This is a genomic window from Puniceibacterium sediminis (assembly GCF_900188035.1).
Lineage (GTDB): Bacteria > Pseudomonadota > Alphaproteobacteria > Rhodobacterales > Rhodobacteraceae > Puniceibacterium > Puniceibacterium sediminis.
Window position 1 is genome coordinate 1 of record NZ_FZNN01000014.1, and the last position, 56,188, is coordinate 56,188.

A 56,188-nucleotide genomic window follows, 5' to 3' on the forward strand; every position below is an offset into this window, starting at 1 on the left:
CACGCTGACGAAATCGGGGGACATTACCAGCCTGTCACCCTGATCGAAGCCGGGAAACTCTGCCTTCGGGCGGTCCAACGTTGGGGGTCGGATCAGAAGCCGGGAAACTCTGCCTTCGGGCGGTCCAACGTTAGGGGTCGGATCAACTCAAACCCGGAGTCTCGCTCACGCTGGATAAAAGTTGGGGGCAACGTCAACTCAACACGTTCGAAGGAAAGTGGACTTTTTCTGCAGGACCCAAAGTGTATTTTTTTTGATGTGTGAATCGGCATGCGAAGTTGACCCACTTGGGTGGGTTATGAGCGAGTAAAATTGACCCACCTGCCACGTTAGCATCCGCGCAGAATAGCGCGGAGGAAAGAGCAGGTGATATTGATGGAAAGTGTATCGAAGATCAGACTTTGGATTTTGCAGGAGGGTCGCAGCATCCGGTCTGTGGCGCGGGCAACCGGTTTGTCGCGCAACACGATCAAGAAGTATCTGAAGGACGACAACCCGCCAAGCTATCAGCGGCAAGCACCACCGGCTCGTCATAAGCTTTGTGATGGATTTGACACGCGGCTTCAGGAGCTCTTCGAGCAGGATCAAAAGCGTCCGCGCCGGGAGCGGCGAACGGCCGTGAGGCTTTATGAGCAGCTTGTGTCGGAAGGGTATACCGGGTCCTATTCGCCGGTTCAGCGTTTCGTCCGAGACCTCAAGCGCACCGATGCCGGATCGGGAGAGGCGTTCATCCCCCTGCATTTTGCTGCCGGTGATGCCCTCCAGTTTGACTGGAGCGAAGAGCGCGTTGTCCTGGGCGGTGTCGAGCAGAAGGTGAAGGTTGCCCACTTCCGCCTGTGCCACAGTCGCAAGCCCTTTGTCGTCGCCTATCCCGGCGAGAGCCAGGAGATGGTGCTGGATGCTTTTGTGCGGGCGCTGTCCTTCTACGGCGGGGTTCCGCGACGGGTGATTATCGACAATCCCAAAACGATGGTGACCTATGTCTCCCGCTCGAAGGACCGGGTGTTCCATCCGCGGTTCCTGGCATTGATGAACCACTATGTCATGGAACCGGTTGCCTGCACCCCCGCGTCGGGTTGGGAGAAGGGACAGGTCGAGAACCAGGTCCAGTTTTTACGAGGCCGCTTGTTTGTTCCCATGCCAGCCTTCGATGATCTGGATGGGCTGAACGACTGGTTGCGCCTGCCCTGCGAGGAGCTGGCAAATCGCGCCCATCCTGAATACTCCGCCCGCACGATTGCAGAGGTTTTTGAAGATGAGCGTGCCGAGCTGCGCCCCCTGGGGCGGGCTTTTGACGGCTACGTGGAGAAGACGGTGCGTGTCCGCTCCACCTGCCTGGTTCAATATGCCAGCAATCGCTACAGCGTGCCTTCCCGGTTTGCAGGCCAGCATGTCTCCCTGCGCGCCTATGCGGGCCGGATCGTGCTGGTGTCAGGCCAGGATGTCATTGCCGAGCACAAGCGCCGCTTCACCCGCAACGTCAGCTACTTTGAACCGTGGCATTACGTTCCTCTGCTGGACCGCAAACCCGGCGCCTTGCGCAACGGGGCACCCTTCGTGGACTGGCAACTGCCCGATGGGTCGCTGTCTTCGGCGATGCCAAGATGACAACCGCGCTCTTGGATCGCGTCACGCACCACTGCGCCATCATCGAGACCGGCAACAGGTCATACCGCTTCGCTCAGAGCAAAGGCCGCAGAGAAGAATAACCGCATCGCAAGCAAAGCCCCCAGACGGACTCGCTATATGAGGGCGGCCCGCCTGGGGGCTTTGCCCTCTGAACGACGGGTCAAAATCAAACGCTGAAACCGGGTCAGTTTTGAACGCTCATTGACATGATGGAACCGAAAGCAAGTTTTGTATCGCCACGGCTCCTACATGTCGATTTAGCGCCCCCCCATCTTCTATCTTTCGGTTACTTCACCATTCCTCTCGGTAGCTTGCATCGCCTCAGCTCAAATGCCCTGTTGCATCGGCCTCTACCTCTCCCCTAAATGACCTAGCGGAACAGATGCTGCTCAGGATGAATCAATGCTAAGAAAATGGTCGCTCAAGAACTTTAAGTCATATAGAGACTTGGATAAACTAGAGCTGTCTAGCATCAATGTTCTAGCTGGTGCTAATAGTAGCGGTAAAAGTACGATTATTCAGAGCATTTTACTTCTGAAACAAACACTTCAATACGGATCACCGGATCGGCCGGTAGCTTTAAACGGCCCACTTCTGCGCATGGGCGCATTCTCTGATATTAGAAACAACGCGTCGGTTGGTGAAGCTGTGGGTTTCAAATTTGAGTTTGATGTGTCTGAAGATTCCAACTTTGATGAGAGTCATAGTACTTGGTACAGAGCGTTGAACTCCGCCAGGTTCTCGAAGGAGAATTCAGAAATTCAAAAGATTTCCGCAGAATTCTCTCTACTTGATGATGTTGAGGGAGTTGAAGACCCACCAGTTTTCAAGTCATCTAATCCAATCATGCCAAAGTTTAAAATGTCTGTTACCAGTAACATAAATGAGGTAACAAGAGATGCTACAGTAGAACTAATTAGGCATGACGCGACTGGAATGGATAACATCGAACATCAAGGCTTCGAGTACTCAGTTAGGCTTGATAAAGAATCAGAAGCTTTTCTTTTTGAGGACTTACCCAAAGCAGCTATTGCCGGTGCCTTCACTAGCAGCTTTTTACCGAGCCTTATGGGAGTCAGATACGATGCTGGTGAAAAAGAGGCTAAAGACATCGTCAAAAACCTATTTAATCCGAGGCAAAGTTTATTAAGTCGATCATCAGCAGTAAGCCCTGAGGACCTTCCACCTAAGGTAATAGAGCTAATTCGTGAATGGCTAGATCTAGGAAGTCAAGAACAGGGACTGTTTCCAATTGGTTCTGAGCCAAATGGCGATGTGGTAGAGCAAATGCAGAAAGCCGTAAGGAATTCTGAGAGGAAAAGGGTACATAGAACATCGCTAAGAAATGTACTATCAAGCGATGATGCTCCTGACCCTTGGGAAACGGCAAGCTTGTTGGAGCTTAAGGATGATGTACTGCGCGCGCTTAGCAACGAAATGGGAGGTAAGCGTTCTCTTGTGGGTAGGGAGCCGAAAGACATTGAAAGGTCGAGTGAATTTCTGCGCCGCTTCTTTCAAGAAGGCGTTCGATATTTAGGTCCTTTGCGTGATAGCCCACGACCAGTTTATCAGCCCGAAGCGTTGGAAAGTGAAACTGATGTGGGGTACCGTGGTGAACACACCGCTGCAGTTTTGGACATAAACCGGCGTCGGCTAGTCTTCTATCACAGACCTCCAGTGGAGAATTTGGAGGACGACTATGCCAATGTGGCAACTCAGCACTATGCTCAATTGCATGAAGCTGTCGTGGAGTGGCTGGTATACTTGGGCGTCGCAGACGATGTGGTGACCACCGATGCTGGAGTATATGGCAATAGACTCCAAGTTTCCACTGACAATCAAGGCCACCTGCACGATCTTACGAACGTAGGGGTTGGTGTGAGCCAAGTCCTACCAATTGTTGTGATGGCTCTGTTAGCACCCAAAGGTAGTCTGCTAATATTTGAGCAACCTGAACTTCACTTACACCCAAAGGTCCAAGCAAGGCTGGCAGACCTATTTTTAGCACTAGCTCTGGATGGCAAACAGATGATCTTGGAAACACACAGTGAGTATTTAATTGATCGTTTTCGACTTAGAGTTGCTCTCTCAGATACTGACAGTGTCAGACCTTTAGTCAATATTCTGTTTTCCGAAAAAGCAAATGGCCAATCCGATTTGACTTCAATTGATCTCAACGAATTTGGGGGCGTATTAAAGTGGCCAAAAGACTTCTTTGAGCAGTCACAGAAAGACGTGAGTCGTATTCTGAGGGCTACGGCTAAACGTCGAAAGAATAAATTGAAAAATAGCTGATGCCTAATATTTTAGTTGATACGGCGTTGCTCGCAGTCCCTAATTATGCCGAGGTGGGTGCCGATGCAGATGAATTGATTGACAGAGTAACTCATTTTGCTCAGTTGGCCGATCCTGAAGTCCCCGTTTCAATGGTGCTGCTGAACGATGTTGAGGCTATCCTGTGGGACAATAATGCTGGACCCGACTTCGATGCAATTGAGGAATTTATCAATCTGGTAGGCCTTGCTGATGTATACAGTCCGCAAGATCTATTCAGGCAATATACTTATATTCTAGAAGCATCATCTCGCGCATCAGAGTTTTTTGATACTTTGGTCGCAGAGTGCTCAGAGGTTACTGTTACGCCAGAACTCCCGAGCAACCTCTTCCCTCTCAATATGAGGTTTGAAACCCACAGGGTTTTATCACAGCTTTGTATTAAAACTCTTCCTGATCGACTATGGTTATACGGCTCTTCACTTCGATGTGAAGGCATCCTTTCATTTTCTGTGTCCACATCTATCAACAGTGTCGGCGAAGTGGGTGATGACAAACCCAGTCCAACCTTGCCTTTGCAATTGAACGATGACATACCAGTCTTTCATAAAATTTGGGATATTGTATCTTTAGCTATGGCTGAACGTCTTTGGGTAGAGGCTCAGAATGCTGGAGATTTAGCCCTCTCAATTACAATTGGTTCACTGGCTTTGCTTCGGACCACCAATAAAGACGCTAAATTCTCGGAACTGAAGGTATTCGGAGTTGGAAGTGGATTTATCGATAGCTTAAAAGCAAACCAATGCTTTGGAGATGGAAAATTCTCAGGTAATGCCGCTCGAATGTGCATGGGTATCGTCGCGGGCTTGCCTTTTAACTCAATCCAAAAGATGCGCATATCTCAGAAAAGTTCTAAACAGAGAGTACGTGCGGCTGATAAAAGCTTAGCCTATCGCACACATATTACAAAAGGAGGAGTTGGACTTCGTTTAATGTTCTGGGAATCTCAACAGATAATTGAATTTGCTAACATTGGTCCGAAACTCGAAGAGGAAATTGAGACCGGCATAGCTTCTTCCAGAGTCTACGTGAGCCTTGGAGACCTTTTCTGAGCTTGCATGATGGATTAGCAACCAAAACAGAGTTTTCCAGCCTATTCTGGCTATGCTTGTCTTCAGACATTATGACGAACTGCGATCGTCTAAGTAGGGCCGTTCGCATAACTTTGCAAAGTTCGCTTACTGCGCAACCCGGACATGCGCGGCAGAAGCGAACGGTAGGTGCCCGCTCTCCTGTGCGATCGTTGGTCGAAAATGCTGCGACATGTGCGATTGGCAACTTCGATGACATGCTTCATTTGCTGTGCCGCGCCTGAATCATTTTGGAAGACTCCGGAAAACCAAAATCTCGCAAGTACGCGGATCCATAGCCAGGGCTGTCCTGTGACAGCCCGGTACCCTCAGCCTTTCTTGTCCCGCCTCAGCTCAAGCCAATCCGCGATCATCCGGCGGATCATCTCGGGCCTGGTCGGCACGTCGTCTTCGAGCCGCCTGACATCGTCGATGGCCTGAAGCATGGCTGCATCCACCCTGAGCATAACCGGGCTCGTGTCTTTCTTTGGTTGGCCACGACTTTTCTTCATGCTGTCCTCTTGATTACTTAATATCAAGATATCATATATAACGTGTAGGCGCAAGAGTTGCTGCTCCGGCGCCTACACTGACCGAAGCGATCTAACAGGAGATCACCATGGCTATGCATGCGTCTATCACGCCGACCCCGCGTTCCGGAACCACAGACTACGGCTTTTCCAAGGATGCCGAGGTGCTGGACGAAATCTTCGATCAGCTTCACGCGGCACTTGATGCAGAAGCGCTCGTCTCCAATGGATATTTTCAGATCGCTCTGTCCGGCTTGGCGCACTCGGCTGCCGATGCATGGGCGACGTGCGAGACGTCGACCATGCGGTTTCTGATGCGACCATGTCTTGTTGCGGACCACGTTCTTGCCGCCGAGCATCTGCTGGACGTGCTCCAGGACCGCGGTCTCGACCATGAACGTCTTTGCATCGCCCCGGTCGCTCTGATGTCCGCTGCAGCCCGGTGCGTGGCTCGCCCGGACATCGAGAACATCGTCCTGACCCGGCAGTTGTCGCACCTCGCCGGCCTTCTGCGCGCGGTGATCGAGGATAGCGCGATGCCGCACGATCTGCAGGATGATGCGGAGCCCGGCTCGCCCTCTCCCACGCCCGATCTCTGAGCCTAGCGCCCTGAACTTGCCACAGCGATGCCCGGGTCACCCGGTCATCGCCCCATTCCCCGTCCTGTTCCAGGAGTATGTCCATTCGCCACTCAATCTCATCTAACATTTGTCGCTGACGGCGCCGCCGTCTCCCTTTTTCCCGGAACCCTTCATGCTTCCTGGCGCGAGGCTGCGTCCGGTGCTGGCTTCGACCTCGTGGCACGTGTCCGGGATCGCTACAGCTTCCTCCTGCGATGCCGCACCTGCCGGCAGATCTCGATCAAGCCCCGCAACGTGGTCGTGGACCACACTCCGGAATGCCATCACTGCATCCGCCGGCGGCGGGAGGCGGCCGCATCCCAAATCGGGGCGACGCTTCTGGGCTCCGACCCGGATCACCGACACTATGGCGTCTTCGTACTCGAGTGTGGTCACATCGTTCGCCGCCAGTACCTGCGGGTCGAGAAAGCTGCAGACGGCGGTCATCGTGCCGGATGCGAGGCCTGCCGAGAAGCCGCCTATGACGAGGCCGCATCGCGGCATGGCTGGTCTCTGAACGGTCCCGCAGCCTCTGGGCGGACAGGCTATCGCAGCTATCGTCATCACTGCGGGCACAAGCAGAACGTCTCCGTTGGCAACATGACATCCGGCGATGTGGACTGCGCCCGCTGCGGCGAATCCTGGACGTCCAAGCCGTCATCCATCTACCTGTTCCGGATTGACCTGCCTTCCGGATCTGTTCTGAAACTTGGGTACAGCAGCAATCCGCGGAAAAGACTGCGCCACCAGCTGGGGATTGCCCACGGCACCCCCACGCGGATTCTTCGAACTATTCCGATCCTGACGGGTCATCAGGCGGTTTGCGCGGAAAAATCCACGCATGCCTGGATGCGTCGATATCATCCTGATCTGATCGTCCCCAAGAGCGACTACGGCGCCGCGATCAACACGCGCACCGAAATCTACCGCCTGCTTTCGGCACCGATCCTGCACGGACTTCTCGATCGCATCGAAAGAGGTCTCCCCCCGATATCTCTCTGATCTCTTTGAGCCATTTCCCGGACAGCGCAGCGCTGTCCGGTCCCCTTTTCCTGTTTTCGGAGGCCACCATGTTGCGTCTTTCCCCGACACCTTCTCTCTCATCTTCGTCTCTCTATTTTGCCCGGGCAGTCCTCGAAGAGCTCGCTCGCGCTGATATCCTGCGGGTCCTTGGCCAGTCGCATCACAAGCGCGATATCGCTTTGCCGCCGGATCCGGAAAGCCTGCCTCTCGGCGACCGCCTTGCAGCCGACTATCGCGGAATGCCTCTCGCGAGCTCTCTCGGTGCAGAGGACATCGCGTTTCATATCACCCGCGGGGTCGATCCCTGGGCCGAAGACCTGCATGGCCGTCCTCATCGGCGCATGTCACGACCTCCTTTGCGCGACATGCAAGCCGCCCTACGCATCCTAGCACTCGTGACAACTTCGGAGGAATTGGCACGGATCGTAACCCCCGGGACTGTCACCACAGTTATCATTCCCTCTAGCCACGAGCGGGAACTCGTCTGGCGCGCGATGACGGATCTTTTGCCAGCACTTGCGACAGTCTTCCGTGCGCGCGGTATGGACTGGACGCGTCCTGAGACACCGGTCTACGGCAGCGATGGATCCGGATCCAAATCTGACGAGGCCCGGAACGCAGCCCGGTTTGCCGAGAACGTCGAAGCCGCAATCGCGAAGGGCGCACCGGTGCTGGCGCTCGCCTCGCACCGCCACGACATGCCCGATGTCGGTCAGGTGCTGTGCGATATGACAATGCCCCTACCGCCGCTCACCCGCCAGATGGTGGTCGAAATGCTGCGCGTGACGCACTCTGTCACTGGCCAGATCGCAGAAGATGCCATCCTCGGTCGGCTTCCGGTGGATTGTGTGCTTGCGTCGCTGCACCCGTCGCTTCTGGCACATGCCTTCGCCGCGACAAGCACGCTGCGTGTCGCGGACCGGCTTGCCGCCATCTCGGAACGTTCCGGAACGCGATCCGGCACGACGCTGGACGACATCGCCTTGCCTGCTGCGGTGCGGGACGACCTGTCCCGCATCCTCGATGACCTCGCCGCATGGAATTCCGGAACGCTGGACTGGTCCGAGGTCTCAGCCTCGATCATGCTGCATGGTGCCCGGGCAACGGCAAGACCATGCTCGCTTCCGGGATCGCCGGATCGGCCGGAATTCCGCTCGTTGCCACGAGCTATGCGGATTGCCAGCGCCACGGACATCAAGGCGACTATTTGCGTGCAATGAATGAAAAGGTCGAGGAAGCGGTCGCACGCGCCCCGTGCGTGTTTTTTCTCGACGAAATGGATTCCTTCATGATCCGGAACCGCTCATCACGGCACAGCGACTACAACATCGGCATCGTGAACGGGCTGCTGGAGCAACTTACCCGATTGAACGAGACGGCAGGCGTGATCGTGGTCGGCGCAGCCAATCACCTTGGCCTGATCGATCCGGCCATCCTGCGTCCCGGGCGGTTCGATCTGCGCCATGAAATCGGTCCACCGGATCGTTCCGGGATCGAGCGGATTCTGTCTGGATCCCTGAATGCCGACGCGGGCCTCGACATCGACACCGCTGCCCGGCGACTGGTCGGGTGCTCGGGCGCTGCAGTGGCAGCCGCGATCCGGGAAGCCAAGGCACAGGCGAGACGGCAAGATACACCCGTGAGCAACGTGCATTTGACAGCTGCCATCGATCGCGTTGCGGCGGACCGGTCTGATGACGAGGCCTGGCGCATCGCCGTCCACGAAGCGGGCCATGTCGTCGTAACGTGGACTTTGACCGGTCAGCTTCCCTCGCTCGTCCGTTTGACGCCGGATGGCGGCGAAGTTCACCATCGTCGCGCTCGTGTGGAAACATTGGACACCGCCCGAGATCATATCGCGGGGCTGCTCGCGGGCCGGGCAGCCGAGAAAGTCATCCTCGGAAGCGCTTCGAGCGGTGCGGCGGATGATCTTGTTCAGGCGACGGAGATGGCCTTCCATACACGCCATGTCTGGGGGCTGGAGGGTAGCAGCTTGATGGCGCTTCCGAAGAATGCGCTCTCACATTTTCTACCGGGGACACCGCTTGCAGATGCTGTCGACGCGATGCTTGCCTCCCAGGCAACACGGGCAGAAGAAGCGGTCTTGCGGCACCAGCACGCGATCATAACAATCGGAGGGTTGCTCCTGGAGCGCGCTGAGTTGACCCATGTCGAACTTGGCATGGCACTTCGGGCACAAGACTTGGACGTCGAGGAAGTTGGCACCGCAAAACCTGAAGAAACGAGATCATGTATTTCAGATGCGTAGGCGACCAACGGCGGGCGACCCCGGGGGTCAGGTGGTCTCGGCCAAGGCGAGATAATCACCGGATCAGTTAAGACCTTCGATGAGCGACGGTGACACACCACCAGCGAATTACATCGAGCTGTCCCTCGACCAACAGGCCGGAAGCAGATAGAGAAAATTGTACAATAATTGCACAGGAAGTTGCACTTAACTTAACTCGGACGACGTCCTCGGAATGAATAAACGTTATCTTTCAGGTAGTTGCAATAAGCTTGTCAATTTAGCTCCGTTCCCTACCGCCGGAGCCGATTTTTCACGAGCCCATCGCGTGAAAATGCTCGAAGGCGGCACTCTTTGGTAGAACCAGATTACTTTCTGACACAACTTTGGCCAAACCCGACGCAGCCTTTCGAATATCTGCCGCGGTCGCGGTCGCCGCGCGTTGAAACTCGAATACAGGTTGGGTGCTGATGTCATCCGTCACAATGATTTCCTGTGCCTCGGAGGCGTCGTTGAGTGTGACTTCTACCGCAAAGCTTCTCAAGCCACCAAGACTGCACTTGCGAATGACAGGAAAGCCATGGCGTGAACTGTGCCCAATCGTAAGCTGAAAATCCGCTCGATCTATTGCGACTTTGAGATCCTTGCTGTGATGGGCTGTATAGTGGACATTCAGGATCGATCCATGCCGGTGTCCGGCAATAGCTTGTCGCTGGCCGTCACTCACTTTGGCGGAATGCAACATGGAACTTAGTGTCTTGCGCATTGCGTAAAAATCTTCATCAAAATCGCCCAGACCAAGATGAACCAGTATCCTGCTGAAGTGCTTTCCGAATGCACTGGTGACATCACCAGTTGTGGATCGACGAGCCGCTTCCGGAAACAAGAGTATTCCGTGCGCCTCAGTCAGGTGTTGCCACCACTCCCGGAACCCCAGATCGAGCAGGATCTGTGGAACGGGCACGATCCGCTTGCTGTCTTCGGTCTTTCCCGTCTGAGCGCAACCCGAGTTGATGGAGAAGGAAAGCACGCTGTTTCTCAAAAGGACATCCCGGCGCTTGAGCAGCAGAATTTCTTCGATCCTTGATCCCATTGTAAGCACGATCAGCGGCACCCAGTAAGTTGCATCGCGCACAATGACGTTGCCGCGCTGCCAGCGGCGATGCTCGGACGCACTACCTGTGTAGACCGGGCTGGTCAGAAATTTCGCCAGACGCTCTTCTGACCAAGGCATCCGCGTTTTCGGTTTTGTCACACGCACATAAAGCTCATCTTCGGGAGCTTGAGCCTGGACATGGCGTTCAAGCTCCCGGTAGGAAAGCACAGGAATGACCGGGGCTCCAAGATCGGCTGCCGCCTTCATCATGCGGTTCAGCCCGTCGCGGTTCCGCTTGATCGTTGTCATCGTCAGGCGCGGAACCAAACACTCTTCGAGGCGCGCTCGCTTCTCGGCCAGCGATAGATCATCCCGCTTACGGATCTCATCCATAATGACAAGATCCCTCGCATCCGCCTCCGAAATCTCGAACTCTTTGGAAATTTTGCGACCCACGGAACGGTACCTGTTTTTACCGTGGGCCTTACCGGTACCCTTGGGTAAACGCGACATCCAAGCAAAGAACTCTTTTTGTCTTTCTTTCGTCAATGCGGTCGCCGGAATGTCACCAAAGTATTCGAGGGCGAGCTTCGCGATCGCAGCGATATTGCCCTTCATGGAATCCGCCGGGTGGTTTTTCAGCGTCTGATCCCAGACACGCGACAAGAGTACGGGCTCGCGGACAAAGACGTCAAAATCTTCGATTCCTTCCTCAGCGCAAAGCGTGCGGCTCGCACTCCGGACATCGTCCCCGTCCAGAACATCCATCTCGACGTCATTGAGGCGTTTTTTCAAGGAAGTCGCCTGACGGCCCAGTTCCGGAGACAGAGGCTCTGAGAGATGCAGCCCCACAACCGCACTGGCCTGCGCAAGGAGACCCTGCACGCTGGACCAGTCCTGACGACGGGACGCGCGGCGCAGCGTCTTGTTTTCGGCTTCCAGTGCTGCGATCCGAGGTTCGACTTGAGCGTCGTCGCCCCAGGCAGGAGTGGATTGCTCCGCCAGGATCCGCGCCAGCTCGGCGCGCAACATTTCAGTCAGCAGGGCTTTGGCCTGCTCTTGGCACAGGGTGCCTGCGTTCAATGCGTCCACGATGTTCTTTTCCTCTCGCTCGTAGACCGTGAGCAGCGCGGCAGTGCGCTTCACGGCGTCGAACGGGAGGTCGGTGCGGAGTGAAAGACAGAGAAACAGTTTGGATCCGTGGTTTGATCCGGTCGCAGGCAATCGCTTGCGGAAATAGAACATCCGGCCCCGACGCATGAGGTAGGGACCGGCTGAATAGGGAGTTTTTCGACGGGGGGCGTAGCCTGCCCGGCGCGGGGCGTGTGTCACACCCCGTGTCACAGTTTTCGCGGACTGTGACACATCCGGCACGCCATCAAGCACGAAGTGCCTGATTTCATTGGATGAGGTGGAAAAGTTGGCTGGGGTGGTAGGATTCGAACCTACGATACACGGTACCAAAAACCGATGCCTTACCGCTTGGCTACACCCCAACTGTCGGGCTACTTACGCTGACAATTCCGGGTGATCAAGCCCTGCATGTTCAAAAATTCATCCAATTCTTCAAACGCTGCCCTCTGCGTCGGATCCTTCCCTTTCGGGTTCGTTGCACGCTTGATCGAACGGGCGAGCCTCACGGCTTCCACTGTACCCCTAGGAACGAAGGTCTGGCCGCTCAAAAACAGGATCGTCACCGACATTCTCGGCCCTGTCTTAGAACCAAAGACCTGAGCGTAGGTGCCACTGCTGCAATCCGAAATAATAGAGGATATCGTCGCCACCCGTGAACATCCGTCGCGTCGATGAGGCTGGTGTCTAAGAATGAGAATCGAATCACCTTTTGCTGGGTAATGGCATCACTGGCCAACAGTGGGTCGGACCAGGGCCTCCACACCATAACTGCGCCCCCGCAGTACCTCTTTCCGCATGCGGCCAAAGCGATGCTCTCATGCCGTAGACAGGCCAATCCAGACTGTATGCAAGGAGACCGGGCCAAAACTGTTTAGCCACGACGAAGCCCTTTTAAACCCCGAAAGGCGCGTCGTTTTCCGCATTCTGCGTCATAGTAGGGTCATAGAACCTGTGCTGCGCCCGCCCACCACGTTTTGAGGCATATAGTGCCAAGTCCGCCTCTTGCATCACGTCGGCGGGATCAACATCGGCGCGGCCGCTGGAGAAGGTGATGCCGATGCTGCCGGAAATTCGGCATTTTTGCCCGTCATAGGCGATTGGACGCTCCAGCCGGGCAATGATCCGATCGGCGATATCCGAGAGCCGGTGCCGGTCAGATACACCGACAAAAATCACGACGAATTCGTCTCCTCCGACCCGCGCTGCGGTGTCATCCTTGCGTGTTTCACCAACAAGAATGCGGGCGACTTGTTGAAGGACATAGTCGCCCGCCGCATGCCCGAAGGAATCGTTCACCTCTTTGAAGAAGTCGAGATCCAGGTGCATCAGCGCAAAGTCCCGGCCCGTCCGGACCAGCCTTCCCAAGATGTGATCCGTCGCGCGCCGGTTCTTAAGCCCGGTAAGTGTGTCGGTGAAAGCCTGTTCCTCGGCAGCGACACGAGCCCCCTGGAGGCGCTTATTTAAGGTACGTGACGCTTCCATCGCGGCGGACTTCGCCTCGACCAGATAAAGCATCTCGATGGTGAGATCGGTGGGCGCGAAATCCGAACCGGTGAGATCATAGTCGCGCACCGCATCCACCACGGAAATCCCGAAGGACAAGTCAATCACCGCTCCACCTTGTCCGTCTGGTACAAGCACACCTTTGAGAGAGGTGCGTGGCGCGTCACGGAACCGCAGATGCAGCTTGGCCCCCTCATGGGCAAGCAGGTCAGCCATGGTGACGAGCAGACGGGGGCGGTACACCTCGAACAGGTCGAGAAAACGGCTGCCGACCATCGCGATTCCCGGGCGGAGCTTTTGCAAAGTTGGCCCGGCTTGTGCGATATGACCTGTCGGCAACAGGTGCACATGCATAGGACACAGGGTCATCAGAATTTTCAGCGGAATGGTCAAGACGCGGACCGCCGTCTGTCCAGTGGGGCGCCACCCAAGTCGAACTGGCGGCCTTCTGCATAACTCGTCTCGATCAGGGTGATGGCAATGCGCTCGCGGCCTTCGCTCCAACCCTCGTGATCCAGAATGACAAGGGCACCGTAATCGTCCGCCATAGCACGCAGAACGCCGACCAGCACCAGCCCGAAACCTGGGACAGGACCCGAGCATATCAACACGTATTGCGATGGCGCGCATTCGGTCAGTTCCAACCCTGGCAGATCCAGGTCTGAAACGGCCAGCCGTGCGCGATCTGGCAGATCATCCAGAGAGTGTAGGAATTCCGTGAAGGTGACGCCACCAAAGCGCAGCAGACGCCGTAGGGATTCCGTGTTCGGATGCGAGACCAGATAGGTGCCCGCATCTTCGAGGATTGCGTCCCGCGGCTTGCAGAGATGCGCGGCCGCAACGTCCAGAAGTTTATCAGTCAGGGCTGAGTCGTAATGTAGCATCGCCTCGAACTCGGGCGGGTCGATGTCCGCGAGACGTGCAATTTCAGCCCAGGTCGCAAGACCATAGGTGTCCTGAAGAAAGCATTGCAGTGTGTTGTTAATCAGCCCGTGCATCAGTTCTTGCCACTCTTGTTCTTGAGCTACACGCTGACATCCGGGGTTTAAGAAACGGGAAACATCCTCAATTGTGCGGAAATACAGCGTGCTCACCGACGATGAGTGCATTGATTTCAGGAGGTGCGATGCGCGCGGTTCCGGCATGAACCGATTCAAGGAATGAAAGCGGCAGATCATAGGCCGCGCCCTGCATCAGATCCATCGCATAACCCCAGAACTGCAGCTTCCCCTCTACCAGTCGCAGTCCACTCACCGTCACGACACCCGCTCCGGTGTTGAGCAGTAGAAGGGCTGTATGGCCGTTCTGTCCGGGCAGATAATCACCAAACACCAGCGCGCAGCCCGGCCCGCCGGTGACTGGTCTGTCACAAGACTGGTGCCACTGGGCCAGAGTGTCTTCGCCGATATCGGTCAGCTGCGATACGCTCAGCGCGTTAGCCCCAAGAACGGGCATCTGCAGCGCAACGGTGGCGCGCAGATCAGCCGCAGTCAGCGGGACCTCGGCCTCCAGCGCGGTAATCCGCTCGGCAAGTGTCTTGTCTTCGCGAATCTGGCCTAGGGCGTTGGTCCCCGCAACGCCCCATTGTCGGGCCATTTCTTGCAGCGGCAGATCTTTTGCCAACAAGATGCCCGCCCGGTATCGTGCCAGCTGATTGTTCGCGGAAATCCGTTCCGGCACCAGTGCAGGGCTCAGCCAGATCACGGTAATGCACAGGGTCATTAGCGCCAGCCTGACGTTCGCGGTACGGATCCGTCCGGCCCAATTGCGCCGGAATGCCACCGCGCCGCCGTAGGCCACCCCATAAAGCAGCACCACGCCCGCCACCGTCGCCGCCATCAGCCGTTGGGGCGTCCAACCATAGTCCTGCACCCGCAGCCACAGCGCATAGACTGCCAGCACAGCCAGAACCGGCACCAACAGCGACAGCAGCTGTACCATGAACCGCATGGAGGGCAGATGCACCTCGTCCATGCTGTCGCGGTCCACTGAGACAGAGATCAGCATGATGGCCGCGAGCGCCGCAGTCATCAGGGTCCCCGCTGCCGACAGGTTCCCCACAAGGTGCGACAGCCCCTGAAACGGCAGCGCCAGAAGGAACACAACCACCACGAGGAGCACCACCGGCATCAGCAAACGCAGCAGCTGCAACAAGAGGTATGGCGACAGATAGTCCCGCAGCTCATGCACGACCGCCAGCGCCAGCCCGAACACCGCCCCCGTCAGCACCCAGGACAGCGGCTCGGCCCGCTGAATCCAAGACATCAGATCCAGCCCGACAAGGTTCAGCAGCGCGTTCGACAGCGCCAGCAGACCCCAGAACAGCGCGGTGAACAGCAGGGCCGAAAGGTAGCGCACGAAGATTCGCCAGCTGAGGTCGAAAAGCGCGGGATAAGACGTCCAGCCATCGGGCGCACGCAGCCTTGCCGCCACAAACGGGGTCGCGATGACCAGTAAAAGCCAGAAAGAGACCAGCGGATAACCTGCATTGAGGAAGGTTTCGACTACGGCATAGCGGTACGACGCCCAGTAAAGCAGTCCGGCACCAATGCCCGACACCCCCACGGACCACGGCAGGCTCGGCCAGAAACGGGCCGGACCGACCAATGCCAGCAGCATGAAGAAGGTACCGAAAGTTGCCGCCCCAAACGCCATGAACAGGCGCAGATCGCCGATCATCTCAACATAGAGCACGTCCCAGAACAGCCAGGCAGCCACACCCGCAAGCGCACCCAGAAGAGTCACCTGAGGACGCAGTCGTACCGCGGAATTCATATCCATCTGCCGTTCTCCTTGCAAAACCATGGCCACGTTGCATGGCCGTGGCGGTCGGAGCAAGCCTTCCCGGCAGTGGAGCGCCTGACAGGAAGAGGATCTGGGGGCCAGCCCGCAGGATGCATCAAACAACATGGCAGGCGTAGCAGGCGCGGGATCAAGACGCGCAACGCCAACGCCCGAGGCCTGCCCCCGGGCCGGCGCGTCATCGCCAATGTCGCGATGCATTTATGGGCGACGGGACCGAGCCTGCTAGTGCTCTGCCCCGCATTTCATGTAACCGCGAACGAACCGCAGTCAGAAATCCCGGATGAGATCCGAAAATCGCTCTGGAATGCAAAGCCCCCGAAACAATCCTCAGAAGTCCGTCGGCGCGCCGCCTTCGGATTTACGTCGGGCGACGAAATCCGCCAGTTCATCGCGGATGCCCGCGTTCATGGCCGGGGGCTCAAAGTCGTTCACGATCAGCTTGAACAGATGATGCGCCCGTTCGGGCGTCCAGACTGCGCCAGCCGCCTCCCAGGCCTCGAAATTCTTCCAGTCCGACAGGAACGGCTGGTAGAATGAAGTGGTGTACCGGTCCTGCGTATGTTGGATGCCAAAGAAGTGCCCCGAGGGGCCGACCTCCTTGATCGCATCAAAGGCCAGTGCATCGTCGCTGGTATCGCAGATCTCTGGTTCCATGTATCGCTGAAGCTGCTGGATCACCTCGCAATCCATGATGAATTTTTCCGGGCTGGCAATCAGCCCGCCCTCAAGCCAGCCAGCCGCGTGATAGACCATGTTCGTGCCTGACTGCATTGCGGCCCAAAGACTGTGTTCAGTTTCCCACATCGCCTGCCCGTCCGGCACGTTGGCGGCGCAGACGCCTGAAGACCGCATCGGCAGGCCGTAGAATCGCGCCAGCTGACCGGTCATCTGCGTGGCCCGCATGTATTCCGGCGTTCCAAAGGCCGGCGCGCCTGACTTCATATCAACATTCGACGTGAAGGTGCCAATGGCGCAGGCCACGCCGGGGCGGATCCACTGGGCCAGCGCCACCGCGCATAACGCCTCGGCAATTGACTGGGCCACAGCGCCCGCCATAGTCACCGGCGCCATCGCCCCGGCCAGCGTGAAGGGTGTAACGATCAACCCCTGCCCCCGTCGCGCCAACCGCATCCAGCCGTCCATCATCGGCTGGTCATGCTTGAGCGGCGAGGTTGAGTTTATGTTCGTGTACATCCGCGGCGTGGCTTCGAATTCTTCGTGTGTGAGGCCGCCGGCGATACGCACCATCTCCATCACATCCTCGACCCGCTCTTTCCCCAGGCTATAGGCATGGGTCGCCTTGTCCGTGAGGGTCAGCTTGTCGAACAGCACATCAAGGTGCCGCACAGAGGCGTGGATATCGCAAGGCTCCACCGGATAACCGCCCGCGAAGTGGATGCAGTTGAAATACTGGGTCAGCTTCAACAGGTTCTGACACATTTCCCGGGTTCCAGGCACCTTGCGCCCGATCTCCATGTCCCAGTAGTTCGGCGGGGAAGAAACGTTGCCGAAAAGAATGTGTTTTCCGCCAATCGGAATGGTCCGGTCCGGATTGCGCGGGGTGATCGTGAACTGCGATGGCGCGCGCGACACCATTTCCATCACGAAATCGCGGCCCATGCGCACATTGGTGCCGTTCACGGTGCAACCAGCAGATTTGAGGATGGCAACCGCCTCCTCGTTCAGGAATTCGATCCCGATCTCTTCGAGAATGCGCATCGCCGTGTCGTGGATTCGCAACACGCCTTCGGGACGCAGGGGTTCCGTCGGCGCATCGTTGTTGACGGGAATCCGCCAGGGCATCTGATCGATGATCGCCGTGCCGCGCCGTCCGGCATTGCCTGCCCGTCCGCCGCTGCGCTTGCGCCGTATGTCCTTGGTGCCTGCAGCATCCATATCTCTGGCCTCCGGTCCGCCTGTGTTCAGCAGACACGCCAGACAGTGAGCCTGCCTGCCCGAAACCGACGAAACGCGTCGTTTTTCTAACGAGCCCTCAAAAGGCGGGGTCTTCCCGGAGAGGACCAGCAGACGTATGTTTCTGAAATCAGGGCCCCAAAGTGGGGCGAGGCGTACCAGCCGGGCGTCAGGACAGCGACTCGATCCACTTGGGCAAATGGCCGATATCCGGCAACACCACGTCTGCCAGCACCTCCAGCGCCTCTGTCCCGGCAGGTCCGGTCAGTACGCCGACGCAACGCATGCCCGCTGCGCGCCCGGCCACCAGATCATGGGTGCTGTCCCCGACCATCACACAGCGTTCTGGTGCCACACCAACAGCACGGGCAAAGGCCAGCAGGGGCCCGGGCGCGGGCTTTGCGCCATGCCCGCTGTCAAATCCGGCGACAAAATCGAACAGTTCGGCCACGCCCGCCTGCCCCAGATGGGACAATGCGCCGTATTCCGTATCATTGGTCATCACGCCCAGTTTCAGCCCCCCCGCCGCCATTGAGGCCAGCAAGGCAACCAGCGGTACCACCGGCACGAGCGGTGCGACCGAGGACGTCAACATCAGATGGCGCTCGATCTCTTCTACCGAGCGTTTTGGAAGCGCCACGGCAAGACAGGCTGCCGCCTCCCGATTGGTGCCTGCGATGATCGGGCTTTCGGGCAGAAACTCGGACGCAACAAGATCATAGTGCGCCGCGCCTGCCAGTGCCTGCAGCACTGCGGCATCGCCTTCGGCCAATTCGCGCAAAACCTCGCCCGCCCAGACATTCCAGGTCGCGCCAAAGTCGAACAGAGTACCATCCTTGTCGAACAACACCGCACCGATCGGGCCGCTTGTTACCCTCTTGGTCATGTCCAATGCACCTGCTCCCCTCCGGGCAACATCGCCCGGACCTGCATCAGCAGCTCATAGCCCAGAGACTGAGTATCGCAAAATGCCATGATCCAGGCATCGTCCATCAGCAAAAAATCCAGAACAGACCCCTGAAAAACAGGATCAGACAGCCCACGACGGAAATCATCCTCTGAAGCGCCGGTAGATCCCTGAAAAATCGGCAAGAGTTCTTCGTTCGCGGCCAGCCAGGCGACGGCCTGCAGTCCAATTACTTCGGCACGTTCTCGCCCGATTGCCATTTGTTGCGTCTCCGAAAGGGTTTGTTAACCAAAATAACTAAAGACTTACACTGTCTCGCGTTGCAAGTGCCGCGTCGCATGGCACCATGAAAGGGTAGTTTAACGAATGACCGGCCGCATTCTCATCGTTGATGGTCTACCGACGAACCGCATCATTCTGCGGGTCAAGCTTGCGGCTGCCTACTATGAAGTGATGCTGGCGGAAACCGGGGCGGCGGCGCTGGACATGATTGGCCAACATCAGCCGGATGCGGTTATTGTGTCAATGGATCTGCCAGATTTTAGCGGGCCCGAATTGTGCGCCCGAATCAAGGCCAATCAATCCTGGTCCGAAATTCCGGTCGTCCTTGTTCACGGCATCGACCAGACCGATGCGCGGATCTCCGCGTTGTCTGCCGGTGCCGACGACATCCTGACCCGCCCGATAGACGAGCTTGTCCTGCTTGCCCGGCTGCGCAGTCTGCTGCGGGCCCGCGATGCAGAGGCAGAACTACGACTGCGCGACGACACCCAGCGCGCCCTTGGCCTCGCGGAAGAGGCCGCAGGTTTTGCCGTGCCCGCCCGCGTGGCGATTGTACCGATTGGCGCGCCCCGAAAACTTGAGCCTCTGCTGGAGGACCTGCGCAAGACGCTGCCGGACCGGATTAGCATCGTCCCGCAAGACTCGGTGCTACGCGATCTAAATCCGCCTCCCGAAGTGGTGGTGATCCTCGAACACCCCGCAAGCGAAGGCGGAGGGCTGGGACTGCTGGCCAATCTGCGCGCCAGCACCGAGACGCGGCATGCCGCCATCCTGTATGTCACTTATCCAAAGCAGCGGCGCAGTGCAGCTTCGGCTCTCGATCTGGGGGCGAATGACCTCATGTGCACCGGGCCGGAACCGCGTGAAATGGTACTGCGGCTGCAGAAACAGATCCGGCGAAAACGCCATGTGGACCGCCTGCGCGATAATGTCCGCGACGGGCTTCGGGCCGCACTGACCGACCCGCTGACCGAACTGTTCAACCGGCGCTACGCCATGCCACATCTGGCCCGTATGGCGGAACGGGCTGCTCAGCAAAAGCGGCCCCTTGCCGTGATGGTTGCCGATCTCGACCATTTCAAGCGGGTGAACGACGTCCATGGCCACGCGGCCGGGGATGCCGTGCTGACCGGTGTCGCCCGAAGGCTTTCCAACAACTTGCGTGCGGCGGATCTGCTGGCTCGTCTTGGTGGCGAAGAGTTCCTGATCGCAATGCCCGACACCGACTGCGTCACGGCATTGCATCTCGCCTCGCGGCTGTGCCAATTGATTTCCTCGCACCCCTTTGAAATCAGCCCTTCCGGGCTGCAACTGCCTCAGACACTCAGCATCGGGATCGCCATCGCTACGCCAGAAAACAATATCCCATCGTCAGAACTGATCGCCATGGCGGATCGCGCGCTTTATTGCGCCAAGGCCGATGGCCGCAATCAGGCCTTGCTTGGGCCAGTTGCGGCCTAAGGCTGCGATGCACGGAACACCCATCGGGCCGCGCACTTTGTCAGAATTGAACCGGGTGAGCGGTCGTAGACCGCATCAGTCCCTGTCCAAGCTCCTCCAGCGTTTTTCCAGTTGGTCAATCTGCTCAGACAGCCGGTCGGCATAGGCGGCCCGTTCGTCCGGCGTCATATTCGCCACGAAATCGATCATTACGCGCTGCCCGCCCAGAAACCTCTCGCGCGCCCGCGCGCTCTGTTGTTTCAGCACGTCCATCAGCGCCGCCCGGTCAAAAGGTTCCGCGCGCAGAGCTTCCAGCGCGGCACGGTAACCCTCTGTTACCTGGCCCCGCGACTCTCGGTGATCGCGGAAATCGCGCCGCAATGCATCTCGCATCTTACGTTGGCCTTCGTCGCTCAGCGCGCGAATATAGGGCATACCCTCTGCCCCGCGCGCAGCACGTTCGTCTTTGTCATGCCTGCCGCCGATCAGGGCAAAGCCCGCGATCGCACCTACGAACGCCAGGTTCAATGCCAGCGAAGCGATCAACAACGGTCGCAGCCAGCGTCTTTTTCCAGTTTCGATATCAGCCATCGCCTCAGCCCCCCAGCATCGCATAGTCATATCCGCTAAGCGGATCGACGTTCTGAATTACCGACTGATCCTGTAGCATGGTCAGCATCAGATCCGGCGGGCTGACTCCGATCCAGACGCCCGCACAGGCCGCCGCAGTCAGCCCCGCAACCGTGGGCCAGCCACCCAATCCACGCAGCAGATCACCCCAGACCGAACCGCGCGTCCGCGCCTGCGGAACCGGCTGCAAACGCAGGGCATCTGCTTCAAGGCGCATCATGAAATCGCCAGTAGGACTTTCGCCCGCCTGACGTCCCGCGTCGAAAAAGGCGGCCAGATCGCCATCAGCGGATGTGTTCGTGTCATGTGTCATCATGCAATCCCAGTTCCTCTCGCTGCCCCAGCAGCAGTGCCTCAAGCGCTTTTTTGCCGCGCGCGGTCAAACTCTCTACCGCCCGGGTACCCAGATCCATGATCCCGGCAATCTCTGGATTTCCCAGACCCTCGATGTGGCGCAGAACCACCGCCTGCCGCTGCCGCTCGGGCAGTTGCATCAGTGCCGCCTGCAGCGCCCCTGCCCGCGCCCGCTGCTGCATTGTCTCCTCGACCGAGGGGCGCTCGTCCCTGATCTCGGGAACCGCATCGAGATCGGTTCCGCGCCGTTTGCGCAGACGGTCGGTGCAAAGGTTGGCCGTCACGCGATACAGCCAGGTGGTCACTTTCGCCTCGCCGGTGCGCCAGTCCGCCGCGATCCGCCACAGGCGCAACAGCGCCTCTTGCGTGACATCCTCTGCCTCGGCACGATCCGACAGCAGGCGCTGCGCATGCGAAAATACCCGAGGTCCCAGTCGCGCGGTCAAAGCACGCGCCGCACCCGCGTCGCCACGCGCATATAGCGCGAGCAGGGCATCGTCGTCATACTCGTTCATCGCGTCGAGGGGCACTTTCATAACTCCAACCGGTACAGATTCATCCGGGTTCGGGCAACGCCGGACGGAACGCTCCCGCCCGGCATCGCCACAATGTCAGCCCCTGTCGTGGTCGTGATGGCGGCGCTTGCCGTCTTTCCCACCCCTGTCGTGGTCCCCACGCTTGCCGTGGTCGCCGCGCATCTTCTTGTTGAACTGAGCAAATTCCTCTTCGCTCACCACACCGTCGTCATTGCGGTCGACACGTTCGAACATCTTTGCCGGGTCGCGACGACCCTGTATTTCCTCGCGGCTGAGCGTACCATCGTCATTCTTGTCCATACGCTCGATCATCTGCGCCGTGCGTTCCGCAACACGGGCCTGCGCCATTGCGTTCATCTCGTCCACGCTCAGCTGTCCGTCGCTGTTTGTGTCAGCGGCGGCGAAGCGCTCGCTACCGCGGGTAGTCATCTCTTCCATCGTCAGTTCACCGTCGCCATTGGTGTCCAACTCGCCAAAGATCATGCCGCGACCTTCGCCACGATCGCCTTTACCCGGACGCTTTTCATCCGCCTGCGCCGCAACGGCTGTCAGGCCCATGGCGGCAATCAGCGCACCGGTGATCCAGTTCGAAGTTTTCATTGCAGTCATTCCTTGTTCTGCCTCTTGCTGACCTGGGCGCTCTCGGCCCGGGTTCTGCAATCTCAAACGGGTGGGGTGCGTATTTCCGTCGATCTACGACAAAAAAACGTGGGCCGTGCGCCGGCATGACACTCTTGCTGGCGCTCTGACATCGGCAGGAAGGCGGCATCCGGCGCAAAATTCAGGCAAAAGGGTCAGCATGCAGCCTGCGCCAGACGCGACATCCGGACGCAAGGACAGTTTGTACCCTTTCAACCGTCCACACCCATGCCCCATCTAGGGTGAAAGCCGCGCGCGAGGATCAGATGACCAATACGACCCATCATGCCGAGGACCGCCCGACCTGGCCCGCCATCTGGAAGGGCTGGCGCCGCCGCTGCCCCAATTGTGGCAACGGGCCACTGCTGCGTGGCTATCTGCAGGTGCGCGATGCCTGCCCGGTCTGCCGCGAGGATTTCCACCATCACCGCGCCGATGACGGTCCCGCCTATCTGACCATTCTAATTGTTGGACACCTTATGGCTCCGCTGCTTCTGATCGTGTTCACCAGATTCCGGCCCGATCCACTGATCCTGTTCACGATCTTTGCCGTTGGCTGCATCTCACTTTCGCTCTATCTTTTGCCCCGACTGAAGGGGGTGATCGTGGCGATCCAGTGGTCGCGCTACATGCACGGCTTTGCGCGGGCCGCATGATCCGCACCCAAATTAGGCGCGATGATGACCAAACCTGAAGACATAGCGAAGCCGATCGACAAAACCGCCATTCGTAACGCCGCCACCGTGATCGTGCTGCGTGATCGCGACACGCGGCCCCGTGTCCTGATGGGCCAGCGTGGGGCAGCGGCGGCCTTCATGCCGAACAAATTTGTCTTTCCCGGCGGTGCGGTGGACCAGGCGGATGCACAGGTGCCATTGGGCACGCCCCTCAGCGATCTCTGTGCCGCGCGTCTGTCAGAGGAAGCAGCCCCCGGGCTGGCCCACGCCTTGTCGGTGGCAGCGATCCGCGAGTTGTGGGAGGAAACCGGCCAGATCCTTGGCAAACCCGGAACCTGGGCGGAAACGCCGCCCGAAGACTGGGCAACTTTTGCGGCGACGGGGCACGTGCCTCTGGCCGAGCCGCTGCAATTTGTGTTCCGCGCCATCACCCCGCCGGGTCGCCCGCGCCGCTTTGATGCGCGCTTTTTTGTGGCGGATGCGGAAACACTCGCCTCGGACCCGGATGATTTTTCCGCTGCCTCAGATGAACTTAGCCTTCTGCAGTGGGTCGACCTGGATGAGGTGCGGCACTTTGATCTGCCCTTCATCACCGAAGTGGTTCTGGCCGAAGTTGCTGCGCGGGCGCGTTCGGCGACGCCGCCTAAATCCGTGCCGTTCTTTCGCAACGATGATGAGGAAAGCCTTTTCCTGCGTCTGCGCGGGCACCCGATGTCCGACTGAGGACAACGCTGGCAGTCAGCCTTCGATCACGAGGATGAGCGCGAGAACCGAAAGGGTCAGGCAGGCGATACCCAGCAGCTCCCGGCGGCTGAGCCTTTCACGGAAGAACAGGACCGAGGCCATCAGCGAGAACATCAGTTCGACTTGCCCCAGCGCCTGCACATAGGCGGCATGCTGCAAGGTGTAAGCGGTGAACCAACACAGGCTGCCCGCCATCGAGGTCAGCCCGAGCCAAACCGCCATTCCGCGTGCGGCCCAGACGGCCGTGATCTGCCCGGGTTCGCGCAACCTTAGCCACAGCGCCATGGCAATGCTCTGCGCCATCGTCACGCAGACAAGGGTGACACCGGCCCGCACCAAAGGATCCGTCTGGTCGATCTGAAGCGAGGCGGCGCGATAGCCCACTGCGGAAATGGCAAAAAAGAAGCCCGAAGCGAGCCCCATGACAACCGCACGGTTACCGAGCCGCCGCCAGAAAGCCACGCCGATCTGTCCGGCATCCGACAGCAGCAGCACCCCTGCCAGACCAATGGCAATGGCGATCCAGCCGCCAGTGCTGATGCTTTCCCCGAGGATCACTGCGGCCACAAGGGCGGTCTGGATGACCTCAGTCTTCTTGAAGGTGATGCCGACCGCAAAGTTGCGCTGCCGAAACAGCGCGACAACACACATCGTCGCCAGGATCTGCCCCAGCGCGCCCGCCATTGCATAGCCCCAGAACGCTCCACCCAGAGCGGGCGGCGCAATGCCCCGAAACCAAAGATAAAAACCGACGATGACCACAGCTCCCGGCGCCGCAAAGGCAAAGCGCGCAAAGGTCGATCCGGTCGTGCTAAGCCCGCCCATGTTCAGAACCTTGTGCAGCATAAAGCGCACGGTCTGAAAAAACGCAGCAAAGAGGGTGACGGTAATCCAGAGGTCCATGGGCCTCTAGTGCCCGCGAATCAGGGCCTTGGCCAGAGTGGATGCGGCACCGGGTCCTTGGCCTTCCAGAAATAGCGGCGGAAGACCTCAGCGTAAGAGGCGTAGCGATAGCCTTCGTTGCGTTTGAGATAACGTTCACGATTGCCAAAGTAGAGCGCGGGCAGGCGATACCATGGCACAGACGCATGCATATGATGCACCACATGCAGGTTGTTGTTGAGAAAAATCAGCGCCAGCGGTCCGCGATCCTCGATGATCACCGTGCGCCCCCGGGCGCGGTCATGCGCCTGATGTTCCAGAAAGGTCCGGATCTTGAGCACGCCATGAGCGCCATAAACCGAAAGCGCCCAAGCCCAAAGCGGCATATCGGCCACCCGCACCATCCACCAAACCACCGGTACGAGCCCGGCAAGATGCAGCCCCCATGCCAGCCCGACCCGCCGGTCGCCAGCACGCAGCAGCGCCGCATCCGACGCCCAGAACGTCACCGTACCCAGCGCCGGGCCAATCAGCAGTCGCCCGGCCAGCCGGTTGTTGATCTGCAACAACCAACGCAACCACGTCGGCAGGTGTACCCAGACGGCGGGGGCCAGATAATTGCTTTCGGGATCGTCGTAGGGGTCGGTCAGGATTGCATCGTTGTGATGCGCCAGATGCGTGTCCCGGAACCGCAAGTAGGGAATCAGCACCGACAGGGGCGGGAACACCAGAGCGGAGTCGATCCAGGGGTTGCGCACCGGATGCCCGTGCAGCGCCTCGTGACTGAGCGAAGAATGCATCGCTGTCGTGACAAGGGTCAGCGCCATTCCCAGCGGCAGCCACAATGCAGCTGCCCATGTGGTGCCCAGCGCCCAGCCCCCGTAACATGCGGCCAGCAATCCCAATGTGGGCCACTCAATCGTTCGCACACGCCGTATGGCGCGGCGCAGGGCTGCACTGCTCATTCCGTCTCCGATACCAGGGGATTATCCTGTAACCATCACTAGAGGCTGACCTACGGAGGCGTACATTCCGGAAATAATTAACAAAATCAAACAAATGTGATATTAATCACCAAATGCAGAATATTATCGACAAACGCATCCGCGCCGCCCTGTTCCGCGACCGCCTGAGCCAGGCAATGACCCGCGCGAAGACAACGCAAAGCGCCCTGTCCCGGGACACGGGCGTCGACCGCTCGACCATATCGCAATTGTTGACGGGCGAAGGCGCGCGCCTTCCCAATGCGCATGTCGTGGGCAGCTGTGCGACGGCTCTGGGTGTTTCTGCCGACTGGCTTTTGGGTCTGTCGGACCGTCCCGAAAGCGCCGCCGACCTGCTGGCCCATTCACTGTCGTTGACCGAAGCACCCCGGGCGCTGGTAGACGAACAGATTTTCGCCTGGCACCGCGAAGCCGCCGGCTACAAGATCCGCCACGTCCCGGCAGGCCTGCCCGACATGCTCAAGACCCGCGCCATGCTGGAATGGGAATATACGCCGCAACTGGGACGCACGGCAGAACAGGCGATCAACGCCTCGGCGGACCGGCTTGACTGGATGCGCCAGTCACGGTCGGACTATGAGATGGCTCTGCCGCTGTTCGAGATGCAAAGCTTTGCCGCCGCTACCGGCTACTACGCCGATCTCCCCGCGCAGATACGCCACGACCAGATCGACCACCTTCTGACACTATGCGACGCGCTTTATCCGCGCCTGCGGACCTACCTTTATGACGCCCGAAGGCTCTACTCTGCGCCGGTCACGATCTTTGGACCGCTGCTCGCAGTGCTCTACGTCGGCCGCAATTATCTCGCCTTCCGCGACACCGCACGGATCACAGCCTTTACCACTCATTTCGACCAGCTCGTCCGCGAGGCGACAGTCACTGCACGTGCCTTGCCGGATCACCTTGAAACCCTCAGGTCAGAAATCGCCTGACCCCTTCACCTAAATATTCTCGGGGTGCGCGAGGGGACGGACGGCCCCTCGCGCCCATAGTGCAGATCAGAAGGGCATCGGATGCGCCTTGTGGACCTCATCAAGTTTCTCCAGCAGCTCGAGCGAAAGCGTCACGTCCTTTGCCCCCAGGATCCGCTCCAGCTGCTCGACCGTGGTCGCGCCAAAGATCGACGAAGCGACAAAGGGACGGCGCGCCGACCAGGCCAGCGCCATGTGCACCGGATCGATCCCGAATTCCTCAGCCACCTTCAGATAGGCATCGACCGCCAGAAACGCGCGGTCGGTCTTGCGCCCACCCAGATCGCCGTTGAACGCCATACGCGACCCACCTGGCACCGCACCGCCCTGATACTTGCCCGTCAGCAGACCCGCAGCCAAAGGCGAAAACGGCAGCAGGCTGACGGCCTCGTTCACCATCAGTTCGGCCAGATCCGTATCCGCCAGACGGCACATCAGCGAATATTCGTTCTGGATCGATGCCACGCGGGGTGTCGCGGTTTCTTCGGCAACCTTCAGCCACATCGCCGTGCCCCAGGCACTTTCGTTCGACAGACCGAAATTGCGGATCGTGCCGCGGTTCATCTCGTCCTTCAGGGCACCCAGCGCGTCGTGCATGTGTTGGATCGTGCTCGCCTTGTCCTGACCGCTTGGGTCAAAGGTCCAGTTCTTGCGGAACATGTAGGACCCGCGATTGGGCCAGTGAAACTGATAAAGATCGATCACATCGGTCTTCAGCCGCTTCAGGGAAGCCTCGATGCACCCCGGAATCGTTTCTGACGTGATGGGTGCACCGCCACGTACAAAATCCTGCCCTTCTCCCGAATGCTTGGTCGCGAGGATCCAGTCGTTGCGCCGCCCGGTGGCCGCGAACCAGTTGCCGATGATTTCCTCGGTCAGGCCGACCGTCTTTGCCAGCACTGGGTTGACCGGATACATCTCTGCCGTGTCGATGAAGTTGATACCGGCGTCATGCGCCATCGCGATCTGGCGGTGGGCGACGGTTTCGTTCGTCTGGTTGCCGTAGGTCATCGTGCCAAGGCACAGCTCGGACACCATCAGGCCGGTTCGACCAAGCGGATTCATCTTCATATCAGGACACCTTTCATTCTGCGTTGCGGCGCAAACTAACCGCGCCAGTCAACTCTGCAAGCCCAGACCGATATCGGTCTGCGCCACGGCCACCGACTTCAGCACTGCGAAACAGGAACTGCCTTCGCGCAGATCAAGGGCATCCGCCGAACGCCGCGTTATCCGGGCCAGCAGCATATTAGTCCCGGCGCGCAGCTGCACGATGACCCCGGGCCCCTCGCCGCGCCGCAGGCTCAGGACCTCGACCGGCAGAATGTTCAGCGCCGAAATACCGCTGGGGCGTTCCACCGCCAACATCACATCCTGCGCAAGTATCCGCACCCTCAATTCTGATCCGATGTCGGCTTCGACCTCGGGCAGGCACAACACCCCGCCGGAAAATTGCAGCTCTGTCACCCCATCGGCGGCATGCCTCAAAACCCGCGCTTCAATCACCGCGCCCGCATCCCGCACGCCCATGACCCGCACCATGCCCGGATCTGACAGCAGCGCGCTTGCGGGGCCAGCTTTCAGCACGCGCCCTTCCTCCATCACGACCACATGGGTCGCAAGCCGGGCGACTTCGGAAACATTGTGGCTGACGTAAAGGATCGGCACACCCGCCTCTGTCCGCAGCCGTTCCAGATACGGCAGGATCTCGGCCTTGCGTGCCCCGTCCAATGCCGCCAGTGGTTCGTCCATCAGCAGCATCAGGGGGTCCGCCAGCAGCGCCCGACCGATGGCGACACGCTGTGCTTCGCCCCCTGACAACGCGCCGGGCTTTCGGTTCAGCAGGGTACCGATACCCAACAGGTCGACGACCCGCTCCAGCCCGTCCTGCGACCGGTTCCCCGAAACGCGGCGCGCATAAAGCAGGTTTTGCCGCACGGTCAGGTGCGGAAACAGCCGCCCCTCCTGAAAAACGTATCCCAGCCGCCGCTTGTGCACCGGCACCGAGACACACGCGGCACTGTCAAACAGCACCTGTTCGCCAACGACGATGCGACCCTGCGACGGTGCCAGCAACCCGGCGACCGCGTTTACCACCGATGTCTTGCCCGACCCCGATCGGCCGAACAGAACCGTCACGCCGTCGGGCGCGTCGAACTGCACATCAAGGCGGAAATCGCCAAGGGTGTGGCGGACATCGACGGACAGGCTCATCGTCCGGAAATCCTGCGCGCAACCCGCCGCGCGAACCATTCAGACAACAGCAGCGCCAGCATGGCCATCGTGACTGATACAATCACCAGCCGTACCGCCGACTCCTCGCCCCCCGGGACCTGCAGAAAGGCGTAAATGGCCGATGGCACCGTCCGCGTTTGTCCTGGTATGTTCGACACAAAGGTAATGGTCGCGCCGAATTCGCCCATCGCCTTGGCAAAGGCGAGCACTGCCCCCGCAATCACTCCGGGCGCGATCAGTGGCAGGGTGACCGTCACGAACACCTTCCAGCGCGACGCGCCCAAAGTCCCCGCCGCCTGCTCCAGCTTCGGGTCCACCGCTTCGATGGCAAGGCGCATGGCGCGCACCATCAGTGGAAAGGCCATGATCGCCGCCGCCAGCGCCGCCCCCGTCCAGCGGAATGCCAGCACGATGCCGAACCACTGATCCAGAACGCCCCCGACAGGCCCCCGCCGCCCGAAGGTCAGCAGCAACAGATATCCCGTAACGACCGGTGGCAGGATCAGCGGCAGATGCACAATTCCGTTCAGCACCTGCCGCCCCGGAAACCGCCCACGCGCCAGCAGCATCGCCACGCCAAGTCCAAACGGCAAAGAGGTCAGCGTTGCCCAGAAGGCAACCTTCAGCGACAGCGCGACAGCCTGCCATTCCTCGGGGCCAAGAAAATCCATGACCCCCGCTGTAACCTACTCTGACGGCAGGACAAAGCCATGTTGTTGCAGGATCGCGCCGCCCTCGGGACCAGCCAGCCAGTCCAGAAAGGCCTCAGCCGCCTCTGGCTCTGCCGCATCGCGCGTCACCGCCCCGGGATACAGGATCGGCGGATGGCTTTCCTCGGGGAAGGTGGCGGCCACATGAACGCGCCTTTCCGCCACTGCGTCGGTGGCGTAGACGATGCCATATGGCGCCTCGCCCAGCGCCACCAGCGCCAGCGCGGCGCGCACATTGTCGGCCTGCGCCACGCGGGGCGCGAGGGCGTCCCACTGGCCGAGCCATTCCAGTGCGGCCTTGCCGTAGATCCCGGCGGGCACCGCCTCGACCAGTGCCATGGCCAGCCGCGCGTCCGGCCCCAACCGGGCGGCGATGTCAAAGTCTGGCGTGATATCTACCGCCTTGCCCCACGCGGGGCCGGTACGGATCAGCACCAGCGCGTTACCCATCAATATCCGCCGCGTTTCCGGGTCGATCATTCCCTGCCCGTCAAGCCAGTCCATCCACTCGGGGTTGGCCGACAGGAATATATCGACCGGTGCCCCGGCCGCGATCTGGCGCGCCAATGCAGAACTACCCGCAGGCGCGAGGGTCACCTGATTGCCGGTTTCGGCCTCCCAGACCTGGGCCGCCTCTGTCAGCGCATCGCCGGTCGAAGCCGCAGCAAAGACCATAATCTCGGCGGCGCGCAGCGGTACGGCGCAACATATTAACACCAGCCAGAGTGTCAGGCTGCGTACCCCGCGCAATTTGTGCATTTTACATCCTATGACTGCATTTTTTCCTAAACTGCCAAAAATACCCACCGGCCACAAGGCTCTTGGCAACGGGTTAATGGCAATCAGATACCGCAAATGTTTCCTCTGACCGACATGCTGCGCGCCGCCGTGACCTTTGTGATAGCGCTCGGACTGCTCAGTCGGCGACTTTGTTTAGCCCAATCCACATCTCGCCCCACAGCCCGGAGCCGCCGCCGCCGCCTCCTCACAGGCTCAGACCGAAAACGACACCCAAGGTCGCAACCTGTCTCGACACAGCCAACGTCGCATGGCCTAAGAGACGCATGCGCCTGCCCCTGTCCTTTGTGGCCCTCTTCCTGTCGGTCATCCTTCTGCAACTGTCCTCGGGTGCTCTTGGCCCGCTGGACGCGCTGTCGGGCTTTGCGCTGAACTTCTCGACCTCTGAAATCGGGATGCTGGGATCGGCGCATTTCTTCGGATTCTTCATCGGCTGTTGGTTTGCACCCCGCCTCATGGGGTCGGTCGGCCACGCGCGCGCCTTCGCCGCCTTTACGGCCTTTGGTGCCATCGGCCTGCTGGCGCATATGCTGGTGCTTGATCCTTACGCATGGGCACTGATGCGCATCGCGTCAGGATTATGCGTCGCGGGCTGCTATACGGTGATCGAGGCGTGGATGCAGGCCGAGGTCACGAACGAAACACGAGGCCGCGCCATGGGGTCCTACCGGGTGGCGGACATGGGCGCATCCCTAGTCGCACAGCTGATGATCGGGGTTCTGGATCCAGCCCACTATGTCAGTTACAACATTCTGGCCTTGCTCTGCTGTGCCGCTCTGCTGCCACTGACGCTGACCACCTCAAAGCAGCCTGAAACACCTGCCGCCCCCCGCCTGCGCCCGCGCCTTGCCGTGGATCGATCGCCGCTGGCTGCGGCCGGGGTGATCGTGGCGGCGCTGTCCTCGGCCTCTTTCCGGATGGTCGGCCCGGTCTACGGTCAGGGCGTCGGCCTTGCGGTGGATCAGATCGCATGGTTCCTTGCCGCCTTTGTGCTGGGCGGGGCGCTGTCGCAATATCCCGTGGGCTGGCTCGCCGATAAATTCGACCGCCGTCTAGTGCTGATCTGGCTCTCGGTCGCCGCTATATTCAGCTGTGCCTTGACCGCCTCGCTCACCGGCTTGTCGACTGCGGGCATCATGCTCACCGCGACATTCTTTGGCCTCACCACCTTTCCCATATACTCGGTCGCCTCGGCCCATGCCCACGACTTTGCCGACAGCTCGGAACGGGTCGAACTCTCAGCTGCGCTTATGTTCTGGTACGCTGTCGGCGCAATTGCGGCGCCCTACGTGGCGTCATTGCTGATGAATGCCTTCGGCCCGCCTGCACTGTTCATCCTGATCGCCATCGGTCATGCCGTCCTTGTGGTTTTCGGCATGATCCGCATGCGGGCGCGCCCCGCTGCCCGGCCCCGCACGCCCTACGTCTATGCACCGCGCACCAGCTTCCTGATCGGCCGCCTCATGGCCCGCGCACGCGATCGCCACTGACAGGGGGGCAGTCAGCCCCCACATTCCCGCCACTGGCCACGCCCTGCAACATCCGGTAAAGCACACCAAACCCTGACATCAGCGGGACCAAAGACATGGCACGCCACCTCATCACTTCTGCAATCCCCTACATCAACGGGATCAAGCACCTCGGGAACCTCATCGGCTCCCAGCTTCCGGCCGACCTTTACGCCCGCTACCTGCGCGCGCGCGGCCACGAGGTACTGTTCCTCTGTGCCACGGACGAACACGGTACCCCCGCCGAGCTTGCCGCCGCGAAGGCGGGCAAGCCTGTGGCCGAATACTGCGCCGAAATGCACGCCGTGCAGGCCGAGATAGCCAAGGGCTTCCGGCTCAGCTTCGACCACTTCGGCCGTTCGTCCAGCCCGCAGAACCACACCCTGACCCAGCATTTCGCCGGCGTCCTGGCCGACCGCGGCCTGATCAAAGAAGTTTCGGAAACCCAGATGTATTCGCCCACCGACGGGCGCTACCTTCCCGACCGGTATATCGAAGGCACTTGCCCCAACTGCGGCTTTGAAAGCGCGCGGGGCGATCAGTGCGACAACTGTACCAAACAGCTTGACCCGGTTGACCTGATCAATCCGCACAGCACCATTTCGGGCGCCACGGACCTCGAAATGCGTGAAACCAAGCATCTCTACCTGCGCCAAAGCGCGATGAAAGATCAGATCGAGGCCTGGATCGACTCCAAAACCGACTGGCCCATCCTCACCACATCGATCGCCAAGAAATGGCTAACCGATGGCGACGGCCTGCAAGATCGCGGCATCACCCGCGACCTCGACTGGGGTGTTGCCGTCAAGCGCGGAACCGAGGACTGGCCGGGCATGGAGGGCAAGGTGTTCTACGTCTGGTTCGACGCGCCCATCGAATACATCGCCTGCGCGCAGGAATGGGAAGAGGCCGGAAAAGGCACCGATTGGGAACGCTGGTGGCGCACCGACAAGGGTGCCGACGACGTGCGCTATACCCAGTTCATGGGCAAGGACAACGTACCGTTCCACACGCTGTCCTTCCCGGTGACGATCCTCGGATCCGGCGAGCCGTGGAAACTGGTCGACTACATCAAGTCGTTCAACTACCTGAACTACGAAGGCGGCCAGTTCTCGACCTCTCGCGGACGCGGGGTTTTCATGGATCAGGCGCTGGAAATCCTGCCGCCGGACTACTGGCGCTGGTGGCTTCTCAGTCATGCGCCCGAAAGCTCGGATGCGGAATTCACTTGGGAAAACTTCCAGACTTCGGTGAACAAAGACCTCGCCGACGTGCTTGGCAACTTCGCATCACGCGTCACCAAATTCTGCCGTTCGAAATTCAGCGAAGCCGTCCCCTCGGGCGGCACCATGGGCCCGCGCGAAGATCAACTGATCGCCGACCTCACCACCCGGCTCTCTGACTATCAGTCGCAGATGGAACACCTTGAGGTCCGTAAGGCCGCAGCCGCGCTGCGCGCGCTCTGGGTGCTTGGCAACGAATACCTGCAAGAGGTCGCGCCCTGGACCACAATCAAGACGGATCCGGAACAGGCGGCGATGCAGACGCGCTTGGGACTGAACCTGATCCGGCTTTACGGTGTACTCTCCGCGCCGTTCATCCCCGATGCGTCAGCACAGCTGCTCGCGGATCTCAACGCCAGCGACGCGCAATGGCCCGACGACATCGCAGCGGCCCTCTCCGCCCTGCCCGAAGGCCATGCCTTTACGGTTCCAGAGGTCACGTTCCGCAAGATCACCGACGACGAGCGCGCCGACTGGCAAACACGCTTTTCCGGAATCCGCAGTTAACAGGCACCAGATCAATACGACGCACTTTGGTTGCCACATGCAAAAACGCCGGACCCCGCAGGGCCCGGCGTTTTTCAATCAAACCAGTGTGGCCAAAGGCCACTCAATCGGATCAAATCCGGTTGGCTCAGGCGATCTCGACCAGCTCGATGGCAAAGGTCAGATCCTTGCCCGCCAGCGGGTGGTTCGCATCCAGTGTCACCTCGGCCTCGGTCAGTTCGACCACCGTCACCGGCATCACTTCACCTGTCGGGGTCTGAACCTGCAACTGCGTACCCAAGTCCAGCGGGATATCATCCGGAATCTCGGTGCGCGGCACGGCTTGGCGCGCCTGGGGGTTGGGCTGGCCATAGGCCTCGTCCGCGACGATCGCCACGGTCTTCTTCTCGCCGATCGTCATGCCGGGGATCGCCTTGTCGAGCCCGGGGATGATCTGCCCGGAACCCACGGTGAATTCCAGCGGATCGCGCCCCGTCGAACTGTCGAATGTCGTGCCATCATCCAATGTGCCGGTATAATGAATGCGCACGGTGTCACCCGTTTTCACTTCTGTCATACGGAAATCCAGTCTTGTCATGAAGGTTACTTTGCGAGGCCGCGTCCTGCGCGGGTACTCATGCTCATGCACAAATTTAGGGGCGGCAGGCAGAAATTGCAAACCAACTTCCTCGAAACAGCTGAAAAAGCACGATATCCGTGCCTTTTATCGTGCCCGCGCTGCGTGCCACGCCCCCCACACCCGCGCCGCCGCCCCGCGACCTCTTTCTCCCTTTCCCCGGTAGCGCCAGCATGACAGTCTGGCCGCAATTCGAAATCGGGGGGACCCATGGCCATCACAACCTGCATCTTCGATGCCTACGGCACGCTGTTCGATGTCGCCTCTGCTGCGCGCCGCGCGGCAGACGAACCCGGTCGGGACGCGCTGGCCGCCTGCTGGAAAACCCTGGCCGAGGACTGGCGGCTCAAGCAACTGCAATACACATGGCTGCGCGCGATCACCAAAGAACACACAACCTTCTGGCAGGTCACGATGGATGGCCTCGATTGGGCCATCGAGCGCCACGGTCTGGACGGTGACCCCGAGTTGCGCGAACGCCTGTTGGCCCTCTACTGGGAACTCGCCGCCTATCCGGAGGTGCCCGAAATGCTCGCCACGCTCAAGGCACACGGCAAAACCTGCGCCATCCTGTCAAACGGCAATCCCGACATGCTCGACGGTGCCGTCGATAGCGCGGGCATTGAAACCTGGCTCGACGCAGTTCTCTCGGTCGAGGCGGTGCAGATCTTCAAACCCGCCTCGCAGGTTTATGACCTTGTCGGCCAGCGCTTCGGCTGCGCCCCCGAAGAAGTACTGTTCGTTTCCTCCAACGGCTGGGATATTGCTGGCGCGGCCGGTTACGGCTTTACCACCGCCTGGGTCAATCGCGCAGGCGACCCGGTCGACCGGTTGCCGCACCGCCCACGTCACATCCTGAAAAACCTTTCCACAATCCCGGAACTTGCCAGCTGATGCCGACGTTCACATCCTCCGACCGCGTCACCCTGCATTACGCAGACGAAGGCCAGGGACTTCCTCTGCTCTGTCTCCCGGGCCTGACCCGGGATCTGCACGATTTCGACGACGTTGCCTCGCATTTGACCGGCGTTCGGCTGATCCGTCTCGACTATCGCGGCCGCGGCTTGTCCGAATGGTCAGATCCACAGACCTACACCATCCCGACCGAGGCGCGCGATGCCCTCGAATTGCTCGACCACCTACAAATCGATAAGGCGGCAATCCTAGGCACCTCCCGCGGCGGGCTGATCGCCATGCTGCTCGCGGCGACCGGCAAGGACCGGCTGCTTGGTGCCGCGCTCAACGACATCGGCCCCGAGATCGCTCAGAACGGCCTCGACTTCATCAAGACCTATCTGGGCCGCAATCCACCCTGGAACACCTGGGACGCCGCAGCCGAGGCCCGAGCCCGCGCAGACGATGGTTTTGACAATGTTCCGCTGGAGCGCTGGCGCCAAGAGGCCGAAAGGCTCTACCGCGAAACCCCCGACGGGCTGGTCATCCGCTATGATGCTCGGCTGCGCGACGCGGTCCTGTCCTCGGGCGCGCAGCCTACAGCAGACCTCTGGCCACTGTTTGACGCTCTCGAAGGGCTGCCGCTCTGCACCCTGCGCGGCGCGAATTCAAATCTTCTCTCGCCCGAAACCTTTGCCGAGATGCAGCGCCGCCGACCGGACATGATCGCGGCAGAAGTGCCAGACCGCGGCCATATCCCATTTCTGGACGAGCCGCAGTCGATCAACGCGCTTGGCAGGTGGCTTGACCTTCTGCGATGATACCAATGCGTCTGATCGATCCCCACTTCTTCTCTTTCCAAATACGTAAAATCCACCTCCTCCAAAGGCCCATGCCATGAACATCGACATGATCGACGCCGCCGCCCAGCGCCTGCGGGGGCACGCCCGCCGCACGCCAATGCTGTCTTCTCCTTTTCTGGACGCGATCGCGGGTCGTCGCGTCTATGTCAAAGCCGAATGCCTTCAGCATACCGGCAGCTTTAAATTCCGCGGCGGCTGGTCTGCGGTCTCGGCGCTTTCCCCGGACATACGCTCCAAGGGCGTCATCGCCTTCTCGTCCGGCAACCACGCGCAGGGCGTAGCACTGGCGGCGCGGGAACACGGGATTACCGCCGTCATCATCATGCCATCGGACGCACCACGTATGAAGATCGACAACACCCGCGCGCTGGGTGCCGAAGTGGTGCTATATGACCGCGCGGGCGAGGATCGCGATGTCCTTGGCGCCCGCCTGTCAGGTGAGCGTGGCCTGACGCTCATCAAACCCTTTGACGAACCACAGGTCATCGCGGGGCAAGGCACCACCGGTCTGGAGATCGCCGAAGACGCTGCCGCGCTGGGAATCAAAAACGCCGATGTCATCGTCTGCTGCGGCGGGGGCGGGCTGACCTCCGGCATCGCTCTCGCGCTCGAGGCGCGCGCGCCGTCGCTGCGCGTGCGCCCCGCCGAACCCGAAGGTTTCGACGATGTGGCGCGCTCGCTCGCCTCCGGTAGGATCGAGCGGAACCCACGCACCTCGGGCAGCCTCTGTGATGCGATCATCACGCCGCAACCGGGAGATTTAACATTTCCGATCCTGCACCGCCTTTGCGGCCCCGGCCTTGTGGTCAGTGAAGACGAGGCGCTGCACGCCATGTCCCTGGCCTTTGCCCGGCTCAAGGTCGTGGCCGAACCCGGCGGTGCTGTCGCCCTCGCCGCTGCGCTGTTCCGGAAGGGCGAGATCGAGGGTGAGGCCGTCATCGTCACCATCTCAGGCGGCAACGTGGACGGAGAGATTTTCGCACAGGCGCTGGACAGATTTCCGGCCTGAGCACCCGGTACCGCCGCTGACGGGGACATCCCAACCTTTCACAAATCGCACCAATACTCACTTCAAAAACCAAAACGGGAGCCTAACCATGCACATTGCCAACCTTGACGGCATCCGCCTGCACTACCGCATCGACGGCGACCCTGCCGGTGCGCCTGTGGTGTTTTCCAACTCTCTCGGTACCGATCTGAGGCTTTGGGATCAGATCATTCCGCTGCTGCCCAAGGGCCTGAAATTCATCCGTTATGACAAGCGCGGCCATGGCCTCTCAGAAGCCACGCCCGCCCCATACGGCATGGGCACGCTGGTGTCCGATGTCGAAAAGCTGATGGATCACCTTGATGCCAAGGACGCCATATTTGTCGGCCTTTCTATCGGGGGCATGATCGCGCAGGGGCTAGCGGCCAAACGGCTGGATCTTGTCCGCGCCATCGTTCTGTCGAACACCGGAGCGCGGATCGGCACACGTGAGATGTGGCAAGAGCGGATCGATGGGGTGCGCGCAGGCGGTATCGAGGCGTTGGCTGACCCGACGATGACACGCTGGTTTTCGGCCCCGTTCCGCCAGACCGATGCATTCACAGCCTGGCGCAACATGCTGATCCGCCAGCCAGTCGAGGGTTATGTGGGCTGCTCTGCTGCGATCTCGGGCACCGACTTCATGGCGACAACCGCCGCTCTGCGTCTTCCCGCCCTTGGCATCGCGGGATCAGAGGACGGATCGACTCCACCCGATCTGGTCCGGGAAACCATCGACCTGATCCCCGGCTCTGAATTCGCCCTGATCCGCGGCGCGGGCCACCTACCCTGCGTGGAAAAACCCGAGGAATATGCGCGTGTCCTGTCGGATTTCATCACCCGCCAAGGCCACGCCAACGTCTGATCACAGAACAGGAACCGGCCAATGTCTCATTTTCTTCTGATCCACGGGTCCTGTCACGGTGCCTGGTGCTGGCGCGATGTTCTGCCTGAACTCACCGCCCTCGGCCATACAGCTGGGGCCATCGACCTGCCCGGTCACGGGCAGGATTGCACGCCAATCGAAGACATCACACTTGACTTATATGCCCGAACGATCCTCGACGCCCTCGACGGGCCCACGATTGTGGTCGGCCATTCGATGGGCGGCTTTCCGATCAGCCGAGCCGCCGATATGGATCCCACCCTTATCCAGCGTTTGGTCTACCTCTGTGCCTATGCCCCCTGGGACGATCACACCTTGGTCGAAATGCGCCTTCGTGCCCCGCGCCAGCCGATCATGAAGGCGATCCGCAGGTCCGGCGATGGCAAGACCTTTTCAATTCTGCCAGAGCACGCGCGCGAGATTTTTTATCACGACTGCCCGGACGAGGCATTTGACTTTGCGCTCGAGAACCTTTGCCCGGAACCCACCCTGCCACAGGCAACCAAGGTCACCCTTGGCAAGGCGTACAAATCTGTCCCCCGCAGCTACATCCTCTGCGAACAGGACAGCGCCATCCCATCAGAATTCCAGCACACCATGGCTGCGGATTTCGCCCCCGGGGATGTGATCGGCATGGACACTTCCCATTCTCCGTTTTTCTCAGCCCCCGAAGAACTGGCGCGGCATCTGGACCGGATTGCCTCAGACTGACTTAGCGTTAGGGTCAGGCCGAAATCGGACAGCGCGGTTGCTGTTGCGTATTTGGAAAAGAGAAGAAACTGCGGGACGTTCATTTCTCGGGCCTCGCCTCGTACGGCATGGGTTTGACCTTCTTTCAGGGCGCGTCTCTATCCCTTGCACACCACTCTGCGTATAGAGGGCGCCAACACCACCAGGACCCAAGGACGCCTCATGCCCGCCTCCCCTTTTGACAGCGCACATCTTTCCAAACTCTTCGACACCGGCGAAGCCGCCCGGCTGTTTTCCGACAGCGCCGAAATCCGCGCCATGCTTCTGGTTGAGGGTGCGCTGGCCAAGGTTCAGGGCGCGGCCGGCGTCATTCCGGAACTTAGCGCCGCTGCCATCCACCGTGCCACGCTGGAAATCCAGATGGACCCGGCCGGGCTGGCCGAAGCCACCGGGCAGAATGGCGTTTCGGTTCCGGCACTCGTCACCGCCTTCCGCGCGCTGATGCAGGCACCTGAACATGCGCAGTACCTGCATTGGGGTGCGACCTCTCAGGACATACTGGACACGGCGCTGATGCTGCGGCTGCGTCAGGGTCTGGCGCTTTTTGACGCTGGTCTCGACGCCACGCTAAAAGCCCTTGCCACCCTTTCCGCCGCCCATGCCGACACGCCGATGGCTGCACGCACCTATGGCCAGCACGCCACGCCCACCAGCTTTGGCGCGACCGTGGCCGCCTGGGGTTGGCCGCTGCTGACCCTGCTGGAAGAGTTGCGCGCGATCCGTGCCGCGGGCCTGCCCGTGTCCCTCTCTGGCGCTGCCGGAACCGCAACAGAACTCGGCGCCGACGCTCCTGCCCTGCGCGCCGCACTGGCTGAGGCACTTGGACTATCGGATCCCGGCCACAGCTGGCACAGCGACCGCACGGTGATCCTGCGGCTTGCCGCCTGGATCACCCGCACCGCCACGGCGCTGGGGAAGATGGGTGAAGACCTGCTGCTGCTCACCCAGTCAGGTCTTGCCGAGGTTCGCCTTGGTGGTGCCGGCGGATCCTCGACCATGCCGCAGAAACAGAACCCGGTGGCGCCTTCCGTGCTTGTCGCCCTGTCGCACCACGCTCTGGGGCTCAACACCACTCTGCAGGGCGCTGGCCTGCATCGACAGCAGCGCGACGGCGCGGCCTGGTTCACCGAATGGCTCACCCTTCCCTCGCTCTGCCTGAGCCTTTCGGCAGCGCTAAAGCACGCACAGAACCTTGCCGAAACCCTCGCTCCGAACACGCAAGCCATGTCTGCCACGCTCGACAGCGCCCAAGGGCTGCTGGCCGCAGAGGCGCTATCCTTCGCCCTGACAAGCCGGATGTCGCGCCCCGATGCCCAGGCCGAGGTCAAGATGCTCTGTAAGGAAGTGATCGCCAACGGCACCCACCTGCGCGACGCGGCCCTGGCGCGCTGGCCTGACCTGCCCCCTGCCTTGTTCCTGCCGGACACACAGATGGGTCAGGCACCACATGAGGCGCGCGCCTTCGCGGCCGCCGTCCGCGCGCTCTGACCAGGGCAGGTGGCGCAGACGAATCAGCGTGACGGACAGAAGCTGCAACTGCCGGTGATCTTTCTGCCGATCGCCGTGATGAAACCATGCCGTCGGAATCATTAATCCAATGATGTCGAACCTTTTCGGCGACACAAATGACAGCTCAGACCCGCAGGGCATAGTGCTTGGCGTCGTCTCTGCGATCGGCCGACCGGCACCCTATCCGACACTAAGGCTGACATCCCACCAAGAGCTATGAGCGCACACCGACACAAGCGGTCGCATTCAAGCTTGTTTCCGCTTCCATCGCATCGCAGGTTGCCTCAAACGAAAGGGAGACCAGAATGACCCGCATCACCGCCGCCGTCTGCACTGCCTATAATGCGCCGCTGGAAATCGAGGAACTCGAACTTCGCGCGCCTCTCGCGGGCGAAGTCGAAGTGACTCTCGAAGCTGTAGCGATCTGCCATTCGGACATCCATTTTGCTGAAGGTGCCTGGGGTGGAAATCTGCCCGCAGTTTATGGCCACGAGGCCGCTGGCCGCGTCACCGCCATTGGCGAAGGCGTAACAGGTGTCTCCCTCGGCAATCGGGTCGTGGTCACGCTGATCCGCGCCTGCGGCACCTGCACGCAATGCGCTTCGGGCAAACCGACAATCTGCGAAACGCCGGGGGGATACGCCTCTCCGTTATCCCGCCCGGACGGCACAAGCGTCGTTCAGGCCATGAACTGTGGTGCATTTGCCAGCCATGTGGTGGTGGATCAGAGCCAGATCGTGCCCCTGCCCGACGATATGCCGCCCGAAGCCGTCGCTCTGATGGCCTGCGGCGTGATCACCGGCATCGGTGCCGTGGTTAATGCGGCAGGGCTGCGTGCGGGACAAGATGTCGTGGTGATCGGCGCCGGCGGCGTCGGGCTGAATGCGATTCAGGGTGCCAGAATCGCAGGTGCACGGCGCATTGTCGCCGTTGACATGTCCGAGGAAAAGCTTGCCATCGCCCGCGACTTCGGCGCCACGGACGGGGTTCTGGCCACCGGCGAAAGCCCTTGGAAAGAGGCTATAAAGATTATGGGCCGCGGTGCCGATGCGGTGATCGTCACCGTTGGCGCCATCCCCGCCTATAACCGCGCACCCCGCTATCTGGGTTGGGGCGGCAAGATGGTGATGGTCGGCATGCCCCATTCCGGGGCCATGGCGGAATATGAGCCCGTCACGCTCGCCTACATGTCCCAGGGCATGATCGGGTCCAAGATGGGCGACGTGGTCATCCGCCGGGACATCCCGTGGATGGCCGATCTCTACCGCCAGGGACGGCTGAAGCTCGACGAACTTGTCTCGGGTCGCTGGAGGCTCGATCAGATCAACGAAGCTATCGCTGACACCAAGACCGGCGGAGCCAAGCGCAACGTCATTATTTTCTAAGCCACTCAGCCCTTTCACCTGTCCGAAAATATTCCGGGCGCGTCGCCCATCAGGGGCGGCGGGGGCAGCGCCCCCGGCCTGATAGGATCGCGCAAGCGATCCGAAACCACCCCAACAGGAGCCACGCCGATGAAACTGAAAGACCTCGACATCATCGTCACAGCCCCGCCCGCGCCCGGCTGGGGCGGGCGCTACTGGATCCTCGTCAAGCTGACCACCGATGACGGCATCACCGGCTGGGGCGAATGTTATGCCGCGTCTGTCGGCCCGGACGCCATGCAGGCCGTGATCCGTGACGTTTTTGAACGGCACTTCCTGGACCAGAACCCCGAAAACATCGAACTTCTGTTCCGTCGCACCTTCAGTTCCGGCTTTACCCAGCGCCCGGACCTTACCGTGATGGGGGCCTTCTCGGGATTGGAAATCGCCTGTTGGGACATCCTCGGCAAGGCCCTCGACCGTCCGGTCTGGGCGCTACTGGGTGGCATGGTGAATCCGCGCATTCGCGCCTACACCTACCTCTACCCGCTGCCCCATCACAACCTGACCGATTTCTGGAACGATCCGGATCAGGCGGCCGAATCCGCGCTTGATCTGGTGGCGCGCGGCTATACGGCCGTGAAATTCGACCCTGCCGGCCCTTACACCATTCACGGCGGGCACCAGCCCGCGATGTCCGACATCTCTCGTTCGGTCGCCTTTTGCAGGACGATCCGGCAGGCGGTGGGCGACAAGGCTGATCTGCTCTTTGGCACCCATGGGCAATTCACCACCTCGGGCGCCATCCGGCTGGGTCAGGCCATCGAACCCTATCTGCCGCTCTGGTACGAGGAACCCATCCCCCCGGACAACCTGCTGGAATTTCAGGAAGTCGCCCGCGCGGTCCGCATTCCCATCGCCACCGGTGAGCGCCTGACCACAAAGGCCGAATTCGCAACCGTGCTGCGGACGGGCGGGGCAAAGATTCTGCAGCCCGCCCTGGGACGTTCGGGCGGCATATGGGAGACAAAGAAGATCGCGGCAATGGCCGAGGCGTTCAACGCCGAAATGGCGCCGCACCTTTACGCCGGACCGGTTGAGTGGGCCGCCAACGTACATTTCGCGGCCTCCATCCCCAACCTGCTGCTGGCGGAAACCATCGAAACACCGTTCCATTCAGCGCTGATCAGGAACAGCATCCAGATCGAAAACGGATTTATCCTGCCACCCACGGCCCCCGGACTGGGCATCGAGGTGGACGAGACACTGGCCCGCGCGCATCCCTATACCGGCACCGGGCTGCATCTACAGATGCAGGAGGCCTCTTGCGATTATCAGAACGACAACCACTTCATGGGCGGCGCGCCCCCGGTGGCAGACTGATCGCCCCAATCAGGGCGTAGGGTCAGCAGCGACCGGGGGCACAGGCTCCCCCCGGCTCAGGCCTGCCATTCCCAGGGTCGGACAAAGGCGCCAAGCACGTCTGCGACCTGCGCCTCTTGCGCACCGTTGGCGGCCAGCTGCGCAACAAGCCCGCGCTTCTTGTCATCCTTTACGGATACAACCCGCGCGGCCACACCTGACTTTTGCAGCGCTTCATTGTAGACCCGGGTGATTGCCAGCTTGCGCAAATCCGGTTTGAACACCTTGCCCACGGCCGTCTTTGGCAGCTCCGGCAGAATGGTCATGTGCTTGGGATGCGCGGCGCGTTCATGCACATGCACACGGGCATATTCCAGCAGTTCTTCCTCGCTCACCGTGGCACCGCCCACCAGTTCGACAAAGGCGCAGGGCAGTTCGCCCGAATGCGCATCGGGCTGGCCGATCGCCCCGGCAAAGGCAACCGCCGGATGGCCCAGCAAGGCCTCTTCGATATCGGCCGGGTCAATGTTGTGCCCGCCCCTGATGATCAGATCCTTGGCCCGCCCAGTGATCCAGAGATAGCCGTCTTCATCGATCCGACCCAGATCTCCGGTGCGCAGATGCGTGCCGAAGTGGAACAGATCCCGGTTCTTGTCCGCCTCGGTATAGGTACGGCCAGCGTACACTCCGGGGTTCGAAACGCAGATCTCGCCCACTTCGTCCACACCACAAATGACCGGCTGTCCATCAACCACCCGCAAAATCTTGACATCCGTGTAGGGCAACGGAATCCCGGTGGAGCCGACCTTTTTCTTCCCCTCTACCGGGTTCACCGCCACCAGACAGGTCGCCTCGGTCAGCCCGTACCCCTCGATGATTGACACCCCAGTGGCTTCCTCAAACCGCCGGAACAGCTCAAGAGGCAGCGGCGCAGATCCCGAAAACGCCGTCTTGACCGAAGACACATCCGCATCGACAGGGCGCTGCATCAACGCCGACAAGGCAGTCGGCACGGTAATGATAAAGGTGATCTGCCAGCGCTCGATCAGCTTCCAGAAATTGTCGAACACGCCTTCGCCGCGATACCCTTGGGGCGTCGGAAAAACGACATGTGCGCCAGACGACAGCGCCGCCATCAGAATCACGTGGCAGGCAAAGACGTGGAACAGCGGCAGCGGACAAATGATGTTGTCCTTTTCGTTGAACATCATCCTGTGGCCCAGCCAGCCGTTGTAGATCATGCCCGAATAGGTATGCTGCGCCACCTTTGGCATGCCGGTGGTGCCGCCCGTGTGGAAATAGGCAGCGACACGATCAGCCTGAACATCTTCGAACTGCAGAATTTTCGGTTGCTTTGCGCATTCACGGTTGAAACACTTTACATCCACGTGGTCCGCGCCATGCAGTTTGGGACGCAAGAGCGGCACGATCCAGGATTTGGGCGGTGTCAGATAGCGGTTCAAATCGACCTCAAGCACCGTCTGGACACCCGGGGCGTGACGGCAGGCCTCGTGCACCTTCTGCGCCACGTCGGTCTTCGGGAAAGGCTTCAGCGTGACAACCACCTTCGCCTTCGTCTCGCGCAGGATGGCCGCGATCTGCTCGGGCTCCAGCAGCGGATTGATCGGATTGGCAATACCCGCCACCATCGCACCCAGCAGGGCCACGGTAGTCTCGTTACAGTTGGGCAGGACATAGGCCACCACATCCGTCTCACCGATCCCCAACGAACGAAACAGGTTCGCCGCCTGGGTCACGCGGTCCAGCAGTTGGGACCAGCGCAGCGTCTCGGCCTTGTCCTTCGGTCCCGAAAATATCTGATAGCTGACCGCCGGACGGTCGGGAAAGGTGCCTGCGGTGCGGCTAAGAAGCCCAAAGAGCGTCTTTGGGAGATCTCTGTTCTCCCAAAGCATCTCCGCTTCAATCGCATTCCGGTCCGCCATGGATGCAAAACCCATCAGCCGTCTCCTCCCTATTTCCCGGCCCTGTTTCGGGCCGTCTCCCGCCGCCAGTTTCCGAAGGATATCCCCCGGGCGCAAGCCCGATCGACGCAGCGGCAGCAACGCTCTGACGCAACGTCCCGTTTGCGCTGGCTTCATTTGGCCCAAAATTTACCGGGTTGTCACCGGACCGGTGACTGGCGCAGCGCCAATCTACTCGGCCACCATCCCATCGGTGAACTGCAACCGCGCAAGCCGCGCATAAAGCCCGCCTTCGGCCACCAGCACATCATGTGTGCCGGTCGCAACGATTCGCCCCTGATCCATCACAACAATCCGATCCGCCTTTTTCACCGTTGCAAGACGGTGCGCGACGATGATCGTCGTGCGAGTGCGGGCCAACTCGTCCACCGCGCGCTGCACTGCGCGCTCGCTTTCGGCATCAAGAGCGCTTGTCGCCTCGTCGAGCAACAGCACGGGTGAATCCCGCAGGATGGCCCGAGCGATCGCGATACGCTGCTTCTGACCACCCGACAGCATCACGCCGCGCTCGCCAAGCCAAGTGTCATAGCCCTCGGGCAAGCGATCAATAAATTCCGACGCCGCTGCCGCCTGTGCGGCCGCCTCGATCTCGGCATCGGTGGCATCGGGGCGACCGAACCGGATGTTTTCGCGCGCCGAGGCGGCAAAGATCACCGGATCCTGCGGCACCAGCGCGATATGACGGCGGAAGTTATCCCGCTTGAGATCCGCCAGGGACATTCCGTCCATCCGCACCGACCCTTCGTCGGGGTCGTAGAACCGCTGGATCAGTTGAATGATCGTGGTTTTGCCCGCCCCGGAGGGACCGACCAGTGCGATGGTTTCGCCCGCCCTGATCTGCAAGGTGACATTGTCCAGCGCGGAAACGTCAGGCCGCGCTGGATAGGCAAAACTTACACCTTCGAATGAAATCTCGCCACGCACCGGGGTCGGCAGCACCGCAGGAGATTGCGGATCCTTTATCGGGTCCTCTGTGTGCAGCAATTCGACCAGCCGTTCGGTGGCACCTGCCGCGCGCTGCAGCTCTCCGAAGACTTCGGACAGCGCAGCGACCGACCCGGCCACCATCACCGCATAAATGACGAACTGCACCAACGCTCCGGCCGTCATCGACCCTGCACGCACATCCCAAGCCCCGATCCACAGCACGCCGACGATCCCGGTGAACACCAGAAAGATCACGATTGCGGTCATCAGCGCCCGCGTCCAGATCCGGCGCTGCGCCGCGTCATAGCTTTTCTCGGTGACATCGGCAAAGGCCGCCCGCGACATAGATTCGTGCGTAAACGCCTGTACCGTTTGAACCGAACTCAAGGCCTCGGAGGCACTGCCAGAGGAGGCCGCGATCCAGTCCTGATTCTCGCGGCTCAGCTTGCGCAGCTTGCGCCCCAGCGTCAGGATCGGCACCACCACGGCGGGCACGATCAACAGCACCATCAGCGTCAGCTTCCACGAGGTGAACAGCATCAGCACCAGCCCACCCGCAAAGATCAGCACATTGCGCAGGGCAATCGATACCGACGATCCGATCACGCTCAGAATCAGTGTCGTGTCGGTCGTGATCCGGCTCAGAACCTCCCCCGTCATGATCCTTTCGTAGAACACCGGCGACAGGCCGATCACCCGATCAAAGACCGCCTTGCGGATATCCGCGACCACGCGCTCACCAAGCCGCGTGACAAGTGCATAGCGCAGCGCCGTCCCCGCAGCGAGAAGCGCGGTGATGGCCAGAGCAGCACCAAAATACTGGTTAAGCAGAGCACCGCTGCCATCCTCGAAATTATCCACCACCCGGCGCACCGCCAGCGGCAACACGAGCGATACAGAGGCCGTCAGTACAAGCGCCAGAAGCGCCAGCGTCACGAGCCTGCGATAGGGCAACATAAAGGGCCAGAGACTGCCCAGTGAACCAAGGCGTTTCGACTTCTCGCGCTCATCCTGACCCGTTGCCGGTGCGGTCTCTCGGGCCATGACCCCTCCTGTTTTCGTGTTCCATGTGTTTCAACACTCCCGGCCCCATGGTCAAGCGCATCATTGCCGCGCGTCACGGGGTCCTGCAAAAAAAACATGCTTAATGTAGATGTGGGTGGCCGTGTTCACCTTAGACGCGCCCCAGCCGAATGCCACTAAGCATTACCAATGCTGGCGGCACAGCCGCGCGCACTGCGAAAAAATCCGGTTCTAACACGGGCGGCCAAAAGATGAGGAAAAGATGAGGGATGCAGCGGGCGACCAGGGAGATTGGAGCGGGCGACGGGAATCGAACCCGTGTCATCAGCTTGGAAGGCTGAGGTCTTACCATTACACAACGCCCGCGCTACGACTTGGGTCAATATTTCATGCGACTTTTGCGGTCAAGCTATATGTCATCATTTTGCCCCCCGTTGCGATGCGCAGTGGTTCGGCCGTCATGACCCACCTGTGATCGTGACGCCTCCATGCCAACATTGACACGCCCCCTCCTGTCAGGGACCGTGCGCGCCACGGCATCCCCATATCTTGACCGACAGGACACCCAAAATGCGTCTTCCCGCCGCCCTCACCGATCTGTTCCGCCGGGTCGAGACTGCGACACTTATCGTTATCCTGCTGATCGCCGGGGCGCTCTGGGTCTTTGTCGGGCTGGCCTCCGAGATGATGGAGGGCGAATTGCACGCTTTTGATGAGTCGGTGCTTCTGGCGCTGCGCACGCCGGGCGACCCGGCGAACCCCATCGGCGGTCCGCAGATCGAACTGGCAGTGCGCGACCTGACCGCGCTTGGCGGCGTGACGGTTTTGACGCTGATCTCGCTATCTGTGCTGACCTTTCTCTTTCTGCGTCGGCAGCGCGCTTCAGCGATCTTCCTTGCCGTTGCGATTCTGGGCGGGCAGGCGCTGTCGCATCTGGCGAAATCCGGTTTTTCGCGCCCGCGCCCCGATCTTGTCCCGCATGGGGTCGAGGTGGCCACAGCCTCCTTCCCTTCAGGGCACTCTATGATGGCGGCGGTGACCTACCTCACACTTGCTGTCATGCTGGCCCGAACAGAGGGACAGCTGCGCATGCGGGCGTTCTACGTCGCGGTGGCAGCGATCTTGGCCATGCTGGTCGGCATCAGCCGTGTCTATCTGGGTGTCCACTGGCCATCGGATGTGCTGGCAGGCTGGGCATTGGGCGCGGCATGGGCGCTTGGTGTCTGGCTGCTGGCCCGTAAAATGGCACGCAAGGGCCAGATCGAGCCGGAACGTAGCGTGGAAACCTGAGCGACCCCGCGAAAGATGCCCGCACAAACGCAAAACGCCCACCGGAACCGGCGGGCGTTTCAGAACTTGCCTTACGGCGCTGCGCTTAGCGGCGGATGCCCAGACGCGTGATCAGGTCCTGGTAACGGGCCTCATCCTTCGACTTGGTGTAATCCAGCAGCTTGCGGCGCTGTGCGACCATCATCAGAAGGCCACGACGCGAGTGGTTGTCCTTCTTGTGGGTCTTGAAATGCTCGGTCAGGGTCGAGATGCGCGAGGTCAGGATTGCAACCTGCACTTCGGACGAACCGGTGTCGCCTTCCTTGGTCGCGAATTCCTTGATCAGGCGGGCTTTTTCTTCGGGCGTGATCGACATCGGGATCTCCTTTGAAAGGTTAGGGGTGATGGCGCAGGCCGGGATGTCGTCCAGCAGGGCCCGTGGAGGCTCCGCCCAAGGCTGGGCGGATGGGCGCGTATAGGGTGATTCCGCGCCAAGGAAAAGGAAAAAGATTGGTGTCTGGGCGCGCTACTTCTCGGGCACCATCGCATTGCGGTCAGCATCTGCCGAGATTTCCTCGATCAGATCGGTTGCAAAGTTGCCGATCACCGGGATGAACTCCACCTGGCTGAGGACCAGCACGACCACAGACACCAGCGCACCGCCACCGATCACGCCGCCCAGACCAAAGGCCAGACCGCGCAGGAACTGAAACCACACCAGTTTGATCATGTTGTCGTGCAGTCGAACGAATTTCAGCTGCAGAACCGATTCCATCGCATTCGCCAGCCGTTCGGTGTCATGTGCCAGCTTGTCGTCCCTTGGGGTATCAGTCATCAGAATATCGCTTTTCTCGGGGCCAAAGCGCTGGCCCGGTTGCATAAGGCACATAGAGCGGATGTCGTGGATGGCCATCCTTGGTCAAGCCAAGATGCCACAACTGCGGCAGCACCTGCGCCACGCGGCGACCCTGCCCCAGATGGGCACCGTGCACACCCCAAGCGGCAATCGTCATCTCGGCCCCCTGCCCCCAGCGGTGCAGGATTTCGTCGTTGCCCCCGCCGACAGGATCCGTTGCGGCCTTCAGGTCCTGTGGCCGTGTCGCCCGCAGGCCGAACAGGTTGGCAATCCGGAACCCGCCATAGCCCATGGCCCGCGTGCGGCGCTCACAGCGTTCGATGGTTGGATCATTGCGCAGTTCCGTCGCGGTCGACGGGTTCAGCATCACGAACAGAACCACACCACCGGCATCGTCCCAGATCCGCGACAGACCGTAACGGTAACGCTCGCAGGGGCTATAAATCGCCTCTGAAAGGGTCGCCCCATCGGTATGTACGCGGGTGATCATCGTCGCGAGGGTTAAACCGGTGCGACAAAGACACGGGTGGGGTGCAGCTCTCCGCCCTTGTAGATACCCACGGCCACAGCGCGGCCATCCAATGCGGCCCAGCATTCGTCGCCGTATTCCACGTCCGAGCTGATCACCATGCCGGGGTTGCCGTTGCGTAGCTTGGCGGCCGCTTCGGCCCCACAGGGTACTTGCGGCAAATCGGCCAGACCGATCTCAAGCGGCTGCACATACGCATCGAGTTCCGGCGTGCGGGCCAGCTTTTCTACCTCGTCCAGCGTGATGCCATCCGCCGCATCGAACGGGCCGGACCAGGTCCGCCGCAATTCACGCACATGGCCATAGCAGCCGAGTTTTTCGCCGAGGTCCCGCGCGATGGAACGGACATAACCGCCCTTGCCGCAGACCATTTCCAGCGTCACGTGGTCAATGTCGGGACGACCCAGCATGATCAGAGAGTCGACAAACAGATCCCGCGCCGCGATCTCCATCGACTCGCCATCGCGGGCGCGCTTGTAGGCGCGTTCGCCGTCGATCTTCACCGCTGAAAACTGCGGCGGGACCTGCTGAATGTCGCCGACAAAGCTGTGGAGCGCCTCCTTGATCTCCTCATCCGTCGGGCGCAGATCCGAGGTTTTCAGGACTTCGCCATCGGCATCGTCGGTGTTGGTGGCCACCCCCAGACGCACGGTGAACACATAGGCCTTCAGCGCGTCGGTGATGTAGGGCACGGTTTTTGTCGCCTCGCCCAATGCCACAGCCAGCACCCCGGTCGCGTCCGGATCAAGCGTGCCGGCGTGGCCTGCCTTCTTGGCATCCAGCGCCCAGCGAACCTTGTTCACCACGGCGGTCGAGGTCAGGCCCGCAGGCTTGTCCACCACCAGCCAACCGGAAATATCGCGCCCCTTGCGGCCTCGTGCCATGCTGTTCGTCCCTTATAGATAAGGGCGGTCGCGTAGCAGCGCCCCCGCGCACTGTCAACGCGGCTGTAGTTCGGGTTGGGGCGATTTAGTTGCAATTCCCGCAAGACAATCTGACGTAGCACGCAGGGTGCCAGCCAGCTGAACCGCGCCCACCGCGCGCGAAACCGGACTGCGGACCCGGCAAAGACAGCTCCCATTCACAGTCTGCCTGCGGTCGATACCGGGCCGGGTCGACAAGCCTCAGTCCAGCCGTCGCGCCTCGTCCAGCAGCATCACCGGAATCCCGTCGCGGATCGGATAGGCCAGACGGGCGCGGCGGCTGATCAGCTCCTGCGCCTCGGCGTCATAAAACAATGTGGCATGGGTCTGCGGGCAAATCAGCGCCTCAAGCATGCGGCGGTCGAACATTGGCTCGCTCATTGCATCAACCCGTCATCGGTTCCACCGCGAAGGGCATACTCGATCAGCGTCACAAGGGTCTCCCGCCGGGTGCTCAGCGACGGCGCCTCAAGCAGAGCCTGCTTGTCCTCTGGATCGAAATCCAGCAGCATCGACAATGAATTGACCAGCAGTTCGTCGTCGGCCTCTTTCAGGGTGTCCCAGTCAGCCGACAGGTCGCGGGCATCAAAAAACCGCTCGAGCAGCGTCAGGAACTTGGGCCGGTTGAACGCCCGGTCCTCATCGGCATCGTCGCAAAGATCCTGCTCAAACCCGTCCCAGCTGACCTCGCAGCGCCGATAGGGTGTGAAGCCGTCGACCTCTTTCTGCACCCGAAAGCGCGAAACTCCGGCAAGCGTGATCATGTATCGCCCGTCTTCCGTCTCGGAAAACTGGCTGATCCGGCCCGCGCAGCCGATCCTGTGCAGACCGTCCTTGTCCCGTCCGGGCACGGCATTTGGCTGCACCATCCCGATCAACCGCGCATCGGTCTTGAGCGCGTCATCGAACATCTGCAGATAGCGCGGCTCGAACAGATGCAGCGGCAAGCGGGAGCGCGGCAACAACAGCGCGCCCGGCAGGGGAAAGACCGGGATCAGATCCGGCAGATCAGTGAGATGTTTCATGACATCCTAGCTAGCCCGCGGGCGGTGTCAGGCAAACAGCATCGAGCTGAGTTTCCGCCGCCCTTTGAGAGCAATCGGATCATTTGGCTTGAGCGCGTCAAAAATGGTGAAGAGTTGCGCTTTCGCGGCGCCTTCGTTCCATTCGCGGTCGCGGCGGAAGGATTCAAGCAGCTGTTCGACCGCCCCTTCGATATCGCCCTTGGCATAGAGCGCCTGAGCCAGGTCAAGACGCGCCTGATGGTCGTCAGGGTTTGCCTCGACAGCGGCCAAAAGCTCGGCCACCGGACCAGCATTTTCGGCCTGACGGGCCAGCAGCAGTTGTGCATGGGCGGCTTCGAGCTCAGGTGCCTTGGAAATTTCGATCGGGGCGCCGTTCAGGATCGCTTCGGCCTGATCCAGTTCACCCATGGCGATATGGCAGCGTACCAGACCACCATAGGCGGCTGCGTGGTTCGGCTCTTCACCAAGGATGGCCGTGAATATCTGCACGGCATCTGTGGCGGCACCCTGCTCCAGCATCTCTTCGGCGGCGGCCACGGCTTCGTCGAGTCCACCGCTGGCGTCGCCGCCGGCTTGCTTCACCACACGCTCGACAAAGGCTTTCATCTCGGACTGGGGCACTGCGCCCTGAAAACCATCAATCGGCTGGCCCTTGTAGAACGCATAGACTGTCGGGATTGATTGAATCTGCAACTGCGCCGCGATCTGCTGCGCCTCGTCGATATTGACCTTGGCCATCGTCACGGCACCCTTGGCCGCATTCACTGCCTGTTCAAGCTGCGGGCCGAGCGTCTTGCACGGGCCGCACCAAGGCGCCCAGAAATCGACGATAACCGGCACATCCCTGGAGGCTTCGATGACCTCTTTCATGAAATCCCGCTCGGCCACGTCCTTGACATGGTTCTGTTGCGGCTTGGCGGTGCCCGTTCCCAATTCGATCATCGAAAAATCCCCTTTGCCCGGAATGGCTGTTGCCCGTTTAGATGGCGCAAGGGGCATTGCGTTGCAAGGGGTGCGCCAGAGACCCTGAACGGAAAAGCTGCGCGATCCCGCAAATCACGACCAGTTTCCTGCAGGAATATCGGATCGCGCACATCCCGGTCCGCGCATTCCAGTGCAGCCGCGACCCCGAGCCATCCGGGCATCTGCGGCGTGCAGCGGGGTTGCTAAAGGTCGAAAGTGGCAAGGACCGGAGCGTGATCGCTTGGCTGTTCCCATCCGCGTACAGCGCGTAGAACACGGCTGGAATGGGCAGAGGCCGAAATGTCTGACGTAGCCCAGATGTGATCCAGTCTGCGGCCCTTGTCTGCCGCGTCCCAGTCGGGCGAACGGTAGGACCACCAGGAATAGAGCTTGCCCTGCGGAATGTCCTGCCGGGTAATATCGACCCAGTTACCGGCCTCTTGCACGGCGCTCAGATGATCAACTTCAATCGGAGTATGCGAGACGATTTTCAACAGCTTCTTGTGATCCCAGACGTCATCCTCGCGCGGGGCGATGTTGAGATCGCCCACAAGGATCGCCTTTTCCGGGCGCTCGGCATGGAACCAGTCACGCATCTCTGTCAGGTAGTCGAGCTTTTGACCGAACTTTTCATTGACCGTCCGGTCCGGTTTGTCGCCGCCAGCGGGGACGTAAAAGTTGTGGATCACCACACCGTTCTCAAGCCGCCCCGCCACATGGCGCGCGTGCCCCAGAGAGGCAAAGTCCTTGTCGCCCATATCTTCGATCGGCAGTTTCGACAGGATCGCCACACCGTTGTAGCCTTTCTGCCCCCGCGCCACGACATGGGTGTACCCCAGCGTCGCAAAACCCTCGAGCGGCATCAGCTCCAGCGGACTCTTGCACTCTTGCAGGCACAGCACGTCCGGCGCCTCTTCGGTCATCAATTGCTGCACAAGGGCGGCACGCAGGCGGACCGAATTGATGTTCCAGGTGGCAAGAGTGAAGGGCATGGGAGTCTCCTTGGGCTATGCGCCGGGACCATGCCCCCGATGCGGCGCTGGGTGCAAGGCGGGATTAGGGGCGCTGCCCCTGCCCTGCGGATTCCCCGGAATATTTAGGGGCTGATGAAACGGAAGGCGTGGCTTTGACTTCAAATGGCTGAGTGCCTGTCCGCCAACAGTAAGAGGCTTTTCCAGCACCCTCAGATGATTTCATCCTCATCGAACAGGGCGGCGGCTTCGAGGTGTTCGCCCATGCCCTGTGCTGCGGCCTCGGCGTGTGCGGCGCGTTTCGGGATGGCGATGTGAAAGACGGCATCACCTTCGTTCACCACAGGCAGGTTGGTGCGCCCCACGACGATGCCGGTGTCCTGGGCCAGCACCTCGGCCTCGACCTCACCGAAGGGGTCCGAGATGATCCCCAGAACCGCACCGGCCTCGACATAGTCGCCGCTGGCCTTCAACGTCCGCAGCAACCCGCCCGTCGGCGCACGCGACCATGTGGAGCGTTCGCAGAACACCGGTGTACCGCGCGCGCGGGGTACACCCTTGGACGAGATCATGCCCAACTGGGACATCACCCGCAGGATGCCGGCCACCCCGGCGCGCGCCGCGAATTCGTCAAAGCGAAGCCCCTCGCCAGCCTCGTAGAGCAGCAGGTCAACGCCGCGCGCCTCGGCCTCGCCGCGCAGACTGCCGTCGCGCACCTTTGACAGCATCGTGACGGGTGCTGCAAAGGCCTCGCCCAAGGCGCGCAGCCGGTCGTTGCCCGGAGTCAGGCGGATCTGCGGCAGGTTGGTGCGCCCGACGGCAGCCGAATGCAAATCGATACCGATGTCACAGCGCGACACGACCTCTTTCATAAAGATATGTCCGAGGCGCGCGGCCAACGAACCCTCGGAGTGTCCCGGGAAGCACCGGTTCAGGTCGCGGCGATCGGGCAGATAGCGGGACTGGTTGAGAAAGCCGTAGGCATTCACGATAGGCACCGCGATCAGTGTGCCGGTCAGCCGCTGCAGCGGCGCGGCGCGCAGCAGGCGTCGTACAATCTCGGCACCGATCACTTCGTCACCGTGGATCGCAGCCGAGACGAACATTACCGGCCCCGCGCGACGCCCGTTGACCACATGTGCCGAAAGGGTGACGGGGGTGTGGTCGGACATGACCGATACCGGCAGATCGACCGTCCGGCGGCTGCCCGGCAGGATGATTTCGGTTCCGATTTCAAAGGGTGTGTTCATGCGGGTCCCTGACCATCTTGTTGTCGATAGAATCGCAAGAAAGCGGGGTTGGCAAGGGATCTGGCATTCTGGCCCGGATCGACATCTGCCGTTTAACAGAAGTGCGCGGAAAAGACGTGCATGTCGCCTGTCTGCGCTGCGCGGCCAAGGGGCAGCACAGCTTTTCTCTTATACCTGACGGCCGCGTGGTGCACCGAACAACCTGCCGCCTTCGGCCACGGCCACAAGGCTGAGCGAAAGCGCGCCAAGCCCCACAAAGCCCGTCAGCATCGGCACCAGAGAGCCGTTGTAGAAATACCCCACGACGCCGCCCAGAATACCGCCACCCAGTGTCTGCACCGTGCCCAGCACAGCCGAGGCGGTTCCGGCCACATGGCCCAGCGGATCCATCGCCAGAGAGTTGAAGTTCGTCGGGATAAAGCCGAACAGGCAGAATTGCGGGATCAGCAATGCGAGGAATAACCAGAACGGTGCCGCACCGCCAAAGCTGATCGCCACGCACAGGTGCAAAGCGGCGATCAGGGTGAACCCGGTAAGCGCCCCATGTGACAGACGCCGCGTTCCGAACCGCGCCACCAGCCGCGAGTTGGCAAAGCTCGATGCGGACATGAAGCAGGCCACGAGTGAAAAATACAAGGTGAAGGTCGGCCCGATGCCGTAGACCTGCGTATAGATCTGTTCGGCCTGCGCGATGAAGGCAAAGAGCACACCAAAGAATGCACCCGTCGCCAGCGTGTAGCCAAAGGCCTGACGGTTGGTGAAGATGATGCGGAACGCCTCAAACACGCGCTTGGCCGTCAGTTCGCGCCGATCCTCGGGGTGGAGCGTTTCCGGCAGGCGGATCCATGCCCAGGCAAAGGCGCCGACACCCAGCAGGAACATGACTGCTGACAGTTCGCGCCATGTGCCGAACACCAGGATCGCCGAGCCAAGGTTAGGCGCAAAGACCGGCATTACCATGAAGACCATCATCACCAGCGACATGACCGAAGCCATCTTTGGCCCACGAAACCGGTCACGCACGACCGACAGCGCGACGACACGCGTTGCGGCGGCGCCAATGCCCTGAATGACCCTAAGTCCGACCAAAATGCCGAAGGTGGGCGTAAAAATTGCCGCAAAAGCCGCCGCCACATAGATACCAAGGCCGACAAACAGAACCTTGCGCCGCCCGAACCGGTCC

General features: G+C 60.5%; 54 protein-coding genes, 2 tRNA genes and 1 pseudogene (1 of these 57 cut by a window edge). 23 read left to right on the forward strand and 34 right to left on the reverse strand.

Annotated features, from left to right (window positions below):
- Positions 1-375: 375 nt before the first annotated feature.
- From istA to CHB75_RS21385, 4 genes and pseudogenes are all read left to right on the forward strand, one after another.
- Positions 376-1,608: an IS21 family transposase gene (istA, locus tag CHB75_RS14645; protein WP_217898794.1), complete on the forward strand. Its 1,233-nt coding sequence runs from the start codon at positions 376-378 to the stop codon at positions 1,606-1,608.
- A pseudogene (locus CHB75_RS14650) lies at positions 1,578-1,709 on the forward strand (ATP-binding protein); the annotation flags it as partial. The gene istA and the pseudogene CHB75_RS14650, both read left to right, overlap by 31 nt.
- Positions 1,710-2,031: 322 nt before the next feature.
- Entirely contained in the window at positions 2,032-3,924 is a 1,893-nt protein-coding gene (locus CHB75_RS14655) for an AAA family ATPase (protein WP_089271783.1), read from the forward strand.
- Positions 3,924-5,015 (forward strand): hypothetical protein, encoded by a 1,092-nt coding sequence (locus CHB75_RS21385; RefSeq protein ID WP_141135119.1) that lies wholly within the window; start codon positions 3,924-3,926, stop codon positions 5,013-5,015. The genes CHB75_RS14655 and CHB75_RS21385 overlap by 1 nt, the downstream gene beginning before the upstream one ends.
- 347 nt (positions 5,016-5,362) lie before the next feature.
- Here CHB75_RS21385 and CHB75_RS14660 read toward each other — a convergent pair whose 3' ends face one another.
- Positions 5,363-5,545, reverse strand: coding sequence for a hypothetical protein (locus CHB75_RS14660; protein WP_089271785.1), 183 nt, complete (start codon positions 5,543-5,545; stop codon positions 5,363-5,365).
- 107 nt (positions 5,546-5,652) lie between these two features.
- Between CHB75_RS14660 and CHB75_RS14665 the strand changes: the two genes are divergently transcribed.
- From CHB75_RS14665 to CHB75_RS14685, 4 genes are all read left to right on the forward strand, one after another.
- Positions 5,653-6,162, forward strand: coding sequence for a hypothetical protein (locus CHB75_RS14665; protein ID WP_089271787.1), 510 nt, complete (start codon positions 5,653-5,655; stop codon positions 6,160-6,162).
- A 198-nt stretch (positions 6,163-6,360) separates the two neighbouring features.
- Complete coding sequence (locus tag CHB75_RS21390) at positions 6,361-7,185, forward strand: hypothetical protein (RefSeq protein WP_141135120.1); 825 nt, start codon at positions 6,361-6,363, stop codon at positions 7,183-7,185.
- A 68-nt stretch (positions 7,186-7,253) separates the two neighbouring features.
- Positions 7,254-8,426: a hypothetical protein gene (locus CHB75_RS22120; RefSeq protein ID WP_245840993.1), complete on the forward strand. Its 1,173-nt coding sequence runs from the start codon at positions 7,254-7,256 to the stop codon at positions 8,424-8,426.
- Positions 8,321-9,475 carry an AAA family ATPase gene (locus tag CHB75_RS14685; RefSeq protein ID WP_245840996.1) on the forward strand — a complete coding sequence of 385 codons (1,155 nt, stop codon included), beginning with the start codon at positions 8,321-8,323 and terminating at the stop codon, positions 9,473-9,475. The genes CHB75_RS22120 and CHB75_RS14685 overlap by 106 nt, the downstream gene beginning before the upstream one ends.
- Positions 9,476-9,767: 292 nt before the next feature.
- On the opposite strand, the gene CHB75_RS14690 is transcribed toward CHB75_RS14685, so the two are convergent.
- The 9 genes from CHB75_RS14690 to CHB75_RS14730 form a co-directional block, all read right to left on the reverse strand.
- Positions 9,768-11,795, reverse strand: a complete 2,028-nt coding sequence (locus CHB75_RS14690) for a site-specific integrase (protein WP_245840994.1) — start codon at positions 11,793-11,795, stop codon at positions 9,768-9,770.
- Positions 11,796-11,971: 176 nt separating this feature from the next.
- Positions 11,972-12,046: transfer RNA gene (locus tag CHB75_RS14695), tRNA-Gln, on the reverse strand.
- Positions 12,047-12,055: 9 nt separating this feature from the next.
- Entirely contained in the window at positions 12,056-12,253 is a 198-nt protein-coding gene (locus CHB75_RS14700) for a hypothetical protein (RefSeq protein WP_089271799.1), read from the reverse strand.
- Positions 12,254-12,575: 322 nt separating this feature from the next.
- Complete coding sequence (locus tag CHB75_RS14705) at positions 12,576-13,556, reverse strand: GGDEF domain-containing protein (RefSeq protein ID WP_089272009.1); 981 nt, start codon at positions 13,554-13,556, stop codon at positions 12,576-12,578.
- Between the two features lie 20 nt (positions 13,557-13,576).
- Positions 13,577-14,185, reverse strand: a complete 609-nt coding sequence (locus CHB75_RS14710; RefSeq protein ID WP_089271801.1) for a heme NO-binding domain-containing protein — start codon at positions 14,183-14,185, stop codon at positions 13,577-13,579.
- Positions 14,186-14,252: 67 nt separating this feature from the next.
- Complete coding sequence (locus CHB75_RS14715) at positions 14,253-15,968, reverse strand: DUF4153 domain-containing protein (protein ID WP_176439150.1); 1,716 nt, start codon at positions 15,966-15,968, stop codon at positions 14,253-14,255.
- A gap of 351 nt (positions 15,969-16,319) precedes the next feature.
- The gene (locus CHB75_RS14720; protein ID WP_089271805.1) at positions 16,320-17,888 is read right to left on the reverse strand and encodes a trimethylamine methyltransferase family protein; all 1,569 of its coding nucleotides are present in this window, start codon (positions 17,886-17,888) and stop codon (positions 16,320-16,322) included.
- Between the two features lie 187 nt (positions 17,889-18,075).
- Complete coding sequence (locus tag CHB75_RS14725) at positions 18,076-18,792, reverse strand: HAD family hydrolase (RefSeq protein WP_089271807.1); 717 nt, start codon at positions 18,790-18,792, stop codon at positions 18,076-18,078.
- Complete coding sequence (locus CHB75_RS14730; RefSeq protein WP_089271809.1) at positions 18,789-19,073, reverse strand: DUF3572 domain-containing protein; 285 nt, start codon at positions 19,071-19,073, stop codon at positions 18,789-18,791. The genes CHB75_RS14725 and CHB75_RS14730 overlap by 4 nt, the downstream gene beginning before the upstream one ends.
- 106 nt (positions 19,074-19,179) lie before the next feature.
- Here CHB75_RS14730 and CHB75_RS14735 point away from each other — a divergent pair, with 106 nt between their 5' ends.
- Positions 19,180-20,556, forward strand: a complete 1,377-nt coding sequence (locus tag CHB75_RS14735; protein WP_089271810.1) for a diguanylate cyclase — start codon at positions 19,180-19,182, stop codon at positions 20,554-20,556.
- A 75-nt stretch (positions 20,557-20,631) separates the two neighbouring features.
- On the opposite strand, the gene CHB75_RS14740 is transcribed toward CHB75_RS14735, so the two are convergent.
- The 4 genes from CHB75_RS14740 to CHB75_RS14755 all read right to left on the reverse strand — a co-directional run bounded on the left by CHB75_RS14740 (position 20,632) and on the right by CHB75_RS14755 (position 22,655).
- Positions 20,632-21,126, reverse strand: a complete 495-nt coding sequence (locus tag CHB75_RS14740) for a periplasmic heavy metal sensor (protein ID WP_089272011.1) — start codon at positions 21,124-21,126, stop codon at positions 20,632-20,634.
- 4 nt (positions 21,127-21,130) lie between these two features.
- On the reverse strand, positions 21,131-21,478 hold the full coding sequence (locus tag CHB75_RS14745) for a hypothetical protein (protein WP_141135121.1): 348 nt from the start codon (positions 21,476-21,478) through the stop codon (positions 21,131-21,133).
- The gene (locus tag CHB75_RS14750) at positions 21,468-22,055 is read right to left on the reverse strand and encodes an RNA polymerase sigma factor (RefSeq protein ID WP_089271814.1); all 588 of its coding nucleotides are present in this window, start codon (positions 22,053-22,055) and stop codon (positions 21,468-21,470) included. The genes CHB75_RS14745 and CHB75_RS14750 overlap by 11 nt, the downstream gene beginning before the upstream one ends.
- Before the next feature lie 75 nt (positions 22,056-22,130).
- Positions 22,131-22,655, reverse strand: coding sequence for an EF-hand domain-containing protein (locus CHB75_RS14755; protein WP_176439151.1), 525 nt, complete (start codon positions 22,653-22,655; stop codon positions 22,131-22,133).
- A gap of 305 nt (positions 22,656-22,960) precedes the next feature.
- Here CHB75_RS14755 and CHB75_RS14760 point away from each other — a divergent pair, with 305 nt between their 5' ends.
- Complete coding sequence (locus CHB75_RS14760; protein ID WP_089271818.1) at positions 22,961-23,350, forward strand: DUF983 domain-containing protein; 390 nt, start codon at positions 22,961-22,963, stop codon at positions 23,348-23,350.
- Between the two features lie 24 nt (positions 23,351-23,374).
- Positions 23,375-24,094 (forward strand): NUDIX hydrolase, encoded by a 720-nt coding sequence (locus CHB75_RS14765; protein WP_089272013.1) that lies wholly within the window; start codon positions 23,375-23,377, stop codon positions 24,092-24,094.
- A 15-nt stretch (positions 24,095-24,109) separates the two neighbouring features.
- Here CHB75_RS14765 and CHB75_RS14770 read toward each other — a convergent pair whose 3' ends face one another.
- Positions 24,110-25,018 carry a DMT family transporter gene (locus CHB75_RS14770; protein ID WP_089271820.1) on the reverse strand — a complete coding sequence of 303 codons (909 nt, stop codon included), beginning with the start codon at positions 25,016-25,018 and terminating at the stop codon, positions 24,110-24,112.
- A gap of 20 nt (positions 25,019-25,038) precedes the next feature.
- Positions 25,039-25,962 (reverse strand): fatty acid desaturase, encoded by a 924-nt coding sequence (locus tag CHB75_RS14775; protein WP_089271822.1) that lies wholly within the window; start codon positions 25,960-25,962, stop codon positions 25,039-25,041.
- 113 nt (positions 25,963-26,075) lie between these two features.
- Here CHB75_RS14775 and CHB75_RS14780 point away from each other — a divergent pair, with 113 nt between their 5' ends.
- Positions 26,076-26,936, forward strand: a complete 861-nt coding sequence (locus tag CHB75_RS14780; RefSeq protein WP_089271824.1) for a helix-turn-helix domain-containing protein — start codon at positions 26,076-26,078, stop codon at positions 26,934-26,936.
- Positions 26,937-27,002: 66 nt separating this feature from the next.
- Here CHB75_RS14780 and CHB75_RS14785 read toward each other — a convergent pair whose 3' ends face one another.
- Genes CHB75_RS14785 through modA form a run of 4 tightly spaced genes read right to left on the reverse strand, consistent with a single transcriptional unit; the run spans position 27,003 to position 30,679 of the window.
- Positions 27,003-28,046 carry an aldo/keto reductase gene (locus tag CHB75_RS14785; protein ID WP_089271826.1) on the reverse strand — a complete coding sequence of 348 codons (1,044 nt, stop codon included), beginning with the start codon at positions 28,044-28,046 and terminating at the stop codon, positions 27,003-27,005.
- A 48-nt stretch (positions 28,047-28,094) separates the two neighbouring features.
- Entirely contained in the window at positions 28,095-29,189 is a 1,095-nt protein-coding gene (gene modC / locus CHB75_RS14790; RefSeq protein WP_089271828.1) for a molybdenum ABC transporter ATP-binding protein, read from the reverse strand.
- Positions 29,186-29,881 carry a molybdate ABC transporter permease subunit gene (gene modB / locus CHB75_RS14795; protein WP_089271830.1) on the reverse strand — a complete coding sequence of 232 codons (696 nt, stop codon included), beginning with the start codon at positions 29,879-29,881 and terminating at the stop codon, positions 29,186-29,188. Before modB ends, modC begins: the two co-directional genes overlap by 4 nt.
- 15 nt (positions 29,882-29,896) lie before the next feature.
- Entirely contained in the window at positions 29,897-30,679 is a 783-nt protein-coding gene (gene modA / locus CHB75_RS14800) for a molybdate ABC transporter substrate-binding protein (RefSeq protein ID WP_089271832.1), read from the reverse strand.
- A 305-nt stretch (positions 30,680-30,984) separates the two neighbouring features.
- Between modA and CHB75_RS14805 the strand changes: the two genes are divergently transcribed.
- Together CHB75_RS14805 and metG are read left to right on the forward strand one after the other, a co-directional pair.
- Positions 30,985-32,208 (forward strand): MFS transporter, encoded by a 1,224-nt coding sequence (locus tag CHB75_RS14805; protein WP_089271834.1) that lies wholly within the window; start codon positions 30,985-30,987, stop codon positions 32,206-32,208.
- Between the two features lie 95 nt (positions 32,209-32,303).
- Complete coding sequence (metG, locus tag CHB75_RS14810) at positions 32,304-34,016, forward strand: methionine--tRNA ligase (protein WP_089271836.1); 1,713 nt, start codon at positions 32,304-32,306, stop codon at positions 34,014-34,016.
- A gap of 127 nt (positions 34,017-34,143) precedes the next feature.
- On the opposite strand, the gene CHB75_RS14815 is transcribed toward metG, so the two are convergent.
- Entirely contained in the window at positions 34,144-34,572 is a 429-nt protein-coding gene (locus CHB75_RS14815; RefSeq protein WP_089271838.1) for an FKBP-type peptidyl-prolyl cis-trans isomerase, read from the reverse strand.
- Between the two features lie 270 nt (positions 34,573-34,842).
- Between CHB75_RS14815 and CHB75_RS14820 the strand changes: the two genes are divergently transcribed.
- The 8 genes from CHB75_RS14820 to CHB75_RS14855 all read left to right on the forward strand — a co-directional run bounded on the left by CHB75_RS14820 (position 34,843) and on the right by CHB75_RS14855 (position 43,308).
- Entirely contained in the window at positions 34,843-35,526 is a 684-nt protein-coding gene (locus tag CHB75_RS14820; protein ID WP_089271840.1) for a haloacid dehalogenase type II, read from the forward strand.
- Positions 35,526-36,347 (forward strand): alpha/beta fold hydrolase, encoded by an 822-nt coding sequence (locus CHB75_RS14825; protein WP_089271842.1) that lies wholly within the window; start codon positions 35,526-35,528, stop codon positions 36,345-36,347. Before CHB75_RS14820 ends, CHB75_RS14825 begins: the two co-directional genes overlap by 1 nt.
- A gap of 76 nt (positions 36,348-36,423) precedes the next feature.
- The gene (locus CHB75_RS14830) at positions 36,424-37,398 is read left to right on the forward strand and encodes a threonine ammonia-lyase (protein WP_089271844.1); all 975 of its coding nucleotides are present in this window, start codon (positions 36,424-36,426) and stop codon (positions 37,396-37,398) included.
- A gap of 88 nt (positions 37,399-37,486) precedes the next feature.
- Entirely contained in the window at positions 37,487-38,281 is a 795-nt protein-coding gene (gene pcaD, locus CHB75_RS14835; RefSeq protein ID WP_089271846.1) for a 3-oxoadipate enol-lactonase, read from the forward strand.
- A gap of 21 nt (positions 38,282-38,302) precedes the next feature.
- Entirely contained in the window at positions 38,303-39,013 is a 711-nt protein-coding gene (locus tag CHB75_RS14840) for an alpha/beta fold hydrolase (RefSeq protein WP_089271848.1), read from the forward strand.
- Positions 39,014-39,214: 201 nt separating this feature from the next.
- Positions 39,215-40,540, forward strand: a complete 1,326-nt coding sequence (locus CHB75_RS14845; RefSeq protein WP_089271850.1) for a lyase family protein — start codon at positions 39,215-39,217, stop codon at positions 40,538-40,540.
- Between the two features lie 326 nt (positions 40,541-40,866).
- The gene (locus CHB75_RS14850; RefSeq protein ID WP_089271852.1) at positions 40,867-41,946 is read left to right on the forward strand and encodes a Zn-dependent alcohol dehydrogenase; all 1,080 of its coding nucleotides are present in this window, start codon (positions 40,867-40,869) and stop codon (positions 41,944-41,946) included.
- A gap of 129 nt (positions 41,947-42,075) precedes the next feature.
- Positions 42,076-43,308, forward strand: coding sequence for a mandelate racemase/muconate lactonizing enzyme family protein (locus CHB75_RS14855; RefSeq protein WP_089271854.1), 1,233 nt, complete (start codon positions 42,076-42,078; stop codon positions 43,306-43,308).
- A 56-nt stretch (positions 43,309-43,364) separates the two neighbouring features.
- On the opposite strand, the gene CHB75_RS14860 is transcribed toward CHB75_RS14855, so the two are convergent.
- The 3 genes from CHB75_RS14860 to CHB75_RS14870 all read right to left on the reverse strand — a co-directional run bounded on the left by CHB75_RS14860 (position 43,365) and on the right by CHB75_RS14870 (position 47,585).
- Positions 43,365-45,245 (reverse strand): acyl-CoA synthetase, encoded by a 1,881-nt coding sequence (locus tag CHB75_RS14860; RefSeq protein WP_089271856.1) that lies wholly within the window; start codon positions 45,243-45,245, stop codon positions 43,365-43,367.
- A 195-nt stretch (positions 45,246-45,440) separates the two neighbouring features.
- On the reverse strand, positions 45,441-47,240 hold the full coding sequence (locus CHB75_RS14865) for an ABC transporter transmembrane domain-containing protein (RefSeq protein ID WP_089271858.1): 1,800 nt from the start codon (positions 47,238-47,240) through the stop codon (positions 45,441-45,443).
- A gap of 271 nt (positions 47,241-47,511) precedes the next feature.
- Positions 47,512-47,585: transfer RNA gene (locus CHB75_RS14870), tRNA-Gly, on the reverse strand.
- 204 nt (positions 47,586-47,789) lie between these two features.
- On the opposite strand from CHB75_RS14870, the gene CHB75_RS14875 reads away from it, so the two are divergent.
- A complete protein-coding gene (locus CHB75_RS14875) occupies positions 47,790-48,509 on the forward strand; it encodes a phosphatase PAP2 family protein (RefSeq protein ID WP_089271860.1) in 720 nt (239 codons plus the stop codon).
- An 85-nt stretch (positions 48,510-48,594) separates the two neighbouring features.
- Here CHB75_RS14875 and rpsO read toward each other — a convergent pair whose 3' ends face one another.
- The 10 genes from rpsO to CHB75_RS14925 all read right to left on the reverse strand — a co-directional run.
- Positions 48,595-48,864 carry a 30S ribosomal protein S15 gene (rpsO, locus tag CHB75_RS14880; protein ID WP_089271862.1) on the reverse strand — a complete coding sequence of 90 codons (270 nt, stop codon included), beginning with the start codon at positions 48,862-48,864 and terminating at the stop codon, positions 48,595-48,597.
- A gap of 150 nt (positions 48,865-49,014) precedes the next feature.
- On the reverse strand, positions 49,015-49,323 hold the full coding sequence (locus CHB75_RS14885) for a DUF5665 domain-containing protein (RefSeq protein WP_089271864.1): 309 nt from the start codon (positions 49,321-49,323) through the stop codon (positions 49,015-49,017).
- Positions 49,316-49,834 (reverse strand): DUF1643 domain-containing protein, encoded by a 519-nt coding sequence (locus tag CHB75_RS14890; RefSeq protein ID WP_089271866.1) that lies wholly within the window; start codon positions 49,832-49,834, stop codon positions 49,316-49,318. Before CHB75_RS14890 ends, CHB75_RS14885 begins: the two co-directional genes overlap by 8 nt.
- Positions 49,835-49,845: 11 nt before the next feature.
- On the reverse strand, positions 49,846-50,757 hold the full coding sequence (gene truB / locus CHB75_RS14895) for a tRNA pseudouridine(55) synthase TruB (RefSeq protein ID WP_089271868.1): 912 nt from the start codon (positions 50,755-50,757) through the stop codon (positions 49,846-49,848).
- A 240-nt stretch (positions 50,758-50,997) separates the two neighbouring features.
- The gene (locus CHB75_RS14900; protein WP_425439505.1) at positions 50,998-51,165 is read right to left on the reverse strand and encodes a Trm112 family protein; all 168 of its coding nucleotides are present in this window, start codon (positions 51,163-51,165) and stop codon (positions 50,998-51,000) included.
- A gap of 8 nt (positions 51,166-51,173) precedes the next feature.
- Entirely contained in the window at positions 51,174-51,821 is a 648-nt protein-coding gene (locus CHB75_RS14905) for an LON peptidase substrate-binding domain-containing protein (RefSeq protein ID WP_089271872.1), read from the reverse strand.
- Positions 51,822-51,848: 27 nt separating this feature from the next.
- Entirely contained in the window at positions 51,849-52,763 is a 915-nt protein-coding gene (gene trxA, locus CHB75_RS14910; RefSeq protein ID WP_089271874.1) for a thioredoxin, read from the reverse strand.
- Between the two features lie 224 nt (positions 52,764-52,987).
- Positions 52,988-53,776 carry an exodeoxyribonuclease III gene (locus CHB75_RS14915; protein WP_089271876.1) on the reverse strand — a complete coding sequence of 263 codons (789 nt, stop codon included), beginning with the start codon at positions 53,774-53,776 and terminating at the stop codon, positions 52,988-52,990.
- 191 nt (positions 53,777-53,967) lie between these two features.
- The gene (locus CHB75_RS14920; protein WP_089271878.1) at positions 53,968-55,005 is read right to left on the reverse strand and encodes a succinylglutamate desuccinylase/aspartoacylase family protein; all 1,038 of its coding nucleotides are present in this window, start codon (positions 55,003-55,005) and stop codon (positions 53,968-53,970) included.
- A 168-nt stretch (positions 55,006-55,173) separates the two neighbouring features.
- Positions 55,174-56,188, reverse strand: partial view of a multidrug effflux MFS transporter gene (locus CHB75_RS14925; protein WP_217898795.1) — the 3' portion only. It continues 248 nt past the right edge of the window; only the last 1,015 of its 1,263 coding nucleotides appear in the window; its start codon lies off the right edge, out of view; the stop codon is at positions 55,174-55,176.

What these genes read in the sequence shown, in the direction of transcription:
- istA (WP_217898794.1), top strand. Translation starts at nt 376, where the DNA reads ATGGAAAGTGTATCGAAGATCAGACTTTGGATTTTGCAGGAGGGTCGC.
- CHB75_RS14655 (WP_089271783.1), top strand. Translation starts at nt 2,032, where the DNA reads ATGCTAAGAAAATGGTCGCTCAAGAACTTTAAGTCATATAGAGACTTG.
- CHB75_RS21385 (WP_141135119.1), top strand. Translation starts at nt 3,924, where the DNA reads ATGCCTAATATTTTAGTTGATACGGCGTTGCTCGCAGTCCCTAATTAT.
- CHB75_RS14660 (WP_089271785.1), bottom strand. Translation starts at nt 5,545, where the DNA reads ATGAAGAAAAGTCGTGGCCAACCAAAGAAAGACACGAGCCCGGTTATG.
- CHB75_RS14665 (WP_089271787.1), top strand. Translation starts at nt 5,653, where the DNA reads ATGGCTATGCATGCGTCTATCACGCCGACCCCGCGTTCCGGAACCACA.
- CHB75_RS22120 (WP_245840993.1), top strand. Translation starts at nt 7,254, where the DNA reads ATGTTGCGTCTTTCCCCGACACCTTCTCTCTCATCTTCGTCTCTCTAT.
- CHB75_RS14685 (WP_245840996.1), top strand. Translation starts at nt 8,321, where the DNA reads ATGCTCGCTTCCGGGATCGCCGGATCGGCCGGAATTCCGCTCGTTGCC.
- CHB75_RS14690 (WP_245840994.1), bottom strand. Translation starts at nt 11,795, where the DNA reads ATGTTCTATTTCCGCAAGCGATTGCCTGCGACCGGATCAAACCACGGA.
- CHB75_RS14700 (WP_089271799.1), bottom strand. Translation starts at nt 12,253, where the DNA reads ATGTCGGTGACGATCCTGTTTTTGAGCGGCCAGACCTTCGTTCCTAGG.
- CHB75_RS14705 (WP_089272009.1), bottom strand. Translation starts at nt 13,556, where the DNA reads ATGACCCTGTGTCCTATGCATGTGCACCTGTTGCCGACAGGTCATATC.
- CHB75_RS14710 (WP_089271801.1), bottom strand. Translation starts at nt 14,185, where the DNA reads ATGCACGGGCTGATTAACAACACACTGCAATGCTTTCTTCAGGACACC.
- CHB75_RS14715 (WP_176439150.1), bottom strand. Translation starts at nt 15,968, where the DNA reads ATGGATATGAATTCCGCGGTACGACTGCGTCCTCAGGTGACTCTTCTG.
- CHB75_RS14720 (WP_089271805.1), bottom strand. Translation starts at nt 17,888, where the DNA reads ATGGATGCTGCAGGCACCAAGGACATACGGCGCAAGCGCAGCGGCGGA.
- CHB75_RS14725 (WP_089271807.1), bottom strand. Translation starts at nt 18,792, where the DNA reads ATGACCAAGAGGGTAACAAGCGGCCCGATCGGTGCGGTGTTGTTCGAC.
- CHB75_RS14730 (WP_089271809.1), bottom strand. Translation starts at nt 19,073, where the DNA reads ATGGCAATCGGGCGAGAACGTGCCGAAGTAATTGGACTGCAGGCCGTC.
- CHB75_RS14735 (WP_089271810.1), top strand. Translation starts at nt 19,180, where the DNA reads ATGACCGGCCGCATTCTCATCGTTGATGGTCTACCGACGAACCGCATC.
- CHB75_RS14740 (WP_089272011.1), bottom strand. Translation starts at nt 21,126, where the DNA reads ATGGCTGATATCGAAACTGGAAAAAGACGCTGGCTGCGACCGTTGTTG.
- CHB75_RS14745 (WP_141135121.1), bottom strand. Translation starts at nt 21,478, where the DNA reads ATGACACATGACACGAACACATCCGCTGATGGCGATCTGGCCGCCTTT.
- CHB75_RS14750 (WP_089271814.1), bottom strand. Translation starts at nt 22,055, where the DNA reads ATGAAAGTGCCCCTCGACGCGATGAACGAGTATGACGACGATGCCCTG.
- CHB75_RS14755 (WP_176439151.1), bottom strand. Translation starts at nt 22,655, where the DNA reads ATGAAAACTTCGAACTGGATCACCGGTGCGCTGATTGCCGCCATGGGC.
- CHB75_RS14760 (WP_089271818.1), top strand. Translation starts at nt 22,961, where the DNA reads ATGACCAATACGACCCATCATGCCGAGGACCGCCCGACCTGGCCCGCC.
- CHB75_RS14765 (WP_089272013.1), top strand. Translation starts at nt 23,375, where the DNA reads ATGACCAAACCTGAAGACATAGCGAAGCCGATCGACAAAACCGCCATT.
- CHB75_RS14770 (WP_089271820.1), bottom strand. Translation starts at nt 25,018, where the DNA reads ATGGACCTCTGGATTACCGTCACCCTCTTTGCTGCGTTTTTTCAGACC.
- CHB75_RS14775 (WP_089271822.1), bottom strand. Translation starts at nt 25,962, where the DNA reads ATGAGCAGTGCAGCCCTGCGCCGCGCCATACGGCGTGTGCGAACGATT.
- CHB75_RS14780 (WP_089271824.1), top strand. Translation starts at nt 26,076, where the DNA reads ATGCAGAATATTATCGACAAACGCATCCGCGCCGCCCTGTTCCGCGAC.
- CHB75_RS14785 (WP_089271826.1), bottom strand. Translation starts at nt 28,046, where the DNA reads ATGAAGATGAATCCGCTTGGTCGAACCGGCCTGATGGTGTCCGAGCTG.
- modC (WP_089271828.1), bottom strand. Translation starts at nt 29,189, where the DNA reads ATGAGCCTGTCCGTCGATGTCCGCCACACCCTTGGCGATTTCCGCCTT.
- modB (WP_089271830.1), bottom strand. Translation starts at nt 29,881, where the DNA reads ATGGATTTTCTTGGCCCCGAGGAATGGCAGGCTGTCGCGCTGTCGCTG.
- modA (WP_089271832.1), bottom strand. Translation starts at nt 30,679, where the DNA reads ATGCACAAATTGCGCGGGGTACGCAGCCTGACACTCTGGCTGGTGTTA.
- CHB75_RS14805 (WP_089271834.1), top strand. Translation starts at nt 30,985, where the DNA reads ATGCGCCTGCCCCTGTCCTTTGTGGCCCTCTTCCTGTCGGTCATCCTT.
- metG (WP_089271836.1), top strand. Translation starts at nt 32,304, where the DNA reads ATGGCACGCCACCTCATCACTTCTGCAATCCCCTACATCAACGGGATC.
- CHB75_RS14815 (WP_089271838.1), bottom strand. Translation starts at nt 34,572, where the DNA reads ATGACAGAAGTGAAAACGGGTGACACCGTGCGCATTCATTATACCGGC.
- CHB75_RS14820 (WP_089271840.1), top strand. Translation starts at nt 34,843, where the DNA reads ATGGCCATCACAACCTGCATCTTCGATGCCTACGGCACGCTGTTCGAT.
- CHB75_RS14825 (WP_089271842.1), top strand. Translation starts at nt 35,526, where the DNA reads ATGCCGACGTTCACATCCTCCGACCGCGTCACCCTGCATTACGCAGAC.
- CHB75_RS14830 (WP_089271844.1), top strand. Translation starts at nt 36,424, where the DNA reads ATGAACATCGACATGATCGACGCCGCCGCCCAGCGCCTGCGGGGGCAC.
- pcaD (WP_089271846.1), top strand. Translation starts at nt 37,487, where the DNA reads ATGCACATTGCCAACCTTGACGGCATCCGCCTGCACTACCGCATCGAC.
- CHB75_RS14840 (WP_089271848.1), top strand. Translation starts at nt 38,303, where the DNA reads ATGTCTCATTTTCTTCTGATCCACGGGTCCTGTCACGGTGCCTGGTGC.
- CHB75_RS14845 (WP_089271850.1), top strand. Translation starts at nt 39,215, where the DNA reads ATGCCCGCCTCCCCTTTTGACAGCGCACATCTTTCCAAACTCTTCGAC.
- CHB75_RS14850 (WP_089271852.1), top strand. Translation starts at nt 40,867, where the DNA reads ATGACCCGCATCACCGCCGCCGTCTGCACTGCCTATAATGCGCCGCTG.
- CHB75_RS14855 (WP_089271854.1), top strand. Translation starts at nt 42,076, where the DNA reads ATGAAACTGAAAGACCTCGACATCATCGTCACAGCCCCGCCCGCGCCC.
- CHB75_RS14860 (WP_089271856.1), bottom strand. Translation starts at nt 45,245, where the DNA reads ATGGGTTTTGCATCCATGGCGGACCGGAATGCGATTGAAGCGGAGATG.
- CHB75_RS14865 (WP_089271858.1), bottom strand. Translation starts at nt 47,240, where the DNA reads ATGGCCCGAGAGACCGCACCGGCAACGGGTCAGGATGAGCGCGAGAAG.
- CHB75_RS14875 (WP_089271860.1), top strand. Translation starts at nt 47,790, where the DNA reads ATGCGTCTTCCCGCCGCCCTCACCGATCTGTTCCGCCGGGTCGAGACT.
- rpsO (WP_089271862.1), bottom strand. Translation starts at nt 48,864, where the DNA reads ATGTCGATCACGCCCGAAGAAAAAGCCCGCCTGATCAAGGAATTCGCG.
- CHB75_RS14885 (WP_089271864.1), bottom strand. Translation starts at nt 49,323, where the DNA reads ATGACTGATACCCCAAGGGACGACAAGCTGGCACATGACACCGAACGG.
- CHB75_RS14890 (WP_089271866.1), bottom strand. Translation starts at nt 49,834, where the DNA reads ATGATCACCCGCGTACATACCGATGGGGCGACCCTTTCAGAGGCGATT.
- truB (WP_089271868.1), bottom strand. Translation starts at nt 50,757, where the DNA reads ATGGCACGAGGCCGCAAGGGGCGCGATATTTCCGGTTGGCTGGTGGTG.
- CHB75_RS14900 (WP_425439505.1), bottom strand. Translation starts at nt 51,165, where the DNA reads ATGTTCGACCGCCGCATGCTTGAGGCGCTGATTTGCCCGCAGACCCAT.
- CHB75_RS14905 (WP_089271872.1), bottom strand. Translation starts at nt 51,821, where the DNA reads ATGAAACATCTCACTGATCTGCCGGATCTGATCCCGGTCTTTCCCCTG.
- trxA (WP_089271874.1), bottom strand. Translation starts at nt 52,763, where the DNA reads ATGATCGAATTGGGAACGGGCACCGCCAAGCCGCAACAGAACCATGTC.
- CHB75_RS14915 (WP_089271876.1), bottom strand. Translation starts at nt 53,776, where the DNA reads ATGCCCTTCACTCTTGCCACCTGGAACATCAATTCGGTCCGCCTGCGT.
- CHB75_RS14920 (WP_089271878.1), bottom strand. Translation starts at nt 55,005, where the DNA reads ATGAACACACCCTTTGAAATCGGAACCGAAATCATCCTGCCGGGCAGC.